The 57671-nt window shown below is 46.3% G+C and carries 52 protein-coding genes (1 of these 52 only partly in view); 34 read left to right on the top strand and 18 right to left on the bottom strand.

Annotated elements, in window-relative coordinates:
- The 5 genes from L3V37_RS19245 to L3V37_RS19265 all read left to right on the top strand — a co-directional run.
- A protein-coding gene (locus tag L3V37_RS19245) for a rhodanese-like domain-containing protein (protein WP_237306795.1) crosses the window boundary here: on the top strand, positions 1-128 show its 3' portion. It extends 307 nt beyond the left edge of the window; only the last 128 of its 435 coding nucleotides appear in the window; its start codon lies off the left edge, out of view; its stop codon occupies positions 126-128.
- Between the two features lie 225 nt (positions 129-353).
- Complete coding sequence (secB, locus tag L3V37_RS19250) at positions 354-818, top strand: protein-export chaperone SecB (protein WP_005386410.1); 465 nt, start codon at positions 354-356, stop codon at positions 816-818.
- Positions 819-1013: 195 nt separating this feature from the next.
- Positions 1014-2051 (top strand): NAD(P)H-dependent glycerol-3-phosphate dehydrogenase, encoded by a 1038-nt coding sequence (gpsA, locus tag L3V37_RS19255; RefSeq protein ID WP_005381474.1) that lies wholly within the window; start codon positions 1014-1016, stop codon positions 2049-2051.
- A 78-nt stretch (positions 2052-2129) separates the two neighbouring features.
- The gene (cysE, locus tag L3V37_RS19260) at positions 2130-2951 is read left to right on the top strand and encodes a serine O-acetyltransferase (RefSeq protein ID WP_005381475.1); all 822 of its coding nucleotides are present in this window, start codon (positions 2130-2132) and stop codon (positions 2949-2951) included.
- 27 nt (positions 2952-2978) lie between these two features.
- Positions 2979-4124 (top strand): murein hydrolase activator EnvC, encoded by a 1146-nt coding sequence (locus L3V37_RS19265; protein WP_005381476.1) that lies wholly within the window; start codon positions 2979-2981, stop codon positions 4122-4124.
- 73 nt (positions 4125-4197) lie between these two features.
- On the opposite strand, the gene L3V37_RS19270 is transcribed toward L3V37_RS19265, so the two are convergent.
- From L3V37_RS19270 to epmA, 4 genes are all read right to left on the bottom strand, one after another.
- The gene (locus L3V37_RS19270; protein ID WP_237306797.1) at positions 4198-5154 is read right to left on the bottom strand and encodes a DHH family phosphoesterase; all 957 of its coding nucleotides are present in this window, start codon (positions 5152-5154) and stop codon (positions 4198-4200) included.
- 144 nt (positions 5155-5298) lie between these two features.
- Positions 5299-5934, bottom strand: coding sequence for a TetR/AcrR family transcriptional regulator (locus L3V37_RS19275; RefSeq protein ID WP_005381480.1), 636 nt, complete (start codon positions 5932-5934; stop codon positions 5299-5301).
- A gap of 21 nt (positions 5935-5955) precedes the next feature.
- Positions 5956-6330, bottom strand: a complete 375-nt coding sequence (locus L3V37_RS19280; protein ID WP_017635567.1) for a VanZ family protein — start codon at positions 6328-6330, stop codon at positions 5956-5958.
- A 9-nt stretch (positions 6331-6339) separates the two neighbouring features.
- Positions 6340-7311 (bottom strand): elongation factor P--(R)-beta-lysine ligase, encoded by a 972-nt coding sequence (gene epmA / locus L3V37_RS19285; protein ID WP_237306799.1) that lies wholly within the window; start codon positions 7309-7311, stop codon positions 6340-6342.
- Positions 7312-7746: 435 nt separating this feature from the next.
- On the opposite strand from epmA, the gene frdA reads away from it, so the two are divergent.
- The 4 genes from frdA to frdD are packed head-to-tail and all read left to right on the top strand — an operon-like array spanning position 7747 to position 11079.
- The gene (gene frdA, locus L3V37_RS19290; RefSeq protein WP_005381487.1) at positions 7747-9546 is read left to right on the top strand and encodes a fumarate reductase (quinol) flavoprotein subunit; all 1800 of its coding nucleotides are present in this window, start codon (positions 7747-7749) and stop codon (positions 9544-9546) included.
- Positions 9546-10304 carry a succinate dehydrogenase/fumarate reductase iron-sulfur subunit gene (locus L3V37_RS19295; RefSeq protein ID WP_005381489.1) on the top strand — a complete coding sequence of 253 codons (759 nt, stop codon included), beginning with the start codon at positions 9546-9548 and terminating at the stop codon, positions 10302-10304. Before frdA ends, L3V37_RS19295 begins: the two co-directional genes overlap by 1 nt.
- A gap of 2 nt (positions 10305-10306) precedes the next feature.
- The gene (gene frdC / locus L3V37_RS19300; protein ID WP_005381491.1) at positions 10307-10690 is read left to right on the top strand and encodes a fumarate reductase subunit FrdC; all 384 of its coding nucleotides are present in this window, start codon (positions 10307-10309) and stop codon (positions 10688-10690) included.
- Positions 10691-10701: 11 nt separating this feature from the next.
- Entirely contained in the window at positions 10702-11079 is a 378-nt protein-coding gene (gene frdD, locus L3V37_RS19305; RefSeq protein ID WP_005381493.1) for a fumarate reductase subunit FrdD, read from the top strand.
- 103 nt (positions 11080-11182) lie between these two features.
- Here the strand turns inward: frdD and L3V37_RS19310 are convergent, their stop codons facing one another.
- Positions 11183-12586, bottom strand: a complete 1404-nt coding sequence (locus tag L3V37_RS19310; RefSeq protein WP_237306800.1) for an SPFH domain-containing protein — start codon at positions 12584-12586, stop codon at positions 11183-11185.
- A gap of 267 nt (positions 12587-12853) precedes the next feature.
- Complete coding sequence (gene efp, locus L3V37_RS19315) at positions 12854-13420, bottom strand: elongation factor P (RefSeq protein WP_005381500.1); 567 nt, start codon at positions 13418-13420, stop codon at positions 12854-12856.
- 32 nt (positions 13421-13452) lie between these two features.
- Between efp and epmB the strand changes: the two genes are divergently transcribed.
- Together epmB and L3V37_RS19325 are read left to right on the top strand one after the other, a co-directional pair.
- Positions 13453-14475 carry an EF-P beta-lysylation protein EpmB gene (gene epmB, locus L3V37_RS19320; RefSeq protein WP_213877749.1) on the top strand — a complete coding sequence of 341 codons (1023 nt, stop codon included), beginning with the start codon at positions 13453-13455 and terminating at the stop codon, positions 14473-14475.
- A gap of 95 nt (positions 14476-14570) precedes the next feature.
- Positions 14571-15068, top strand: a complete 498-nt coding sequence (locus tag L3V37_RS19325) for an MgtC/SapB family protein (RefSeq protein ID WP_005381504.1) — start codon at positions 14571-14573, stop codon at positions 15066-15068.
- Between the two features lie 100 nt (positions 15069-15168).
- On the opposite strand, the gene L3V37_RS19330 is transcribed toward L3V37_RS19325, so the two are convergent.
- The 3 genes from L3V37_RS19330 to L3V37_RS19340 form a co-directional block, all read right to left on the bottom strand.
- The gene (locus L3V37_RS19330) at positions 15169-15732 is read right to left on the bottom strand and encodes a hypothetical protein (RefSeq protein WP_005395435.1); all 564 of its coding nucleotides are present in this window, start codon (positions 15730-15732) and stop codon (positions 15169-15171) included.
- A gap of 315 nt (positions 15733-16047) precedes the next feature.
- Positions 16048-17694: a chaperonin GroEL gene (gene groL, locus L3V37_RS19335; RefSeq protein WP_005381509.1), complete on the bottom strand. Its 1647-nt coding sequence runs from the start codon at positions 17692-17694 to the stop codon at positions 16048-16050.
- A 77-nt stretch (positions 17695-17771) separates the two neighbouring features.
- Entirely contained in the window at positions 17772-18062 is a 291-nt protein-coding gene (locus L3V37_RS19340; protein WP_005381516.1) for a co-chaperone GroES, read from the bottom strand.
- 240 nt (positions 18063-18302) lie between these two features.
- On the opposite strand from L3V37_RS19340, the gene L3V37_RS19345 reads away from it, so the two are divergent.
- Positions 18303-19685, top strand: a complete 1383-nt coding sequence (locus tag L3V37_RS19345; protein WP_017821828.1) for an MATE family efflux transporter — start codon at positions 18303-18305, stop codon at positions 19683-19685.
- A gap of 90 nt (positions 19686-19775) precedes the next feature.
- Here the strand turns inward: L3V37_RS19345 and pfkA are convergent, their stop codons facing one another.
- From pfkA to L3V37_RS19360, 3 genes are all read right to left on the bottom strand, one after another.
- Positions 19776-20738, bottom strand: a complete 963-nt coding sequence (gene pfkA / locus L3V37_RS19350) for a 6-phosphofructokinase (RefSeq protein ID WP_005381521.1) — start codon at positions 20736-20738, stop codon at positions 19776-19778.
- Positions 20739-21021: 283 nt separating this feature from the next.
- A complete protein-coding gene (gene fieF / locus L3V37_RS19355) occupies positions 21022-21930 on the bottom strand; it encodes a CDF family cation-efflux transporter FieF (protein ID WP_025768809.1) in 909 nt (302 codons plus the stop codon).
- A gap of 111 nt (positions 21931-22041) precedes the next feature.
- Complete coding sequence (locus tag L3V37_RS19360) at positions 22042-22554, bottom strand: CpxP family protein (RefSeq protein ID WP_237306802.1); 513 nt, start codon at positions 22552-22554, stop codon at positions 22042-22044.
- A gap of 190 nt (positions 22555-22744) precedes the next feature.
- On the opposite strand from L3V37_RS19360, the gene L3V37_RS19365 reads away from it, so the two are divergent.
- From L3V37_RS19365 to trmL, 4 genes are all read left to right on the top strand, one after another.
- Positions 22745-23434, top strand: coding sequence for a response regulator (locus tag L3V37_RS19365; RefSeq protein WP_005382384.1), 690 nt, complete (start codon positions 22745-22747; stop codon positions 23432-23434).
- On the top strand, positions 23434-24828 hold the full coding sequence (gene cpxA / locus L3V37_RS19370; protein WP_054579327.1) for an envelope stress sensor histidine kinase CpxA: 1395 nt from the start codon (positions 23434-23436) through the stop codon (positions 24826-24828). The genes L3V37_RS19365 and cpxA overlap by 1 nt, the downstream gene beginning before the upstream one ends.
- Before the next feature lie 174 nt (positions 24829-25002).
- Positions 25003-25611, top strand: a complete 609-nt coding sequence (locus tag L3V37_RS19375) for a superoxide dismutase (protein WP_005382382.1) — start codon at positions 25003-25005, stop codon at positions 25609-25611.
- 136 nt (positions 25612-25747) lie between these two features.
- Complete coding sequence (gene trmL / locus L3V37_RS19380) at positions 25748-26227, top strand: tRNA (uridine(34)/cytosine(34)/5-carboxymethylaminomethyluridine(34)-2'-O)-methyltransferase TrmL (RefSeq protein ID WP_025768811.1); 480 nt, start codon at positions 25748-25750, stop codon at positions 26225-26227.
- A gap of 70 nt (positions 26228-26297) precedes the next feature.
- On the opposite strand, the gene L3V37_RS19385 is transcribed toward trmL, so the two are convergent.
- The gene (locus L3V37_RS19385) at positions 26298-26816 is read right to left on the bottom strand and encodes an FxsA family protein (RefSeq protein WP_033907286.1); all 519 of its coding nucleotides are present in this window, start codon (positions 26814-26816) and stop codon (positions 26298-26300) included.
- Positions 26817-27246: 430 nt separating this feature from the next.
- Between L3V37_RS19385 and aspA the strand changes: the two genes are divergently transcribed.
- The 4 genes from aspA (at position 27247) to L3V37_RS19405 (ending at position 33012) form a co-directional block, all read left to right on the top strand.
- Positions 27247-28698 carry an aspartate ammonia-lyase gene (gene aspA, locus L3V37_RS19390; protein ID WP_005382379.1) on the top strand — a complete coding sequence of 484 codons (1452 nt, stop codon included), beginning with the start codon at positions 27247-27249 and terminating at the stop codon, positions 28696-28698.
- A gap of 176 nt (positions 28699-28874) precedes the next feature.
- Positions 28875-30182 (top strand): anaerobic C4-dicarboxylate transporter, encoded by a 1308-nt coding sequence (locus L3V37_RS19395; protein ID WP_005382378.1) that lies wholly within the window; start codon positions 28875-28877, stop codon positions 30180-30182.
- Positions 30183-30343: 161 nt separating this feature from the next.
- Positions 30344-32188: a protein-disulfide reductase DsbD gene (locus L3V37_RS19400; RefSeq protein ID WP_237306804.1), complete on the top strand. Its 1845-nt coding sequence runs from the start codon at positions 30344-30346 to the stop codon at positions 32186-32188.
- A gap of 194 nt (positions 32189-32382) precedes the next feature.
- A complete protein-coding gene (locus tag L3V37_RS19405; protein WP_005382375.1) occupies positions 32383-33012 on the top strand; it encodes a response regulator transcription factor in 630 nt (209 codons plus the stop codon).
- Here the strand turns inward: L3V37_RS19405 and L3V37_RS19410 are convergent.
- Positions 33009-34760, bottom strand: a complete 1752-nt coding sequence (locus L3V37_RS19410) for a potassium/proton antiporter (RefSeq protein WP_005382374.1) — start codon at positions 34758-34760, stop codon at positions 33009-33011. The genes L3V37_RS19405 and L3V37_RS19410 overlap by 4 nt on opposite strands.
- Before the next feature lie 520 nt (positions 34761-35280).
- On the opposite strand from L3V37_RS19410, the gene L3V37_RS19415 reads away from it, so the two are divergent.
- The 5 genes from L3V37_RS19415 to L3V37_RS19435 all read left to right on the top strand — a co-directional run bounded on the left by L3V37_RS19415 (position 35281) and on the right by L3V37_RS19435 (position 39855).
- Positions 35281-35544, top strand: a complete 264-nt coding sequence (locus tag L3V37_RS19415) for a DUF4212 domain-containing protein (protein WP_005382373.1) — start codon at positions 35281-35283, stop codon at positions 35542-35544.
- Between the two features lie 12 nt (positions 35545-35556).
- Positions 35557-37284, top strand: a complete 1728-nt coding sequence (locus tag L3V37_RS19420) for a sodium:solute symporter family protein (protein WP_005382372.1) — start codon at positions 35557-35559, stop codon at positions 37282-37284.
- Between the two features lie 108 nt (positions 37285-37392).
- Positions 37393-37875: a hypothetical protein gene (locus L3V37_RS19425; RefSeq protein WP_005382371.1), complete on the top strand. Its 483-nt coding sequence runs from the start codon at positions 37393-37395 to the stop codon at positions 37873-37875.
- 199 nt (positions 37876-38074) lie between these two features.
- Entirely contained in the window at positions 38075-38452 is a 378-nt protein-coding gene (locus L3V37_RS19430) for a hypothetical protein (RefSeq protein WP_005382370.1), read from the top strand.
- A 17-nt stretch (positions 38453-38469) separates the two neighbouring features.
- A complete protein-coding gene (locus L3V37_RS19435; protein ID WP_104975663.1) occupies positions 38470-39855 on the top strand; it encodes a lyase family protein in 1386 nt (461 codons plus the stop codon).
- 90 nt (positions 39856-39945) lie between these two features.
- Here the strand turns inward: L3V37_RS19435 and L3V37_RS19440 are convergent, their stop codons facing one another.
- Both L3V37_RS19440 and L3V37_RS19445 read right to left on the bottom strand, forming a co-directional pair.
- Positions 39946-43377 (bottom strand): PAS-domain containing protein, encoded by a 3432-nt coding sequence (locus L3V37_RS19440; RefSeq protein ID WP_154204972.1) that lies wholly within the window; start codon positions 43375-43377, stop codon positions 39946-39948.
- A gap of 135 nt (positions 43378-43512) precedes the next feature.
- On the bottom strand, positions 43513-44700 hold the full coding sequence (locus L3V37_RS19445; protein WP_005382367.1) for a 3-phenylpropionate MFS transporter: 1188 nt from the start codon (positions 44698-44700) through the stop codon (positions 43513-43515).
- Between the two features lie 233 nt (positions 44701-44933).
- On the opposite strand from L3V37_RS19445, the gene L3V37_RS19450 reads away from it, so the two are divergent.
- The 9 genes from L3V37_RS19450 (at position 44934) to fis (ending at position 54728) form a co-directional block, all read left to right on the top strand.
- Positions 44934-46760 (top strand): DUF294 nucleotidyltransferase-like domain-containing protein, encoded by a 1827-nt coding sequence (locus L3V37_RS19450; protein WP_237306806.1) that lies wholly within the window; start codon positions 44934-44936, stop codon positions 46758-46760.
- A 33-nt stretch (positions 46761-46793) separates the two neighbouring features.
- The gene (locus L3V37_RS19455) at positions 46794-47423 is read left to right on the top strand and encodes a 3'-5' exonuclease (RefSeq protein ID WP_237306808.1); all 630 of its coding nucleotides are present in this window, start codon (positions 46794-46796) and stop codon (positions 47421-47423) included.
- A 237-nt stretch (positions 47424-47660) separates the two neighbouring features.
- Positions 47661-49613 (top strand): acetate--CoA ligase, encoded by a 1953-nt coding sequence (gene acs / locus L3V37_RS19460; RefSeq protein ID WP_104979805.1) that lies wholly within the window; start codon positions 47661-47663, stop codon positions 49611-49613.
- Positions 49614-49916: 303 nt separating this feature from the next.
- Positions 49917-50366 carry a type II 3-dehydroquinate dehydratase gene (aroQ, locus tag L3V37_RS19465; protein ID WP_005382360.1) on the top strand — a complete coding sequence of 150 codons (450 nt, stop codon included), beginning with the start codon at positions 49917-49919 and terminating at the stop codon, positions 50364-50366.
- 61 nt (positions 50367-50427) lie between these two features.
- Positions 50428-50889, top strand: a complete 462-nt coding sequence (gene accB / locus L3V37_RS19470; protein WP_005386355.1) for an acetyl-CoA carboxylase biotin carboxyl carrier protein — start codon at positions 50428-50430, stop codon at positions 50887-50889.
- A gap of 14 nt (positions 50890-50903) precedes the next feature.
- Positions 50904-52247, top strand: coding sequence for an acetyl-CoA carboxylase biotin carboxylase subunit (accC, locus tag L3V37_RS19475; protein WP_005382509.1), 1344 nt, complete (start codon positions 50904-50906; stop codon positions 52245-52247).
- Between the two features lie 165 nt (positions 52248-52412).
- Entirely contained in the window at positions 52413-53300 is an 888-nt protein-coding gene (prmA, locus tag L3V37_RS19480) for a 50S ribosomal protein L11 methyltransferase (protein ID WP_005382507.1), read from the top strand.
- Positions 53301-53439: 139 nt separating this feature from the next.
- On the top strand, positions 53440-54408 hold the full coding sequence (dusB, locus tag L3V37_RS19485; RefSeq protein ID WP_005382505.1) for a tRNA dihydrouridine synthase DusB: 969 nt from the start codon (positions 53440-53442) through the stop codon (positions 54406-54408).
- Positions 54409-54431: 23 nt separating this feature from the next.
- Entirely contained in the window at positions 54432-54728 is a 297-nt protein-coding gene (gene fis / locus L3V37_RS19490) for a DNA-binding transcriptional regulator Fis (RefSeq protein WP_000462885.1), read from the top strand.
- A gap of 74 nt (positions 54729-54802) precedes the next feature.
- Here fis and L3V37_RS19495 read toward each other — a convergent pair whose 3' ends face one another.
- Positions 54803-55960, bottom strand: coding sequence for an MFS transporter (locus tag L3V37_RS19495; RefSeq protein WP_172563459.1), 1158 nt, complete (start codon positions 55958-55960; stop codon positions 54803-54805).
- Entirely contained in the window at positions 55957-57528 is a 1572-nt protein-coding gene (locus L3V37_RS19500) for an ABC-F family ATP-binding cassette domain-containing protein (protein WP_237306810.1), read from the bottom strand. Before L3V37_RS19500 ends, L3V37_RS19495 begins: the two co-directional genes overlap by 4 nt.
- Positions 57529-57671 lie beyond the last annotated feature (143 nt).

Genomic DNA, 57671 nt, shown 5'->3' on the forward strand with positions numbered 1-57671 from the left:
CAGGACAGGCCGCTCAAGAAAGCGCAAACCTACTAGTAAAAGCTGGCTTCGAAAACGTGAGCCTACTAAAAAATGGTTTGATTGCGTGGAACGAAGCGAACCTGCCGTTAGTTCGCGGTAAGAAGTAGGAACGTGGCAAGAACGAAAGTTCGCGTTTAAACGCGCTTTTACCAAGCCTCGCGGACAAAAAACTGAGCAAATTGAAAGCAGTTGGAGCACTAAGTTGTGACGCTTTGCACGTAATACACGCTTCATCTAGTCAAGGTAGATTGGCTCAGTTAGTCTCAGGACATACCAGTTTTCTGAGCTTAGACGTTTCTAGGCTCAACAAATATTGATTTAAGGATTAAAAAATGGCTGAAGCAGCACCTCAAGACGCACAACAAAACTTCGCAATTCAACGCATCTTCCTAAAAGACGTTTCTTTTGAAGCGCCGAACTCTCCAGTAATTTTCCAGAAAGAGTGGAACCCAGACGTTAAACTAGACCTAGACACTCAAAGCCGCGAGCTTGGTGAAGGCGTTTACGAAGTTGTTCTACGCCTAACCGTTACTGTGAAGAACGAAGAAGAGACTGCGTTCCTATGTGAAGTTCAACAAGGTGGTATCTTCACTGCTGAACAAATGGAAGCTGGTCAACTTGCACATTGCCTAGGCGCATTCTGCCCGAACATCCTATTCCCATACGCTCGTGAAACTATCTCAAGCCTAGTCGTTAAAGGTACGTTCCCTCAACTGAACCTAGCGCCAGTAAACTTTGACGCGCTATTCATGAACTACCTACAACAGCAAGCTCAACAAGGCGAAGCTGAAGCGTAATTCACGTTTTATAAGTGACGAATAGCCACAGTGCTGACGTCACCGACTCAAATAAAATGCACAGAGCGTCTACCATCCGATGCAATGTGCATTTTTTATTTCTGACAAAAGTTCCTAGTTCCTAATCGCCAGAAGGCGTAAAATTTGACGATTAGGAACTAGATTCTACTAGTAGCAAGACAATTAGGCGGTAGCATGACACAAGCAAATACAAACAATGCTTACGGTAAAGACATCGCAATGACTGTGATTGGCGCAGGCTCATACGGCACCTCTTTGGCGATCTCACTCGCTCGTAACGGCGCGAACGTTGTCCTTTGGGGACACGAGCCAGAGCACATGGCTCGCCTAGAAGCAGACCGAGCTAACCATGCCTTCTTACCAGGTGTTGATTTCCCTGAAAGCTTGATCATTGAATCGGATTTAGAAAAAGCCGTTCAAGCAAGCCGAGATTTGTTGGTTGTGGTTCCAAGCCATGTCTTTGGCATCGTGCTAAACAGCTGTAAACCATTCTTGCGCGAAGACTCTCGCATCTGTTGGGCAACCAAAGGGCTTGAACCTGAAACGGGGCGCCTGCTGAAAGACGTCGCTTATGACATTATCGGTGAAAACTACTCACTAGCAGTATTGTCTGGCCCAACGTTTGCGAAAGAGCTCGCAATGGGTATGCCGACTGCAATTTCAGTTGCGTCTCCAGATTCTGAATTTGTTGCGGATCTACAAGAAAAAATCCACTGTAGCAAAACCTTCCGCGTATACGCCAATAGTGACTTTATTGGTATGCAATTGGGCGGCGCTGTGAAAAACGTTATTGCGATTGGTGCAGGTATGTCTGATGGTATCGGTTTTGGCGCCAACGCCCGTACTGCATTAATTACTCGTGGCTTGGCTGAAATGAGTCGCCTTGGTGCTGCGCTGGGTGCACAGCCAGAAACCTTTATGGGCATGGCGGGTTTAGGCGATCTTGTCCTGACATGTACCGATAACCAATCACGTAACCGACGCTTTGGCTTGGCATTAGGCCAAGGTAAAGACGTTGATACGGCTCAAGAAGAAATTGGTCAAGTGGTTGAGGGTTACCGCAATACAAAAGAAGTATGGCTACTCTCTCAACGTATGGGTGTTGAGATGCCGATAGTTGATCAAATTTATCAAGTATTGTATCAAGGAAAAGATGCGCGCTTAGCAGCGCAAGATTTACTTGCTCGTGACAAAAAAGCCGAAGGAAAGTAGCAATCTACCGCCCTTTGCTGCTCATCTGAGAAAAATTGAAGTTGTCGGGTCACGGAAGAACCACTCTGGATATTGAGAATGAAACACTGCGAAAAACAAAAAGTCTGGAACAAAATTGTCTCAGAAGCCCGTGAAATGTCAGAACAAGAGCCTATGCTGGCGAGCTTCTATCATGCCACCATTATCAAGCATGAAAGTTTGTGTGCCGCTCTGAGTTATATTCTGGCTAACAAATTGAACACCGCTTCCATGCCAGCGATGGCTGTGCGTGAAGTGGTTGAAGAAGCCTTTGCGGCAGATCCAACCATCACTGACGGCGCGGCTTGTGATATTTGTGCCACGGTCAATCGCGACCCTGCTGTTTCAATGTACTCAATGCCATTGCTGTACCTAAAAGGCTATCACGCACTGCAAGGCTACCGAGTAGCAAACTGGCTGTGGAAGCAAGGTCGTCACGCTCTTGCGACTTACCTACAAAATCAGATTTCGGTAGCATGTCAGGTCGATATTCACCCTGCAGCGCGCATTGGTAGTGGCATCATGCTCGACCATGCAACAGGCATCGTGATTGGTGAAACTGCCGTGGTCGAAAACGACGTGTCTATACTGCAAGATGTCACCCTTGGTGGTACTGGTAAAGAATGCGGTGATCGTCACCCGAAAATTCGCGAGGGTGTGATGATCGGAGCTGGTGCAAAGATTCTTGGCAATATCGAAGTCGGTGAAGGCGCGAAAATCGGATCTTGCTCTGTGGTATTGCAAGCCGTGCCTCCTCACACAACGGTGGCTGGCGTGCCTGCAAAAATCGTCGGACGTCCAAAAACGGACAAACCCTCTCTCGATATGGATCAAGGCTTTAACGGCAAGTCGCAAAGCTTTATCCATGGAGATGGTATTTAATCGTCAACAAACCTTTTTGACAACAACGTGGTAGGTAACTCTCAAGTGCGAAAACAAAATCACCCTGTTCTACGCTCGGCTATTTTATTAACTTGTGCTTTATCTGCCACTTATCCCATTACCTCCTCTGCTGTGAGTCAGCAAGAGCTCAAAGGCGTATCCAGTGAGATAAGCCGTCAGCGCAAATCGCTCTCTTCCCAAGAAAAGCAGCTCAATGAGTTACAGAAATCACTAAAAGATCAAGAGCTTGGTATTTCTAAGCTTGAGCGTGAAATACGACAAACCAAGTCTAACCTCGCACAAGCAGACAAAAACATAGAAAACCTAGAAGAGAAAATTGCCTTGCAAGAAGCACAGCGTCAAGAGCAAGAAGAAGAACTCAAACAGCTGCTGCAAACGTATTACGTAACCGAGCGAGCGAAGGCCAATGGTCACTTGTTAAATCAAGGTGTGGAAGAAGACCGCATGAGCCAATACTTCCAGCATTTAGCTAAAGCACGTGCTGAAGTGATTGATGCGATCACCAAAATAACCCAAGAATTAGCGCACAACAAAAACCAACTCGAGCTAGAAAAAGAGCAAATCGAGACTCTGCTCAAGCAGCAATCCGAAAAACGTACAGCGCTAGCGAGTACACAATCCAAGCGTAAGCAAACCCTGAATAAAATTCAGAGCAGTATCAAGAATGACAAACGCTACTTAGCCGAGCTGCAACGCAACGAAACCCGTTTAAAAGCAGAGATCGCCAAAGCAGCGAAGCGTAATGCGGTGCCAATGGACGGACTCGGCAAACAGCGCGGTAAGCTGCCTTGGCCACTCAAAGGCAGTGTGTTACACAACTTTGGTACGCGACAAACCGGGCAGGTAAACTGGAAGGGCATGGTGCTGTCTGCCAACTATGGTCAACAAGTGAAAGCCGTTTATCCTGGAACTGTCGTATTTGCGGAGTATCTGCGCGGATACGGTTTAGTGGTACTGCTCGACCACGGCAAAGGTGACATGACCCTCTATGGTTACAACCAAGCCTTAACTAAAAAAGAAGGCGACCGAGTCACCGCCGGCGAAGTGATTGCTCTCGCGGGTGATACAGGTGGTCAAGACAGACCATCGCTGTACTTTGAAATTCGTCGTAATAGTGAAGCGCAGAATCCGAAATCTTGGTTAAAACGCTGATTATCTGACTCATAGACTTATAATAAAAAAGGAGCCACTCGGCTCCTTTTTTGTATTCATATTTTGGAAAATGCTATGCGTAGTAGGTTTCTACCGCATCAATAAAAGCATTCACATCATCTTTGCTTAACGCGTTGATTCCTGCCGCCGCCTCTCGCCCCCCACCTGTCGGGAACTGACCACACACGGCAACGGCACCTTGTTTATTGTTTAATGGGGCGCGGAGTGAAACCGTATAAGTACCATCTGCATTTTCAGTAAGTACCGCATGCGCAGAGTCAGGGGTTTGGTTTGCTAGCCAGTTGCCATAAACACCACTGATTCGGCGTGATGCCGCCGTGTTTGGTAACTCAAACAACTTCAGCTTATCACTCTCATGCATGGCAGGCACTGCGAGAGCCGCCTCCATGTCTTGTTGGTAAGCCGATTGCAATTGGTAGTATGGCGAGGCCGTATCTTCAATAGCTTCAAATGGTGACGTGTACTTCAGCAAAGCTCGGTACAGCTCCGCAGGGTGAAAGTGTAAATCTTCGACCTTCGATCCGTAGCCGTTGTAGTTAATTAAAGTACCCAGCTCTTTTAGCTGCTCTTTCTGTTGCTGCAACAAGCCCGCGTTATTCGCTAACTCATCGGCTTTAGCAATCATGTTATCGCCATAAGCCGCCGTAATCGCCCAGTCATGAAAACGCCCATCAAGCAACTTATCGACAATCAACGCCGTGCACATGTTGGCATCGAGATCGATGTGCGCATCCAAATTACCATGCTGAGGAATGTCGCCCGCTTTGTGATGATCGGCGTAAAAGACGTGCGCGCCTTGAGCCAAAGCTTGCTCTAGACCTGCCATGTTCTTTTCCATCGAAATGTCTAACACAGTCAGCTCATCACCCGCTTGCACGTCTACTTTTTCCACCAGCTTGATGTCGCGCTTTACACCGGTTATTAACTGGGCATCGACAGGATCAGCCAAACGCAATTGTAGAAGAGCAATGATGCCATCAGCATCACCATTAAAAATGTCGTAATTCATGGGGCGATAGTTCCTTTATCGAGAATCTTATCCCTGCAAGGGTTTTTAGCGTATGGGACTATTGTGCGTGGCATATTTGACAAGTCAACTCGAGCCACGACTCGAAAATGAGAGTGACTCTCGAAATATTAAGCAGTTTGACGTTTAACTGTGTAGATTGCTAACCGCATCTTCTAATAACAGTAGCTGCTCTAAGCCCTGCTCAGTTGCTAATGGCTTAACGACATTAAGCATCTGCAACATCCCTTGCTTCACCATTTGCTCGGTAATGTTGGTTTTTGAAGCCATCGCGGATTGATACGCCAACCAACTACACGCAATCAAGTGCAATGTACATACTAATGACTTCAACTGTTGTTGATCGACATTCAACAGCTTCATCGTTACGAACTCTTGCATAATAGCAATGAGGTTCGCTTGCAGCTTCTCTTGCACATCGATGTACTGTTCGTGTAGCTGTTCATCTCGTGACAAGATTTCTGGTAAGTTTGCGTAGAAAAAGCGGTATTTCCACATCAAGGTAAAAATAGAGTCTAGGTAGCTCTTCAGCATAGTCAGGCTCTCTTGCGAACCTTGAATAGGGGTAAATCTTTCTAAAAGTTCTGCTGAATAAAGCGCAAAGATCTCGCGAACGATTTCTTGCTTATTGCGGAAGTGGTAATACAGATTACCAGGGCTAATTTCGATGTGATCGGCAATGTGATTGGTGGTGATGTTGCGCTCACCATGTTGGTTGAACAACTCCAGTGCCGCGTAGACGATTTTGTCGCGCGTTTTCATTGTTATCGTGTTCCCTCTTCATTAACGAATCGAGTATAGCGACTTCACCAACCTAGGTCGATAGAGGCTCCAAATACGGTAACATAACAGACCAGTTAAGATGCCAGTTGAGTTGGCGACAAGGTCTAACCAAGAAGTTTGTCGCCCTACATACCCTTGCAACCACTCAATAACGGCGCTGAATAGCAAAATACTAATCGCTACCGCCCAACGTTGACGCCAACGCCACACGCAAAAACAACCTAAAAACGCAAAGCCGCTGTACGCCATAGCGTGCTGCATTTTGTCGAGATACGCGATATTGCCCCAGTCTTGCAGTTCACCTGAACTCAGAGATAAAAAAGCGATCAATATGGCGTAGCTAAAGATGACGAAACGTGCAGCCGTCAGGTTCATTGGACGTCCTTATGCAATTGGAAATGGAAAGGCCGTCACTTGATCAATGTGGTCACAGCCTAGCGCCAGCATGATCAAACGATCGATACCCAACGCGACCCCTGCACAATCTGGCAACCCTGCTTCCAGTGCAGAGATCAGATGATAATCGATCGGCTGTGGTTTTAAACCCATTTCGATACGCTTTGCGTTATCTTGTTCAAAGCGCGCTAATTGCTCTTTCGGGTTATCCAGTTCATGAAATCCGTTCGCCAGCTCTATCCCCTTAAAGTACACTTCAAAACGATCCGCGACGCGATGATCTTGAGGATTGATTTTCGCAAGCGCCGCCTGTGATGAAGGGAAGTCGTACACAAAAGCCGGCACGTCCTGACCAATTTTGTTTTCTACTCCCACGCTAAATAGTAGTTGCAGCAGCGTATCGCGATCTTCTTCTGGCTCAGCAATGTCACTCAAACCCAGCTTGCTTGCCGCCGCTTTCAGCTCAGTCATCGAGCCTTCCAGTGGACACGCACCCAACACATCAATGAAGGCTTGCTGATACGTCATGCGCTGCGCTGCGCCACACTTCAATACCAGCTGCAACAGGTCATCCATTTCATCCATCAATTTATGATGGTCAAAGCCAACGCGATACCACTCCAACATCGTGAATTCAGGGTTGTGGTAGCGACCATTCTCTTCATTACGAAATGCTTTGTTGATTTGATAAATACAACCGCTGCCCGCAGCCAAAAGGCGCTTCATATGGAACTCTGGGCTGGTCATAAAAAACAGCTTACTGCCATCGGCATAGCCTGGGCCAACAAACTCGGTTTGGAAAGTATGCAAATGAATGTCAGTCACGGTTGCGTGACTCATGGCTGGCGTATCGACTTCCATCACCTGTCGGTCAGCGAAGAATTGTCGAATCGACGCGATTAACGTCGCACGTTGACGAAGTTGGTCAATGGAAGCAGTAGGTTGCCAGTTGGTTTGCATAACAAGTCTCTCAAACTTTAATTCAGCGAGGAAAGTCTCATTCTACATGCTTTTTACTCTTCAAGAAGAGAGGAATATCCCTTCTTCTTTTTACTAATGTGCTCGCCAATTTGAGGCAAGCATTACTCGTGCCGCAGAACAAAAAACGCTCAGTTAAAATCCTATTATCCATGCGGTTAATGTCACGCAACACAGGTTTAACATCCCTAATGTTAATGCTTGAGGGCCAAAACCTCGATGCCGTGATAGCAGTCACATAACCTGTAAATTCTATGCCCTTAAGTGCATTACCGAAGCAAAAACCCAATTACATCAATTTTTCTGCCATGTGGCTCATCTACACTAACCCTACTACTTTTGGGGAGTTCTTTTTAAAGAGCGCCTCGTAATGACAATAACAAGCGGATTTCCGCAATCACACACTGGAGGATAACTGTGCAAATTATCACCACAGATATCGCAGTCATCGGCGCAGGCGGCGCTGGTCTTCGTACTGCTATTGCAGCGGCTGAAGCAAACCCAGACTTAGAAGTCGCTCTGATTTCTAAAGTTTATCCAATGCGCTCCCACACGGTCGCTGCAGAGGGTGGCTCAGCAGCAGTTATCAAGGATGAAGATAGCTTAGACAACCACTTCAACGACACTGTTGGCGGTGGTGACTGGCTATGTGAACAGGATGTTGTTGAATACTTTGTAGAGAACGCGACTCGCGAAATGATCCAAATGGAGCAATGGGGTTGCCCATGGAGTCGTAAAGAGAACGGTGAAGTCAACGTACGCCGCTTTGGTGGTATGAAGGTTGAACGTACTTGGTTCGCTGCAGACAAAACTGGCTTCCACATGCTTCATACGCTATTCCAGACATCAATGAAGTACAGCAACATCAAACGTTTTGATGAGTACTTTGTGGTGGATCTGCTTGTTGATGAAGGCGAAGTTCAAGGTCTGATTGCTATTCACATGTCTGAAGGCGAGCTTGTTACTATCAAAGCAAAATCTGTTGTTCTAGCAACAGGTGGCGCGGGCCGTGTTTACCACTGTAACACCAACGGCGGTATCGTAACGGGCGATGGTATGGCAATGGCTTACCGTCACGGCGTTCCTCTACGTGATATGGAATTCGTTCAATACCACCCAACCGGTCTTCCAGGCACAGGTATCCTGATGACGGAAGGTTGTCGTGGTGAAGGCGGTATCATCGTTAACAAGAATGGCTACCGTTACCTACAAGATTACGGCATGGGCCCTGAAACTCCAGTTGGCCAACCGAAGAACAAATACATGGAACTGGGTCCTCGTGACAAAGTTTCTCAAGCTTTCTGGCACGAACAACAGAAAGGCAACACCATCAAACACCCACTGGGTGACGTGGTGCACCTAGACCTTCGCCACCTTGGTGAAGAGTACCTACAAGAACGTCTACCGTTCATCTGTGAGCTAGCAAAAGCTTATGTAAACGTGGACCCTGCAAAAGAGCCAATTCCAATTCGTCCAACCGTTCACTACACCATGGGTGGTATTGAAACGGACGGCGGTTGTGAAACTCGCATTAAAGGCCTATTCGCGGTGGGTGAATGTGCGTCTGTTGGTCTTCACGGTGCAAACCGTCTAGGGTCTAACTCACTGGCTGAGTTCGTGGTATTTGGCCGCGTAGCGGGTGAAAATGCAGTGAAACGCGCAGCAGAATTCAAAGGTTGGAACGACGCGGCAATTGACGCGCAAGTCAAAGCCGTTGAAGAGCGCATCGCGAAACTGATGAACCAAGAAGGCGACGAAAACTGGGCAGAAATACGCACAGAAATGGGCCACACCATGGAAGCGGGCTGTGGTATATACCGCCAAGAAGATTTGATGCAAGCGACTATCGACAAAATCACTGAGTTGAAAGAACGCTACAAACGCATCAGCATCAAAGACAAAGGTAAAGTGTTCAACACAGACCTTCTATACGCAATCGAAGTGGGTTACGGCCTAGAAGTCGCAGAAGCGATGGTTCACTCTGCGATTCTACGTAAAGAGTCGCGCGGCGCGCACCAACGTCTAGACGACGGTTGTACAGAACGTGATGACGTGAATTTCCTAAAACACTCACTTGCTTTCTACAAGCCAGAGTCAGCACCAAGTATCGATTACAGCAATGTGACCATCACTAAGTCACAGCCAAAAGCTCGTCTATACGGTGAAGCAGCAGAAAAAGCAGCGGCTGAAGAGAAGAACGCAGAGGAGCAAGCATAATGTCAGCAAATCGCATTCAAAAAGTAGACATCCTGCGTTACGACCCAGAAAAAGATGCAGAACCATACAAGCAAACATTCGAAGTCCCATTCGATGAAACCATGTCTGTACTTGACGCACTTGGTTACATCAAAGACCACCTAGACAAAGATCTGTCTTACCGTTGGTCTTGCCGTATGGCGATCTGTGGTTCTTGCGGCATCATGGTGAACAACGTACCGAAACTTGCTTGTAAGAGCTTCCTACGTGACTACCCAGACGGCGTGACTATCGAGCCTCTAGCGAACTTCCCAATCGAGAAAGACTTGATTGTTGATATGACGCCATTCATCGAGCGCCTAGAAGCAATCAAACCATACATCATTGGTAACGATCGTAAACCAGAAGACGGTACGAACTTGCAAACGCCAGAACAGATGGCGAAATACAAGCAGTTCGCTGGCTGTATCAACTGTGGTCTGTGCTATGCAGCATGTCCTCAGTTTGGTCTTAACCCAGAGTTCATCGGTCCTGCTGCACTAACGCTAGCCCACCGCTACAACCTAGACAGCCGTGACAACGGTAAAGATGAGCGCATGAAGCTTATCAACGGTGAAAACGGTGCTTGGGGTTGTACGTTTGTTGGTTACTGTTCTGAAGTTTGTCCGAAAAACGTTGACCCAGCAGCGGCAGTAAACCAAGGCAAAGTGGAGTCTTCTATGGACTTCGTGATTGCTATGTTGAAACCTGATGGTTCACCAAAGAAAGTGGAGGCATAAGGATGAGCAATCGTAAACCTTACGTTCGTGAAGTAAAACGCACTTGGTGGAAGAACCATCCTTTCTACCGCTTCTACATGCTACGTGAAGCAACGGTGCTTCCGTTAATCCTATTCACTCTGTTCCTAACTTTCGGTTTAGGTTGCTTGGTGAAAGGTCCTGAAGCATGGCAAGGTTGGTTAGCGTTCATGGCGAACCCAATCGTAGTCGCAATCAACATCGTTGCACTACTCGGTAGCCTATTCCACGCTCAAACTTTCTTCAGCATGATGCCACAAGTAATGCCAATTCGTTTGAAGGGCAAACCAGTGGACAAGAAGATCATCGTATTGACTCAGTGGGCCGCGGTTGCGTTCATCTCACTGATCGTTCTCATCGTGGTGTAAGGAGCTGAGCAATGAAACCGAATTATAGTGTAAACACATCACCAAAACGTTCTGATGAGCCAATCTGGTGGGGTCTGTTTGGTGCGGGCGGTACTTGGTTCGCGATGATCACGCCAATCACGGTATTGGTGCTAGGTATCTTGGTACCACTAGGCGTGATTGACGCAGAAGCGATGAGCTACGAGCGTGTCTCTGCATTCGCAACCAGCATCATCGGTGCGCTATTCATCATTGGCACGCTAGCATTGCCAATGTGGCATGCAATGCACCGTGTACACCACGGTATGCACGACCTTAAATTCCACACTGGTGTGATTGGTAAAATCGCATGTTACGCATTTGCAGGCTTAATCACTGCACTAGCAGTTATCTTTATCTTCATGATTTAAGAGACTGACCAAAAAAAGAAAAAGCTGGCTAAATGCCAGCTTTTTTATTGCTTTGGGTTACCTATGATCTTTTTGCTTTTTAAGCTTTTGACCACCCATGATCTTATTGCTGTGCGACCTTCTTTGTCTGGTCCATAAGACCCAGAGCACCAAAGCCAGTAATCACATCTAGGTTTGTTTTCAAGCCCGTTTCGTCACTTCCACCAATGTAATTTTGTGGCATCTGAACTTGGAAGTTTTGCAAATTGTTGTACAGAGAGTTCGCTACGTCTCGATTCAATTCTGCCAAGTAAACTTCACGATTTGCTCCTAACGCCGCATACTTACCTTTTAGGACTTCAGATTCTGCGCGACCTTTCGCTAATATCGCTTTCGCTTCAAACTCAGCAGAAAGTGCGTTCGCTTTTTGAATCGCTAAGTTAGCCTCTGCGATAGCTAACTCTTTCTCCTTCTCGACTTCAGCAAGTCGTTTGGTTTTTTCCACTTCAACGATTTCACGCTCTGCAATCTGACGTGCAACTTCCACTTCTTTTTGTTGAGCAATAATTGCGAGTTCTTTACCACGCTGAGCGTCTTGCACCTCACGTGTTCGTTGAATCTCTTTGCGTAACTGCTCGGTCTCTGCCTGTGCTTTCGACGTTTCTTGTTCCTGAATCGCGCGAATACGATCCGCCACTAAACGCTTTTTATCTGCCAATAGCTGATCTAATTGCTTTTCTGGCTGCGGGTCACCAATGGTCACCTGCGTCACTTGAATACCGTATTGTTGTAACGGATTGTCTTGACGAATTGGTTGCCCGGTTTTGTCTACGACTGGCACAGTTTTCCATACCAGTTGATTGGTGCGCTGTAATTGGTTCGCGTTAGCTTGATTCGCCCCAACAGGCGCAAGATCCAACTCTTCCACTTCAACCTGACGTCGCTCTGTTAGATAAATCCCCTCTCGTAACTGATCGCCAAGTTTCGATTTGAATTGGTTCAAACCACCTTGGAAAAACTCTTCACCCGTGTATTGGGTTGCGGTAATCACCGTTACGTTACGTGCGTTCTTTACAAGCAGCGCATCGATCAAGTTACTGTTGTTGCGGAACTCTTTATGCATCTTCTTCACCGCTTCAGGGTCATTACTGAGCTTAAAGCGGAATGTTACGGGGATCTGACCAATATAGGTGTCGGCAAATCGAACCTGAATCGCATCAAGGCGTTGATAAAAATCTTCGCCCTTGCTGTTACCGAATGACACGGTGATCACTTGGTCATACTTGGTAATTTTGGACAGAAATGGCATGCGAAAATGAATGCCAGGTTCAGTAAACACATCCAACTCACCAGTAATATTATTCTGATGCACGTAGCTGTAACCCGCATCGGTCATCAGCACCGAGCTATTAATCGTTAAGCCTATAGCCAACAGCGGTACGCCAAATACGGCTGCTTTTAATCCTTTATGTAGTAACTGACGTCTTTCTTCCACCTTTAAACCCCTTCCTAAACCTCTGCTTTCCATTTTGTTCTCCTTTTTTGGATTGTTACTGAGTTAAATCGATAAAAATCAGATTGCTATGCAACTCAGCAACAAGTACTAATGTATCAAAATGTTACATTAAGGAATAATCGACAGATTCATGGAATAAATAAGATTTTTACGAACAATACAAAATCATCAAAAATTTGCGGAGGATATCGATGTTTTACGCAGAGGGATTAAAAGAGAAGAATCACAGGCAATAAAAAAGGCCGCCGAAGCGACCTTTCTAACAATCATATAAAGTGCTTACTTCACACGACCTACGTATTCAGCAGTACGAGTATCTACGCGAATCACTTCACCAATTGAGATGAACAGAGGAACACGAACAACAGCGCCGGTTGATAGCGTCGCTGGTTTACCGCCAGTACCTTGAGTATCACCTTTCAGGCCTGGGTCTGTGTCTACAACTTCTAGCTCAACGAAGTTTGGTGGAGTAACAGTAATTGGGTTACCGTTCCAAAGTGTGATCATACAAGTGTTGTTTTCTACCAACCACTTAGCGTTTTCACCTACCGCTTTTGCATCCGCTGCGATCTGTTCAAACGTTTCACTGTTCATAAAGTGGTAGAATTCGCCGTCTGAATATAGATAATCTAGGTCGATATCCATTACGTCTGCCACTTCACAAGTGTCACCAGACTTGAATGTTTTCTCTAGCACTTTACCAGAAAGAAGTTTACGAATTTTAACACGGTTGAACGCTTGGCCTTTACCTGGTTTAACGTATTCGTTTTCCAGAATTACACAAGGCTCGTTATCAAGCATTAACTTAAGACCGCCTTTAAATTCATTGGTGCTAACTGTAGCCATTTTTTCCTCTTACATTCTTAGAGCTAAATTCAATGCCGCACATAATAACCCGAAAAGTCGAATCTGTTGAGCAAAACTGGCTCAAACAGTTGGCGAATGGGATCTCTGATCCTGCAAAATTGCTCGAAATACTGGAAATTGATCCTTCACCGTGGCAAGACGGGTTTGCCGCGCGCAAGCTGTTTGCACAGCGTGTACCGCAAAGTTTTGTCGATAGGATGGAGAAAGGCAACCCTAAAGACCCTCTTTTACGTCAGGTTTTACCACTGAGCGACGAATTTGAGGTGCATCCGGGTTACTCCAATGATCCATTGGAAGAGCAGGACAATGAAGTCCCTGGCCTGCTACACAAGTATCGCAACCGCGCCCTGATGATTGTCAAAGGTGGCTGCGCGGTAAATTGCCGTTACTGTTTTCGTCGTCACTTCCCTTATCAAGAGAACAAAAGCGGGAAACAAGCCTGGACCAAGTGCTTAGAGTACATGGCACAACAACCAGAGTTGAACGAAGTCATCTTCTCAGGTGGTGATCCATTAATGGCAAAAGACGATGAGATTCATTGGCTTTTAGAGCACATTGCTCATATTCCTCACATCAAACGTCTGCGTATTCATAGCCGTTTACCTGTGGTGATTCCTGCTCGAGTCACTGATGAACTATGCCAACTGCTGCAAGCATCAAGGTTACAAATCATCCTCGTCACTCACATCAACCATGCCAACGAAATCAATGACGAATTTGCTGAACAGATGTTCAAGCTCAAAAGAGCGGGCGTTACGCTTCTAAACCAAGGCGTTCTACTGAAAGGCGTGAATGATTCGGTAGAAGCTCAAGTGGCGTTAAGTGAGGCCTTATTTGACGCGGGTATCTTGCCTTATTACCTCCACGTTCTTGATAAGGTGCAAGGAGCAGCGCACTACTTTATTTCGGACGCAGAAGCGAAAGCTATTATGCGCGGACTCATCACGCGTGTATCGGGTTATCTGGTACCAAAACTCACACGAGAAATTGGTGGCAGGCCAAGTAAAACGCCGTTGGATTTGCATTTAGAATAAGCTCTGACACTCAATTAAATTTGTCGTCTAGATTGATTATTTTTGTTCGCTTTGCACGGTAAGTCTATGCATACTCCGCACTTTTGGAGGTCAAGATGCATACAGCATTCGAACAAATTTTCGATCTTGGCCCATTCAGTTGGCCTGCCCTACTATGCTGCGCCATTAATGGGCTCATGATCGGTATAGAGCGCCAAACTCGTGGTAAACCGGTTGGCATTCGCACAGCAATATTAATTATTTCAGGCACCTACCTGTTTATGTCGATGGCAGTGTCGTTATCGCCAAATACACTTGATCAAGCACGAGTGCTTGGTCAGATCATTACTGGCGTCGGCTTCTTGGGTGCAGGGGTGATGATGACACTCGATGGAAAAATCCATGGCGTAACATCCGCGGCTGTAATATGGGTACTAGCAGGTTTAGGTTTGATGATAGGTTTGGGTTATTTAACGCAGTCGGTGGTTATTACTCTCCTGACATTAACCGTGTTGTTAGGTGTGGATAAAGCAGAAAACCACATCAAAGCATTACGCCGCGGTGTTCATCAAAGAATTCAACAACGCAAAACTTCATCACGATTAATTAAATAGTTAACGCTCCGAGAAACTCACTTCATCTCATCAGTAATTAAAGAGCCCTCGACGAATATCGAGGGCTTTCTGTATCTAAAGATTCTGACTTGCTCAGGGATTACTTAGCAAAGTTGATGAGTGGGAAACACTTGAAGAAACCGTTATCCGCACAGTTCAAAAGACCAATTTGTACGCCATCAATTTGATCGGTCATGTTGAAGAAACCAAACTGGAAGTTAGACTTTTTAGAGATACTCGCTAAGCCCACATCCGCCATGGTGTAGCCTTCAGAATAGTTCACCGCGCTCCAGTTCAAGCCTTTTACATTGTTCGTAATGTTGACAGCACCCAAGTTAACACCCGTCGTCTGACCTTGGTTCCAGTTAACTAAGCCTAAAGACGCACCTTTCATTTCTTGGTTTACCTTTGCTGCACCAAAAAACAGACCGAAGTTCACACCTGTCGTACGATCCGTTTCTGACATACCAAGCAGTGAAAAGTCGACACCTTTAACCTCATTCACCTGTCCATGCAACACAGCTAAACGAACACCACCAACTGACGAGTTAGAAGGTGCGTTTGTGTTGTCGATAGTAGAGAACATCACAGGTGTACTGTCAGCAAGAGCAACTGGTGATGCGATAGCGGCTGCAACCGCCAATGACGTCATAAGCTTTTTCATTTTCATCTCCATGATGGGAAGCAACAATTTACAACATAGTGTAATGTTCAGATTTTGCGCTATCCACGTTCAAAAAGTGTTAGCGGTAGGTCAGATTTAACCATCTGACTCAAAAGAAAAAATATTTCTCTTCGATTTTTTTGCTTCTGAAATGGCGCTTTTTACGCTCAAAAATCTCATGATAAGCCACTCCAGAACGTCATGTTTCTCAGGTGGCACGCATAAAAAAGTCGAGGCATCTGCCTCGACTTTTAAAGGTTTGGTCGGTTATCTTTCCGCTATAAGGGCTTCCTTAGAGCGATGAGATAAGCTGGCTTACATCATGCCGCCCATACCGCCCATGCCACCCATGCCGCCCATGTCAGGCATCGCTGGCGCGTCTTTTTGCGGTAGGTCAGTAACCATCGCTTCAGTTGTGATCATCAGACCTGCAACCGATGCTGCGAATTGTAGTGCAGAACGAGTAACTTTAGTTGGATCTAGGATACCCATTTCTAGCATGTCGCCGTATTCGCCTGTTGCCGCGTTGTAGCCGTAGCTACCTTCACCCGCTTTCACGTTGTTCGCAACCACTGAGTCTTCCTCACCTGCGTTCTTCGTGATTTGACGGATTGGCGCTTCCATTGCACGTAGTGCAACGCGGATACCAACGTTTTGTTCTTCGTTGTCACCCGTTAGGTGAGCAATCTTAGATGCCGCGCGGATAAGTGCAACACCACCACCAGCAACAACACCTTCTTCAACCGCTGCGCGAGTTGCGGCTAGCGCATCTTCTACACGGTCTTTCTTCTCTTTCATTTCAACTTCAGTCGCTGCACCGACTTTGATTACTGCAACACCGCCAGCCAGTTTCGCTACGCGCTCTTGTAGTTTCTCTTTGTCGTAGTCTGAAGTTGCGTCTTCGATTTGTTGACGAATTTGAGCTACTCGACCAGAGATCATCTCTTCTTCACCGATACCATCGATGATAGTCGTGTTTTCTTTCGTGATAGAAACACGCTTCGCTTGACCTAGATCTTCTAGTGCAACTTTTTCTAGCTCTAGACCGATCTCTTCAGAAATCACAGTACCGCCAGTTAGGATAGCGATGTCTTGTAGCATTGCTTTACGACGGTCACCGAAGCCAGGTGCTTTCACAGCTGCAACTTTTACGATGCCACGCATGTTGTTCACAACCAATGTTGCTAGCGCTTCGCCTTCTACATCTTCTGCAATGATAAGCAGTGGACGAGATGCTTTCGCGACAGCTTCTAGCGTTGGAAGAAGCTCACGAATGTTTGAGATCTTCTTATCAACAAGAAGAATGAATGGGTTTTCTAGATCAACACTGCCTGATTCTTGGTTGTTGATGAAGTAAGGAGACAGGTAACCGCGGTCGAACTGCATACCTTCTACTACGTCTAACTCGTCTTGTAGCGCCTGACCTTCTTCAACCGTGATAACGCCATCACGACCCACACGCTCCATTGCTTCTGCAATGATATTACCTACGCTTGCGTCTGAGTTTGCAGAGATAGTACCAACCTGCGCGATCGCTTTTGTGTCGTTACATTCAACAGAAAGCTCTTTTAGTTGCTCAACTGCCGCGGCAACAGCTTTGTCGATACCACGCTTAAGATCCATTGGGTTCATGCCCGCTGCGACTGCTTTTAGACCTTCGTTAACGATAGATTGTGCTAGTACCGTTGCTGTTGTTGTACCGTCACCCGCTGCGTCGTTTGCTTTAGACGCAACTTCTTTAACCATTTGTGCGCCCATGTTCTGGAATTTATCTTCCAGCTCGATTTCACGCGCTACTGATACACCATCTTTAGTGATAGTCGGTGCACCAAAAGATTTGTCTAGAACGACATTACGTCCTTTAGGACCCAATGTTACTTTTACTGCGTCAGCCAGAACGTTTACACCTTCCAGCATTTTAACTCGTGCGTCATTACCAAATTTAACGTCTTTAGCAGCCATCTTTGATTTCCTTTCTAAAATTCTTTGTGTGTAATTTCGTAATTGAATCTGAGCAAAAAATTACTCAATGATTGCTATTATTCAACGATCGCCATGATGTCGTTTTCAGACATGACAAGCACTTCTTTACCGTCGATTTTTTCAGTTTTTGTACCGTAACCTTCAGCGAAGATAACGGTATCACCGACTTTAACGTCTAGTGGCAGTACGGTGCCGTTTTCTAGGATGCGGCCTTTACCCACAGCTAGAACAACACCGCGAGTCGATTTTTCTGCAGCAGAACCAGTCAGAACGATGCCACCAGCAGACTTAGATTCAACTTCTTTACGTTCAACGATAACTCGGTCATGTAATGGACGAATGTTCATCGGTCGTCTCTCCTGAAAATTTCCATGTTTATTTGATAATTGTCCTTAGGGACTGTAGCCCCAGACACGTGATCCCTATATAAGGGGTCGAAGCAGCGATCCCAAGGGGGTGGCACAAAATTTTTGTGACTTAGTTAAAATAACGAACAACTAGGCAACGGTTTGCGTTAGAAATGCTCACTCGCTCGGCATCTCGCTTTCTTGTATCCTTGCAGTTTGCTCACCAGATAGTTGTCACACATGCAGGAAAATAACAAGCTGGAACCCCAAGCGACCGATAAGCATGGTTTGTTGACCGCACCCATTCCTGAAACGCTGCGGAAAATGACCGTACCCATGACCATGGGCATGATCGCAATTTTGATGTTTAACTTGGTGGACACGTTTTTTATCTCGTTGCTTGGCACTCAAGCGCTAGCGGCTATCAGCTATACCTTTCCTGTCACCTTTGCGGTTAATTGCATTACGATGGGGATTGGGATGGGACTATCGACCAATATTGGTCGCTTGCTTGGGCAAGGTCATGCACCACAAGCTGCTCGGTTCACCACCCACGGTTTGTTGTTAGCCGTGTTACTTGTGGCTATCGCGTCTTCTATTGGCTTTACCACCATTGCGCCATTGTTTCGTTTTCTTGGTGCGTCTGATGATCTCATCCCTCTTATTGAGCAATATATGCAGGTCTGGTATCTCACCATTCCTCTGCTAGTGATCCCAATGGCGGGCAACAGTGCTATCCGAGCTACTGGCGACACAAAAACACCAGCAAAAGTCATGATGTTGGCTGGTTTGATTAATGGCATGCTCGATCCATTGTTGATTTTCGGTTATGGCCCTTTTCCGGAACTTGGCATTCAAGGCGCAGCCATAGCAAGTGCCTTTAGCTGGTTAGGTGCTTTGTGTGGCTCATTCTATGTGCTAATTAAACGGGAAAAATTGCTTGCTCAACCCCAATGGGCTTTGCTGAAACAAGACTGGCAACAGACACTAAAAATTGGTACCCCTGCAGCGCTATCAAACGCGATGAATCCGTTGTCCGGTGCCATTCTGATGATGCTGTTATCCAACCACGGTACAGCGGCGGTTGCTGCTTACGGCGCAGCGCAGCGTATTGAGTCCATATTGATTTTAGTATTGATGTCGCTGACCTCTGCCCTCACACCGTTTATGGCACAAAATTTAGGAGCCAAACAACCGCAACGAGCCTTTTCCGGTTTATTTATTAGCATGCGTTTTGCAGTGGTATTCCAAGGGTTTATCTTCTTGATGATGGTGCCACTGAGCATTCCTCTGGCTGCGCTGTTTTCTCAGGAAGATGCGGTGAAAAACCTGCTTTGGCATTATTTACTGGTGGTGCCATTTAGTTATGGCTTCCAAGGCATCGTAATGATGTTAGTCAGTGGTTTGAATGCGATGCACAAGCCATTGCGTGCATTCCAGTGGAGCTTTATGCGGCTGTTCATTTTTACCTTGCCATCGGCGTGGATCGGGAGCCAAATCTACAGCATTGAAGGCTTGTTTATCGGTATCGCGGTTGGGAATACGTTGGGTGGGCTACTGGGCTACTTGTTTGCGCTGCGCGAGCGAAAATTAACGCTCATAGAGCAGAGCAGCGTGTCTTAACACTCGTCTATCGCTAGTTTCTTTTTGTTGATTCTCAAATACAAAAAAACCGCGGAAAGCCGCGGTTTTGTTTATCTATTTCAAGCTTGCTTAGAACAACTCTTCAGCAACTTTGTATAGATCGTTGCGTACTGGACGCTTCATGTTTTCGATTGCGTCGATGATATCGTGGTGAACAAGTTGCTCTTTCACGATACCTACACAACGACCACCATGACCTTCGATCAATAGGTGAACAGCGTAGTTACCCATACGAGATGCTAATACGCGGTCAAATGCAGTTGGACGACCACCACGTTGGATGTGACCAAGTACTGTTGCACGAGTTTCACGACCTGTCGCGGCTTCGATGTCACGTGCTAGTTCATTAGCATCCATCATTAGCTCAGTAAGCGCGATGATCGCGTGTTTCTTACCTTTAGCGATACCATCTTGGATGTTGCTGATCAGCTTGTCTTTGTCTAGACCAGTTTCCGGAGTGATGATGTATTCACAACCGCCCGCAATTGCAGACATCAGAGTCAAATCACCACAGTGACGGCCCATGATTTCTACAATTGAAATGCGTTGGTGAGATGAAGAAGTATCACGTAGACGGTCGATTGCATCGATAACGGTGTTTAGTGCACTTAGGTAGCCCACAGTGTAATCCGTACCTGCGATATCGTTGTCGATTGTGCCCGGAAGACCGATACATGGGTAACCCATTTCAGTCAGTTTCTTCGCACCCATGTACGAACCATCACCACCGATTACCACTAGTGCATCGATACCATGTTTTTTCAGGTTCTCAATCGCTTTTTCACGAACTTCCACTTGTTTAAATTCAGGGAAACGTGCAGAACCTAGGAACGTACCACCTTTGTTGATCACATCTGAAACGCTAGAACGATCTAGCTTCTCGATGCGGCCTTCGTATAGGCCTAGGTAGCCGTCGTACACACCGAATACTTCCAATCCTTCGGATAGTGCTGTACGTACTACGCCGCGTATCGCAGCGTTCATACCAGGTGCGTCACCGCCACTTGTTAAAACACCGATCTTCTTAATCATGCTCACCCTCGATCTTTGGCAATCAATTATTTAATTTTCTTTTAGGCCCCTTGTTACCAAGCAACCTGCATAATCCAGAACTGTGCGTTATGTTACATTTCCTCTACAGGATTACCAATGAAAACGCACTTTTTTATGTAACTTTTCTACTTATGTAAGAGTATTACAGTTTCTCTATGAAACTTTGTTGATTCATATCAGGATCACGAATCTTAATAAGTATTGATGGAAAGATAGTCAATAAGTACCTGTTTGTCGTCGGGCACTGATGGATTTTTCAAGCCTACCAATCTTGCGCTTTCTGCTCTTTCTCAGGTCCGAAAACGACAGACAATGGATCTTGATGGATCAATACATCCGCATCAGGAAACAGAGCCAATAAATTATCTTCCACTTTATCAGCAATGTAATGCGCCTCAATTAATCTTAAGTTATCGTCTAGCTCTAAATGCAACTGTATAAAGCGCGTCGGTCCTGACATTCGCGTGCGTAACTGATGCACGCCCAATACCCCTTTTACGCTCAAACAAGCTTGGTTAATTTGCTCAAGCTCTTCATCGGGCAACTTTCTATCAAGTAAGGTTTGAATCGCTTCGCTGACCATTTTGAAAGCGCTATAAAGAATGAAGACACCAATACCAATCGCAAACACAGCATCCGCTTGAGTCACTCCAAAATAACTGAGCCCCAGAGCAACCATGATCGCAGCATTCATATACAAGTCAGTCTGATAATGCAGAGAATCCGCCGCTATTGCTTGGCTCCCCGTCACGCGAACCACATGTTTTTGGAACATCACCAAGCCAAGTGTGACCACAATCGCAAACAGCGATACATACACACCTAACTCCGGTGCGTGTAAAGCATGCGGGCGGAAAAATCGGTCAATCCCGTTAAGAATCAAAAATACTGCCGAGCCCGAAATAAACATTGCTTGGGCTAGGGCCGCTAAGGACTCAGCTTTACCATGTCCAAACGTATGTTCGCGGTCTGCCGGTTGTAAGGCGTAACGAACCACCACAAGATTCACAACCGAAGCCGCGATATCTAACATGGAGTCAATCAATGACGCCAATAAGCTCACTGAGCCGGTTACCCACCACGTGATGACTTTTACTATCAGAAGAAGCGTCGCCACAATGGTTGCAGTCCAAGCGGCGGTCGTAACTAAACGTGCGTATTGCTGTTTCATAATCAAAGAGTTAACTAAAACCATACGTTGAGTATATTGAATGACCATGAAATAACCAGATCAAAAAGAGGCAACCAATGGCTGCCTCTTTATATAACATCAATTCATGACTTAATTATTGCGCGACTTTTCCATGCGCTTGTGCATTCTGTCGCCACACTCTTGCATACGTTCATTTTGTAGCTCAACAAATTTCGCTTTCTGCTCAGGTGTTAATACGCTAAGCATTTGGTGCTTTCTTTCTAGCATTTGCACGCGACGTTCCGTTTGGCGCTCAACCATCTCTTTTGCTAATTCGGTAGCTTGAGCTTCATTAAAATTATCCGCCAGCAAAAGCGATTGCACTTTTGCGTGATGCGCTTGACGCTCAGTCATACGTGCTTCTTTGCCATCAGAGAATTTTGCTTTCATTTCCGCTTTGTTTGCTTCACGCATTTCTTTTAGCTGATCTTTTTGTGCATCAGTCAGGTCTAGTTGACGCATGACACCTCGGTCCATACCCATGCCGCATTCGTCACGAGGACCTTTATGGTGGTTTTTACCACCGTAAGCGAATGCGCTTGCGGCGCCAAGAGTAAGAGGTAGAACAACAGCAGCTAACACAAGTTTTTTTGCAGACTTCATAATACGATTCCTTACACAGGTGAGTGGTTCTTCTGAGCTGTTCTCACAGCGCTTGAGTATAGAATACGACCCGCTAGGTAAAGCGACGTATAGGGAGCGTAAAGAATCGTAAAGAGTGATTTTTCTCCTCTTCGTTGCGCATCATTCCAATGTAATATTAGGCTATCGGTAACTTACTATAGGTGCCCCCATGGCAAACATTCTTTTAATCGATGACGATATCGAGCTAACCAGCTTATTAAAAGAAGTACTCAGTTTCGAAGGGTTTGACGTCAGCGAAGCAAATGACGGTGAAGCCGGCTTAGCCGCGATCAATGATAAGATTGATTTGATTTTGTTGGATGTCATGATGCCAAAACTCAATGGCATGGAAACGCTGAAACGCTTACGTGAAAATTGGGAAACTCCCGTCTTGATGCTGACCGCTAAAGGGGAAGAAATTGATCGCGTGATCGGCTTGGAACTGGGCGCGGATGATTATTTACCAAAACCTTTTAGTGACCGAGAGCTGTTGGCGCGTATCCGTGCGATTTTACGCCGCACTAGCAGCACACAAAAAAATACCAAAAACAGCGATTGCATTGAGTATCAAGAAATCCGCCTCTATCCCGGTAAGCAAGAAGCGTATTGTGAGCAACAGCTACTCGACCTCACGGCAACCGAGTTTGCGCTACTCACCCACTTCGTACAAAACCCAGGACAAGTGCTGACCAAAGAGACACTGAGCTTAGATGTGCTTGGTAAACGACTCGCTGCTTTTGATCGCGCTATCGATATGCATGTCTCGAACTTACGTAAAAAATTACCAGATCAAAGCAATGGCAAGCCGCGAATTAAAACCCTGCGTGGTCGTGGCTACATGCTGCTTGAGGAGGATTAATGCACCTATCACGCATCAAACTGCCAAACATCAATAGCCTGTATGGACGCATCTTTGCCATTTTTTGGTTCACCATGTTATTAGTATTGATAGCCGTGCTATCACTGCCACATTTGGACCCACGCAAAGCTCGCGATATTCCAGAAGAACACTACAAACGTATGGTAGAAACGCGTGACTCAATCCAACAAAAATACAGCCAGCAAACTGATTTAGGCCGCATACTTTTTCGTATCGAGGGCAACCGCCACGGCAAGCACGACCCTCGCCCACGAGTCTTTTTTTCTGACTACAGCGGTAATGTTCTTACGACAGAAAAACGCAGCAATTTTCAATTGCGTGCCATGCAAAACTTTGTCACCAGTATCGAAGATTACAATAATCCAAAGCAGAAGCTGTATGGTCGATACATGATTGCGGGCCCAATTCCTATCACTTTGGCAGGTTCCGATATCTTGATGTACGTGGGCTTCAAGTGGAATGAGCCACCACCTCTACTCCTGCGTCTGTTTGATCACCCATTCCAGCTCTTGCTTGCGGTCATGCTGGTTAGTACACCATTGCTGTTATGGCTTGCTTGGGCTTTGAGTCAGCCTGCACGTCGTCTTGAAGCCGCTGCTCAACGTGTGGCGAAAGGTGAATTTGTCACAGACCCAAATTTAGAAAAAGGTACGGCGGAATTTCGTCAAGCAGGCAGCAGCTTCAACCAGATGGTCGAAGCGGTTAATCAAATGATTTCAGGACAACAACGTTTGCTATCCGATATCTCTCACGAGCTGCGCTCACCTTTAACTCGTCTGCGCATGGCAAGCGCATTAGCGACGCGTAAACAAGGCGAAAGCCCAGAACTGACTCGTATCGATACCGAAGCGCAGCGCTTGGAACAGATGATCAGCGAACTATTAGAGCTTTCTCGCATGCAGGCGAACAGTCATATGACTCGCGAAACACAGCCACTAGAAAGTTTATGGGAAGAAATCATTAAAGATGCGCAGTTTGAAGCAGAGCAAATGGGCAAACAGCTACACTATTCAGAATTACCTAAGCGCAATATTTCCGGTAACCCTAAACTGCTGATGAGTGCGGTGGAAAATATCGTTCGTAACGCCATTTACTACGGAAAAGATGAGGTACAAATCGACATCAAAGCCGATGACGATACGCTTCGTATCACGGTTGACGATAATGGAGAAGGTGTACCAGAAGAGGAACTGGCCGCGATTTTTCGCCCGTTCTATCGCGTTTCCACGGCACGCGATCGCCACTCTGGCGGCACAGGTCTCGGCCTAACCATTACCGAAAGTGCCATTCGCCAGCACAGTGGCACGATCGCAGCCAGCCGAAGTCCTTTAGGCGGATTGCGTATGAGTATCACCTTACCGATCAATTGTTAGTCTCAATTTGATGAACTAACAATAATTCGCACCATATTTCTAGAGTGAGTGATTCACAGCCCCACCCTCACTTTAGAAATTGGTGAGGCTTCTTAGAATACCCTTACAAAGATCAAAGTTGATAATAATTATCGTTAGCATTAAAGTGAGTTTTCCAATTAAGGAGGATTTACTATGTCACATACATTTCCCGCTCTGCCTTACCCGTACGATTCACTAGAGCCGTACATCGACGCGAAAACCATGGAAGTGCATTACAGCAAACACCACAAGACGTACTTTGATAAGTTTGTAAATGCCGTTGAAGGGAGCGAGCTCGAAACTCAGTCATTAGACGAGATCTTTGACAATATCTCTAAGCTCAGCCCTGCGGTACGTAATAATGGTGGCGGCTATTACAACCACATCATTTATTGGAATTGCATGTCACCAAACGGTGGCGGAGAGCCTCAAGGCGCGCTTGCTCAAGCAATTAACGATAAATTTGGTAGCTTTGCGCAATTTAAAGAGGCGTTTGCCCAAGCTGCCATCAATACCTTTGGGTCTGGCTTTGCATGGCTGATCGTAAAAGATGGTGAGATTCACATTACGTCCACCAGTAATCAAGACAACCCTCTGATGGATGTAGTGGATGTGCGCGGTGAACCAATCCTCGCATTAGACGTGTGGGAGCACGCGTATTACATCAGCTACCAAAACCGTCGCCCAGAATATATTGATGCGTGGTGGAACGTCGTCAACTGGCGAGCAGTTGAAGAAAACTATGCTCACGCTCTCTTATAAAGAGCATCGCTACTTACGGTATTAACATCCGCGCTAATGCCTGCTTTCATACCCAGGTCAATCTTGCTGAATCTCGCATATTTCGGTGACTTGGGTATATACTGCCCCTCTCTTTGACCAACTCTATTTCAATACCATGTTTGATATCGCTTTATACGAACCAGAAATCGCGCCGAACACCGGCAACATCATTCGACTATGCGCCAACTGCGGTGCAAACCTTCACTTAATTGAACCTCTGGGTTTCGATCTTGAAGAGAAAAAAGTCCGCCGCGCTGGTTTGGATTACCATGATTTAGCTCGCGTAACGCGTCATAAAAACTATCAAGCGTTCTTAGAATATTTAGAGAAAGAGAAGCAAGGTAACTACCGATTGTTTGCCTGCACCACCAAAACCACAGGTCACCACGTTGATGCACAATACCAAACGGGTGATGTTTTGATGTTTGGTCCAGAAACTCGTGGTTTGCCTGCTGAAATCATCGATAGCTTGCCAATGGAGCAGCGTATTCGCATTCCAATGATGCCAGATGCGCGCAGCCTAAACCTTTCGAATGCCGTTGCGATCATTGCTTTTGAAGCATGGCGTCAAATGGGCTTTGAAGGCGCATTGTAAGCAGCACGAATTCCAAATACAGAAAAGGGCGCTTGGTGCGCCCTTTTGTTTTCTTTACTGTCTAACTCAATCAGTTGAGCTTGTTGCGATCATCATCGTCTTTACGCTCGTATTCCCCTTCGAAGGTATTGCCATTATCTGACTGGGAATCAAATGGGTCACGACGGAACGGGTCTTGCTCAAATGGCCCCTGGTTAGAGAAACCACCTTGGAAGCCACCGCCATGCATGGTTTTCACCACCATTTTGCTCATCAAGTATTTAGCTATCGCGGCGCGTGGCGCAGGAAGCAACACCAACATACCAAGGGCATCGGTCATAAAGCCCGGGGTTAACAGTAGCACGCCAGCCACCGCTAGCATTACGCCTTCAAAAATTTGCTGGGCTGGAATTTCACCTTGTTCAAGACGCCCCTGTACTGACATCAGTGTTTGTATACCTTGGCTACGAACCAACGATGCACCAACAAATGCCGTGATTAAGACTAGTGCAATGGTCGGCCATAAACCTAAAAAGCCGCCCACCTGAATAAATAAGCCGATTTCAATGATCGGAACAAAAATAAACGCTAATAATAAGATAGGAAACACACGCCCTCCTTTGTTTAATTCAGTGTAATGGTAAAAGCAGACTAAGCTCAAACGAATCGTTGTAAAAAAGCGTGTTCATACTGGTCTCCTTCTCTTTTAGACAAAGTAGCGGGAGCGCGTTCATTCAATTGCATACCGATTTTTTCGTGCTTTTAAAGTGCTAATTTCGAACTCTAAAAACTCATGTTTGTCGAGGAAAATCGAGTACCCATAAAGGGTTATTAATAACCCGTTCATACTTTGCAAATTATTGACTCATGAAAAACGAAAAAGGTGATCTAGTTACTATTTTTATGCGCTAGGTGCAGTATCATGTGCCACATAAGTCAGGACGGATTTTCCAGCCAAAAATTCTGATGAATGGATTCTAGATTGCAGAAATGGCTAATAAATAACTTTATTATCAGAATTATCATCTAAGGATCCTGCTATGGCTACCCTATCTGATGCTCCAAAAACAGCAAACCCAGCCACTCGTATTGAAGAAGATCTATTAGGTCAACGTCATGTCCCTGCAGATGCGTACTACGGTATTCATACGCTACGTGCGATCGAGAACTTCAACATCTCTAATATGACCATCTCTGACGTACCAGAATTTGTACGCGGCATGGTAATGACCAAAAAAGCAGCAGCGTTAGCAAACAAAGAACTTGGCGCTATTCCAAAAGACGTTGCAAACTACATCATCGAAGCGTGTGATTTGATCCTAGAAACTGGCAAGTGCATGGATCAGTTCCCATCAGACGTATTCCAAGGCGGTGCAGGCACTTCAGTTAACATGAACACGAACGAAGTGATCGCAAACGTTGCGCTTGAGTTGATGGGTAAAGAGAAAGGCCAATACGAATTTGTTAACCCAAATGACCATGTAAACAAGAGCCAATCAACCAACTGTGCGTACCCAACAGGTTTCCGTATTGCGGTATACAACAGCGTACACAAGCTAATGGAAGCAATTGAGTACCTAAAAGGCGCATTCGAACTTAAAGCCGTTGAGTTTAAAGATGTACTGAAAATGGGCCGTACTCAGCTTCAAGACGCAGTACCAATGACAGTAGGTCAAGAGTTCCATGCGTGGGCGGTAACACTAAACGAAGAGATTCGTGCTCTAGATTACACATCTAAACTCCTCCTAGAAATCAACCTAGGCGCAACCGCAATCGGTACTGGTCTAAATACACCAACTGGCTACCAAGCGCTTGCAGTAAAACACCTAGCGGAAGTAACAGGCCTTGACGTTGTTGCAGCAGAAGACCTTATCGAAGCAACGTCTGACTGTGGTGCATACGTAATGACTCACGGCGCGCTAAAACGCCTAGCAGTGAAACTATCGAAGATCTGTAACGACCTTCGTCTACTTTCTTCTGGTCCTCGTGCAGGTCTAAATGAATTGAACCTACCTGAAATGCAAGCAGGCTCTTCAATCATGCCAGCTAAAGTAAACCCAGTTATCCCAGAAGTAGTAAACCAAGTTTGCTTCAAAGTTCTCGGTAACGACAACACGGTTTCTTTCGCAGCAGAAGGCGGTCAGCTACAGCTAAACGTAATGGAACCTGTGATCGCACAAAGTGTGTTTGAGTCTATCTCTCTACTACACAACGCGTGTGTGAACCTACGTGATAAATGTATCGACGGCATCACTGTGAACAAAGAAGTTTGCGAAAACTACGTTTACAACTCTATCGGTATCGTCACTTACCTAAACCCATACATCGGCCACCACGAAGGTGACATCGTAGGTAAGATTTGTGCAGAAACTGGTAAGAGTGTTCGTGAAGTCGTGCTAGAGCGCGGTCTGCTTACAGCAGAGGAGCTTGATGAAATCTTGTCAGTAGAAAACTTCATGCATCCTACTTACAAAGCAAAACGTTACGAGTAATAACGAATCCGAAGGGGGCCACTCAGGCCCCTTTTTTAGGCTCTCATACGGTTAACCACATTTTTTATATGCTTTTATTGCCGCTAAACCACTAGGTTCTCATTCTCTGAGCATTTACTCCTGTTCCTGAGTGTTCAAAAAATCAGAATCAAATAAAAAACTAAAGAGGTATCAATATGGTCATGGTCGAACTCTTCGTGGTTCTGCTCTTCATCTATTTGGGGGCAAGAATCGGTGGTATCGGCATTGGTTTTGCCGGTGGTGCTGGGGTCATTGCGTTGTCTTTGATCTTGGGCGTACCAACAAGCCAAGCTTACATTCCCGTTGACGTAATTTTGATCATCATGTCTGTAATCACCGCTATCGCAGCAATGCAAGTAGCTGGTGGTTTAGACTGGATGGTGCAAGTTGCTGAAAACTTTTTGCGCAAGCATCCTGAGCGCATCACCTTTTATGCGCCTATCGTAACTTACCTAATGACATTAATGGCGGGTACTGGCCACACGGCATTCTCTACTTTGCCAGTGATTGCAGAAGTAGCGAAAGGCCAAGGCGTGCGCCCTTCTCGTCCACTGTCTATCGCGGTCGTAGCATCGCAAATCGCTATCACCGCATCACCAATCTCAGCGGCTGTTGTAGCGTTCGCGGCAATGCTGCACCCATTTGGCGTTGACTACCTAACACTACTAGCAATCTGTATCCCAACGACGTTCATCGCGTGCATGATCGGTGCGTTCGTGGCGAACTTCATGGGCTGTGAGCTAAAAGACGATGCTGAATACCAAGAGCGTCTAGAAAAAGGCTTAATCAAGCTAAATACAGAAGCAAAACGCGAAATCCTACCAACAGCGAAGAAAGCAACATTCATCTTCCTAGGCGCAATCGCATTTGTCGTGTGTTACGCAGCAGCAATTTCTGGCTCTGTTGGCCTTATCGAGAACCCTGCTCTAGGTCGTAACGAAGCTATCATGACGGTAATGCTAGCAGCTGCGGCAGCTATCGTAATGAGCTGTAAAATCGATGCTGGCAAAATCCCAGCCGCAGCAACATTCCGCTCTGGTATGACAGCATGTGTGTGTGTTCTTGGTGTGGCATGGCTAGGTTCTACGTTCGTTAACGCGCACGTTGACGGCATCAAAGAAGTTGCGGGTGCGCTACTAGCAGACTACCCATGGATGCTAGCACTCGTTCTATTTTTCGCTTCAATGCTGCTTTACTCACAAGGTGCAACCACTGTTGCGCTGATGCCAGCAGCACTAGCAATCGGTGTCGCACCACTTACCGCAGTTGCATCTTTCGCAGCAGTAAGTGCGCTATTCGTGCTGCCAACTTACCCAACGCTACTTGCCGCGGTTGAGATGGACGACACGGGTTCAACTCGTATCGGTAAGTACGTATTCAACCACCCATTCTTTGTACCTGGTGTGGTAACCATCGCTTCTGCGGTAGCACTTGGCTTCGCATTCGGTGGTCTACTGATCTAGTAGAAACAGAGTCTTACTCGGGGAGCTTCGGCTCCCTTTTTTATTCCCTGTTGTCTTGATTTATGCTCAATAAATCTTCATTTTCATGAAACTTATTGACTCGCCTCCGGGTCTGATTGAGTTACACTAACGGCAATTATCTAAGATGAATTGACTCTTTTATGCGCGCATTACTTTCCGTTTTACTCTTAGGGCTCATTACCTTTTCCACTCCGTCTTTAGCTTTATTTGGCAAAGACCAGTTTAACAGTAGCCAGAACAACAGTTTTGGTAGCAGCAGCGACAGCTTTGTTCCGGTTGATCAGGCGTTTCCATTTAACTTCTACCAGCAAGATGACAAATTGATGCTCGATTGGCAGGTACGTGACGGGTACTACCTATATCAAGAGCGCTTGTCTGTAGCTGGTGAGAAAGTATCGCTAGGCGAACTGCAAATGGAAGACGGCACACCGCATAAAGATGAATTCTTTGGTGACGTGCATATCTATACTCAACCTCTCTTCGTTAATGTACCAATGCATGATTGGCAAGACGGTGCGCGCGTGGTGGTGCAATACCAAGGTTGTGCGAAAGCAGGCTTCTGTTACCCGCCAGAAACTCGCGTGATTCCTATCAGCGCGTTTACTTCGTCGAACTCAGATTCAACAACGGCGACAACTGCATCAAAAGCAGAACAGGCACCAACAGCAACGCCACCAGCGGCGCCACCAGCGGCGCAATCATCTACGTCTGGTGACACATCATCGGCGCCAGTAACACAGCAAGATAGCCTTGCAGCCAACCTTGCTGATAACTGGTGGACACCACTTCTGTTCTTAGCGCTTGGTGTGGGCTTGGCGTTTACACCTTGTGTGCTGCCGATGTACCCAATTCTGACCAGCATAGTGCTTGGCAGTGGCAAACTAAGCCAACGCCGTGCGCTAGGCTTGTCATTCGTCTACGTGCAAGGCATGGCGCTGACTTACACCCTACTCGGCCTTGTGGTGGCATCTGCAGGTATGCAGTTCCAAGCGGCAATGCAACACCCTTATGTGCTGATTGGCTTGAGCGTACTGTTCATCGCACTCGCTTTGTCTATGTTTGGTCTGTACTCATTACAGCTACCAAGCAGCGTTCAAACATGGTTGAATAACTTAAGTAATAAGCAAAAGGGTGGCAGCAGTGCAGGCGTATTCGCCATGGGGGCGATTTCTGGACTGGTTTGTTCTCCTTGTACCACGGCACCTCTGTCTGGTGCGCTACTTTACGTGGCACAAAGCGGCGATTTGCTGACGGGTGGTATCGCATTATACGCGCTGGCGATGGGCATGGGTATTCCGCTTATTCTTGTTGCAGTCTTCGGCAACAAACTGCTACCAAAAGCAGGTGGTTGGATGGACCGTGTGAAAACACTCTTCGGCTTTATTCTGCTTGCCGCGCCTATCTTCTTACTAGAACGCATCATGCCAGAAATGTGGTCAACGATTCTGTGGTCAGCACTGGGTATTGCTGCTTTTGGTTGGCTATACCACATCAAAAACAGTCTAGAGTTTGGTGGCTGGAAACAAAGTGCCGTGGGCATAATCGCCGTCTTAGGTTTGCTAGCCTCAGCACAACCTATCTTAAATTACTGGTTTGGCAACAGCACAACACAAACTCAGCAAGCCACTGTTAGCTTTACTCGCATTGCTAACGTGGCGGAGCTTGAAGAACAACTGGCACTTGCGAAAGCGGCAGGTAAACCCGTCATGCTCGATTTCTACGCCGATTGGTGTGTAGCATGTAAAGAGTTTGAAAAGTACACCTTCCATGACCCAAGCGTCGAAGCCAAACTGCAAGACTTCGTTCTTCTGCAAGCGGACGTGACCAAAAATCAAGTGCAAGACATCGAACTACTGAAGCACATGAATGTACTTGGTTTACCAACAATTGAGTTTTGGGATGCCAGTGGCGAACACGTTTCAAACGCTCGTTTGACGGGCTTTATGCAAGCCGAGCCTTTCTTAGAGCATATCAAGCAGTTCTGATAACCAGATATTCAAACGCCAGTGATGTCCACTGGCGTTTTTTATTGCTCAGATTTGAATAAGAACATTGCGTTTATATGCAATTTTCCTAATAAAAGTCGATTTGGTTCAGACTTTTAGCGAATAAATATTGTCCACTCTCTCAAAGCTGGACAATAATAAATTTAACGAAATAGTCAAAAGTGTTTAACGTCATGGATTCGACCTACACCATCATTATTGCAGATGATCACCCACTCTTCCGGAATGCCTTGTTTCAATCTATCCACATGGCTATTAGTGGTGCAAATTTGCTGGAAGCGGACTCACTCGACGCACTTCTGGCTTTGTTGGAGCGAGAGGAAGAGCCAGATTTAGTGCTATTGGATCTCAAAATGCCAGGAGCAAATGGTATGTCTGGCTTGATTCATTTGCGAGCAGAGCATCCAGATTTACCTATCGTCGTCGTTTCAGCGAGTGAAGAGCCGGCGATCGTGACGCAGGTGAAAAGCCATGGTGCGTTTGGTTTTATTCCCAAGTCCAGCGACATGCGCGAATTAGTGAACGCGCTCAATCAAGTGCTGAATGGCGACCCATATTTCCCTGAAGGGTTGATCACCAATAACGCGGCATGTAATGACTTAGCGGAAAAGATTGCTGCGCTAACACCGCAGCAATATAAAGTGTTGGGAATGTTGTCCGATGGCTTGCTGAACAAGCAAATCGCTTACGAATTGAATGTTTCAGAAGCCACCATAAAAGCGCACATGACAGCGATTTTCCGTAAGCTCGGCGTAAAGAACCGCACGCAAGCCGTGATTATGCTGACGGAAATGAGCGACTAGATTGACGTCTTATCATCAGACTTACTTTTTTCGTTTGGCAATCGGATACCGACTTTAGTGACCTGCTGATCAACAACATCAGCGACGATCCAATGCAAACCTTGCCACTCGAAATGGTCTCCCAATACTGGCGTGCTACCTAATTGCTCTTCGACAAGGTTTCTCAAACTTTTATCCAGCGGTTCATCCCCCAGATTCAAACCATACATCACGGCAATATCGGCAAGCTTCACTTCAATATCGAGGAAGAAGTCACCGAAGAATCGCGCTAGCGACGCTTTCTCTGGGGCTTCACTAAACAGTAAGCTCAGTGCATCTAAATCCTTTTCTTGTGCTAATACACACAAGGTATCATCTTCCTCAAGACGCGTACTGCCGGATGGGTGCAATAGCTCTTTACTGCGAAATACAGCGGCGATACGCGTTCCTTCCGGCATCGAAAGACTACGTAATGGCTCACCAATGCACCATTTATCTGCTTTAAGTCTATAGATAAACAGCTCCCACTCACTGGTCGGGTAAATCTCTACACCCGTACGCGAAATTGGCTCAGGCTTAGAAGGTAGCTCGACCTTTGCAAGAGACATCGCCTTAGTCAACGTGCCCCCTTGTACTATCAAAGACACCATTACTACAAAGAATGCCAAATTGAAGTACAGTTGAGCATCTGGCAACCCTGCCATCATTGGAAATACCGCGAGGATGATAGGTACAGCGCCACGCAATCCTACCCAAGAGACAAACCACTTTTCACGTGGCGTGAAACTCTTGAATGGCAGTAAACCAATCCAAACTGAGATTGGTCGGGCAAACAAAATCATCCCGAAAGCAAGCGCAAGACCTGGCAACGCAATAGAGAGTAAATTGGATGGTGTAACCAACAAACCAAGCACCAAGAACATACCAATTTGAGCTAGCCACGTCATACCATCTAAAACATGAAGAATAGAGTGGCGGCTGCGTGTTGGACGGTTACCTAATAAAAGACCAACGAGGTAAATCGACAAAATACCACTGCCACCCAAAGTGTTAGATAAAGCGAAAATAAGCAAGCCACCACTGACCGTTAAAATAGAATACAGCCCATCTGGTAATTGATTGCGATTGATAACTTTCCATAAGATCCAGCCACCAGCGAAGCCAAGTAACGCGCCGATACCAAACTGCTTAAGAAAACTGAACGCCAAAAAGCCCGCACTTAAATCTGCGCCAGGGTTCGCTAAAATAGCAATCAGAGTTACGGTCAGAAACACCGCCATTGGGTCATTGGTGCCGGATTCAATTTCCAGCGTTGAACCCACACGTTCGTTCAGGCTACGACCTTTGAGTAGAGAGAAGACCGCGGCAGCATCGGTGGAACCAACAATCGCACCAACCAATATGCCTTGCAATAAATCTAAGTCGAATAACCACGTTGCCATCAGCCCGGTCAAAATGGTGGTGATCGCAACGCCAAATGTCGCCAAAGAGACCGAGGGCCATAACGCAACCCTAAAGCTGGCGACCCGCGTTCTCATCCCACCATCAAGCAAAATGATGGCTAATGCGAGGTTACTAACCAAATAAGCGATGGAAAAGTTATCGAATAAAATGCCGCCTAAGCCGTCTTCCCCCGCTAGCATTCCAACGGCTAAAAATACCAAAAGAATTGGGATCCCCAACTTAGAAGACACTGGGCTTAAAAGAACGCTAAGTGCGATTAACAACGCACCTATTAGAAAAAAACTGTTAATGGTGTCTGCGTCCATTCTCACCCTCCCTTAATGAAAAACGATAATAATTGTGATGAGCAAGGCTACTTCGTTAATGAGGTAATGCCCTAATCTGCCTCCCCTTTACACCGTCTCAAAATGCGAGGTTGTACGAGAATGACTCAGTTATATTACTTTATTGTGCGTTAAAACGGTGATTTGATGCGAAAACTTTATGTAAATAAATTACTTGTGAGCTTTCTTATCTACGCCTTCTCTCTTTAAGAGCCACAAGATCACCACCAATACTTACACAGAATCTCCAAGTTCAATGAAGAAAAGATTAATGGCCAGTCTTAATCATGCTTGTTTATCCAATCAACCTTTAGACCTTTGGCTAACTTAACAGTTTATTAACATAACATTTTACCCCTTTATTCGCTGCAAAAGCCCATAGTATGGAGGTTCCTCATTTTTAACACCCCGACTAAAGTTGAAAAGAGTTATTGCCAACACCTTGCTAATGTACATATTGAAACATTTCATTAACAACAATACCAATCGTAAGGAGACGGCAATGGCATTTGAAAGCGAAGAAAGAGCCAAAGCCTATTGGGACAAAAACGTGAAGCTCATGATCGGCCTAATGGTCATCTGGTTCGTCGTGTCTTTCGGCTGCGGCATTTTATTTGTCGACGTACTAAATCAATTTCAACTAGGCGGCTACAAACTCGGTTTCTGGTTTGCTCAACAAGGCTCCATCTATGCCTTCCTAGGAATTATTTTCTATTACGCATGGAAGATGCGCCAAATTGACCGTGAATTCGGCGTGGACGAATAAGGAGTCACTCAGATGGATTTGAAAACTATTACTTACCTGGTCGTTGGCGCCACGTTCATCCTGTACATCGGGATTGCTATTTGGGCTCGCGCCGGCTCAACCAAAGAGTTTTATGTTGCTGGTGGCGGTGTAAACCCGATTGCAAATGGTATGGCAACCGCAGCCGATTGGATGTCCGCAGCGTCGTTTATCTCAATGGCAGGCTTAATTGCCTTCATGGGCTATGGCGGCTCCGTATTTCTAATGGGTTGGACTGGTGGCTACGTTCTGCTTGCGCTGTTGCTAGCGCCTTACCTACGCAAATTTGGTAAGTTTACGGTGCCAGAGTTTGTTGGTGAACGCTTTTACTCCAACACAGCACGTATCGTAGCGGTTGTTTGTCTTATCATCGCATCAGTGACTTATGTTATCGGTCAGATGAAAGGCGTAGGTGTTGCGTTTGGTCGCTTCTTAGAAGTGGATTACTCCACCGGCCTATTAATTGGTATGTGTATCGTTTTCATGTACGCGGTTCTTGGCGGCATGAAAGGCATCACTTACACGCAGATTGCTCAATATTGCGTACTCATTCTTGCTTACACTATCCCTGCAATCTTTATCTCTCTGCAACTCACTGGTAACCCAATCCCACAAATTGGTCTGGGGAGTACCATGGCTGGTACCGATGTCTATCTACTCGATCGGCTTGACCAAGTGGTGACCGAACTCGGATTCAGTGAATACACGACCCAAGTACGTGGCGACACACTTAATATGTTTGTCTACACCATGTCACTGATGATTGGTACTGCCGGTCTACCACACGTAATTATCCGTTTCTTTACCGTGCCGAAGGTTCGCGACGCACGTACATCAGCAGGCTGGGCTCTGATCTTCATCGCAATCCTTTACACTACTGCACCAGCGGTATCAGCGATGGCTCGCCTCAACCTAATGAATACGGTAAATCCAGCTCCGGGTCAACACCTAGCGTATGACGAGCGTCCTGCGTGGTTCAAAAACTGGGAAACAACTGGACTACTCGGTTTTGACGATAAAAATGGCGATGGCAATATCCAATACACTTCAGATGCGTCCACCAACGAACTGCGCGTTGATAACGACATCATGGTATTGGCTAACCCAGAGATCGCTAAACTACCAAACTGGGTGATTGCACTTGTGGCAGCAGGTGGTCTTGCAGCTGCACTATCTACCGCAGCAGGTTTACTACTCGCCATTTCTTCAGCTATTTCCCATGACTTAATCAAAGGGGTTATCAATCCGAACATATCCGAGAAAAAAGAGCTACTTGCTAGTCGAATATCAATGGCAGTAGCGATAGCAGCCGCAGGCTATCTCGGTTTAAATCCGCCTGGATTTGCCGCAGGTACGGTAGCACTCGCCTTTGGTCTTGCCGCTTCATCCATCTTCCCTGCATTGATGATGGGCATCTTCAGCAAGAGCATCAACAAAGAAGGCGCAATCGCCGGTATGATTGCAGGTATCAGTATTACGCTGTTCTACGTATTCCAACACAAAGGCATCCTTTTCGTTGCTGATTGGAAATATCTAGAAAGCTGGGGAACAAACTGGTTCCTGGGTATTGAGCCAAACGCGTTTGGTGCTATTGGCGCACTATTTAACTTCATCGTCGCATTCGCTGTCTCCAAAGTAACTGCAGAAACGCCACAAGAAGTAAAAGACCTAGTCGAACACGTTCGCGTGCCAGTAGGTGCTGGTAGTGCAGTGGATCACTAAAAACTAATCAAAACCACAAAAGCCCCGTTTGGAACCAGCCGTCCGGGGCTTTTTTATTCTCACTTTTCAGTTACCATATTCGCAGTATGTCGTTGCAAGGAAGCCAAGATGTTCAAAAACAAGCACTTTATTCTCGCTCTACTGATTGCGCCAGTTCTCTCTTTGATCGCTTACTTCGGTACCGATATGGCCCTCAGCGAGAAGCCCCACGCGGCGCAAGAAGGGGAAACTTACAAACTCGCGAGTAAGTCTAATTGTCGTTACACCAGCGGTCTGTGTGATATGGAAAATGGCGATTTTAAAGTGAAATTTCGCTCGGAAAAACTCACTAAAAATAACTTAGAATTGTCACTCAACGCCGCTTACCCACTCGAAGGGGTTAAAGTTTCTATTGTGAGTGACAAAGAGAAAAACGCTCAACCGATTGATATGAAGCCCGCCGATCAAGCAGGCCAAAGCTGGTACATCACCTTACCAAAGCCTGCATCTGCAGAAAGCTGGTTAAGAGTCGTCATTCAATCAGGCGGCACACTGTATTATGGTGAAACGCAAACCGCATTTGTGAAGTACGAAACCTTATTTACTGAATAACGCTGACAAGCTAATTCACTGGTCTTCAAATGACAGTGACTTAGTTTCACTCAGCATAAATGAACTCCTACTCAGCCGACGCCTTTGCGTCGGCTTTTGTTTCCGTAAGTCTTTCTTCAACAACCTCTTACTGTAAAAAGGGTTGCCAACTCACAAGTTAATTGATAATAATTATCATTACATTTAATGAGAGGTGGTTATGGACAACAAACGGGACATCTTTAACGCATTTTTTAAAGCCCAAGATAGATTCCTTCTCGCCGCACCACATGGCTTTGAGCCAGACGTGATTCATGACTATATTCATTGGGGAATGGTGTTGTCTTCCTGTTATGAACACGATGCCGATGAAGAAAATCTATTGTTGTGTGAGCTGTTTTTACGTCAGGTTTATTTCCATTTACTAGACGCAATTCAAGACTCAACTCGCAGTCGTATCTTCCGTCGTGTCTGTCTCGATTCTATCCATACGCCATTATTTTGCCTCAAACGCTATTACTACCAGTTTGAACAAGGCGACGTGAAATTTCTCGCACTACAACAACAATTACGCCTGATTCAAATCTCACTCGATTAACCAAAAGGATCCCTACCATGAGCACCGAATTCCGCATAGAAACTGACAGTATGGGCGAAGTAACGGTCCCTGCAGATGCTCTCTACCAAGCCCAGACTCAACGCGCCGTCGATAACTTCTCATTCAGTCAACATAAAATGCCATCTGGTTTTATCAAAGCGTTAGCACACATCAAGCAGACTGCGGCACTCACCAACGCACAGCTAGGGCTGCTTGAGGGAGATATTGCCAACGCGATTGCTGACGCAGCTCAAGCAATTATCGAAGGCAATCATATTGAGCAATTCCCAATTGACGTGTTCCAAACGGGATCTGGCACTAGCTCAAATATGAATGCGAATGAAGTAATTGCAACACTGGCCTCCCAGCATCTAGGCGGCACTGTCAGCCCTAATGATCACGTCAACATGGGGCAAAGCAGCAACGATGTGGTACCAACGGCCATTCAAGTTAGCGCAGCATTAGCCATCGAAAAACAGCTCTTCCCGGCCCTGTCACACCTCAGCCAAACACTAGAGTCTAAACAGCAAGCATTGAAAGATGTTGTAAAAACCGGTCGCACCCACTTAATGGACGCGATGCCAATTACCTTTGCTCAAGAACTTGGCGGTTGGCAGTTCCAAATCGAGCATGCAAAACAAGCGATTGAACAAGCTCTTCCTGCTGTAAAAGCCTTAGCCCAAGGTGGTACGGCGGTTGGAACGGGGATCAATGCCGATCCACGCTTTGCAGACTTATTCGCTAGCAACCTAACCCAGTCAACTCGTATTCAGTTCACGGCCAGTGATAACTTCTTTTTCAATTTAAGCAGTCAAGATGCGATCGTCGCTCTGTCGGGACAGCTCAAAACAGCAGCAGTTGCGATCATGAAGATCGCAAACGATCTTCGTTGGATGAATTCAGGCCCATTGGCTGGTTTAGGTGAGATTGAATTACAAGGCTTGCAACCGGGTTCTTCCATCATGCCTGGCAAAGTAAATCCTGTGATCCCAGAAGCCGCAGCGATGGCATCAGCGCAAGTCATTGGTAATGACACCACCATTACCGTCGCAGGCCAAGCGGGCAACTTCCAGCTTAACGTCATGCTGCCAGTTATTGCTCATAACGTATTGGAGAGCATCGAGTTACTCTCTAACAGCGCAACCGCTTTAGCTGACAAAGCCATTACGACGTTTGAAGTTCGCCAAGATAACTTGGATGTAGCACTCGCCAAAAACCCTATTTTGGTCACGGCTCTCAACCCGGTCATTGGTTACCTAAAAGCGGCAGAAGTCGCGAAAAAAGCCTACAAACAGGGACGCGCGATTATTGATGTCGCGGAAGAAGAAACTGATTTGGATAGAGCCACACTAGAGCGATTGCTTAATCCAGCCAAACTGACCCAAGGCGGCGTCGCAGAATAAACGGCAAACTCAGCCTATCAACTAAGATTACAAACATCGAGACCTCCATTCGGAGGTCTCTTTTATAGCGATTTTTCAAACACTCCAATCCTAAGCGACTCGATTGAGCACCGAACGCAACTTAAGCGGCTTAACTGGCTTAGCAATAAAGCTGAACCCATTTGCTTTGATGCCATCAAGCATATCATCGGTACGATCTGCACTGATGATGACGCCTTCAAAGCTGTGGCCTAATCTCAGGCGGCATTGCTGTAGCACTTCTAAACCAGTACGACCATCATCAAGTCGGTAATCGGAGAAAATTACATCCGGAATCCAACCATCCTCAAGCGCTTGTAGACTTTCAACTAAATCAATCGCAACTCGTGTATCGCAACCCCATCGGGAAAGTAAGTTTTCCATGCCGACTAGAATGTCAGGCTCATTATCGACACAAAGGATTCTCAGATGACCAAGTTCAGATTGCTTATTCATCGCCACGTGAACTGGATGAGGCTGAACATGATCAGCTTTATCTAGGGTGATGGAAAAAACACTGCCTTTTCCAACCCAAGAGCGCATCGAAATTTCATGCCCAAGTACCTGAGCAATTCCTTTCGAAATCGCCAAACCAAGTCCGAGACCTTGGTCGGAACGAACTTGAGTTCCGCGATTAAACTCTTCAAAAATCTCTTGCTGCTTCTCTTCTTCAATCCCCACTCCATTATCCCATACATCAATACGCACTCGCCCTTTCACGCGGCGAACACCGAGTGCGACTTTGCCATTCGGGTTATAACGAAACGCATTGGTCAGGAAGTTTTGCACCACACGGCGCAGCAGTTTGGGATCCGACTTAACCATGAGTGAGGACGGAATCATGGTGAACTCTATACCTTGCTGTTTGGCTAACGCACTAAACTCAGCATTCAAATTCGATAACACATCATTTAACGCAAAGCCATGCACGTTGACTTCCAACTTGCCCGATTCCAAACGCGAGATATCCAGCAAATCTCCAATTAAGTCTTCGGCAGCCTCTAAAGCACTTTCAATGTGTGCTGACAGCTTTTTGGCTTCGCTGTCTTTGGCGACTTCCGATAGTGAAGATGCGAATAGACGCGCCGCGTTGAGCGGTTGCATCAAGTCATGGCTTACTGCCGCCAAGAACCGTGATTTGGACTTCGATTCCAAATCCGAGCGCTGCGTCGCTTCCACCAGCTGCTTGTTGAGTTGTTCTAATTCTCGAGTCCGCAGACGTACCCTTTCTTCCAATGTCTCGTTGGCGTCTTTCAGTGCTTGCTCTGCATCACGGAATACGGTGATGTCGGTAAAGCTCATCACAAAGCCACCACCTGGCATTGGGTTACCTTGCACCTCTATCACGCGACCATCGGGACGAACCCGAGAAGAGGTGTGCCGAGTCCCTTGCTCAAGGTGATAAACACGGCGACGGACGTGGTCATCAGGGTCACCAGGGCCACACAACCCCTGCTCTGCATTGTGCCGAATCACATCCGCAATCGGTCGACCTACTTGAATCAGGCCTGGCGGAAATTCAAAGAGTTCTAAATAGCGTTGGTTCCACGCAACCAAGCGTAGTTGCTTATCGACGACCGCAATACCTTGTCCAATATGCTCAATCGCGCCTTGGAGTAAACCCCGACTAAAATCGTACAGTTCAGAGGCTTCATCGACGATAGTCGCCACCTCTTCAAGCTGCATGTTTCTTCCTTGCAGAGCGGAAGTAAGTACTAACTTAGCAGAAGATGCTCCAAATACCCCTGCTAGCACACGCTCCGTATGCCGAATCAGAGAAGATGGCGCTTGTTGATTCGGCATCAACTCTTCTCGTTGCTGGCTCCAGTAGGCTTGAAACGCCGCTTTAACTCGCGTTCGTCCTACAAATCTGGATGCTAGCATTTCCAGTTCTGCAACCGTAACGCGGCTCTGGTACAGACTCATATTTTCGCTTTCAGGCAACGGTGTACCAACGAATGATGCCGATTGTAAGCGCTCACTTAGGCTTGGTCGGGTAGCCATAGAAACCACAACAAAACACACTGCATTAGCGACCACGCTGAGGATCATCCCCCAATCTGAAATCGCGATATCAAAGCTAGCCAATACCTCTGGTGGCGTAATCAACCAGATCAGGAAGTTATTACTGGCGTCTCCGGCAAGCATGTCTGTTTGGCTCATTAACGTAATCAACCAGGTAGCAAAACCCACCGCGAGGCCAACATACACACCTTTCTTATTCCCTTGACGCCAATACATACCGCCAACCAGCGCAGGAGCGAATTGCGTGATAGCCGCGAACGATAGAAAGCCGATAGCAGAAAGTGAATGAATGGTGTCCAACGCTTGATAGAAACACCACGCGCCAATCAACAAAACTAAAATCAAACCACGGCGGATCCGCAGTAATAATTCAGAAAAATGGTGATGGTTACGCTGCGTCAGTCGCATGCGACGCAATAGCAATGGCATAACCAAGTCATTCGAGACCATGATCGCTAAGGCAATCGTCGATACGATAACCATGCCACTTGCCGCTGAAGTACCGCCTAGAAACGCAAGCAAGGCGATTTCACTCGCCCCTACCGACATCGGCACACTGATGACATAAGTATCAGGCGAAGCGCCACTCAAGAGACCTTGCCCTACCCATGCAATAGGTAAGACAAAAATCCCCATTAAGATCAGATAAATGGGGAACAACCAACGCGCCACGTGCAAATCTTGAGCGCGTTCATTTTCCACGACCATCGTATGGAATTGTCGCGGAAGGCAAACTATCGCCAGCATCGTGAGTACAGTATGAATCAATATAGTCGGGATATTTGGTGACTGATACGTCTGTGCGGCAACATCAATTAAGCTCAAACTCTCGGTGTTCATCGCCAACCAAACAATGAAGACACCGACCACTAAAAAAGCCAGCAGTTTGATAATGGATTCGAAGGCAATTGCCATCATCATCCCACGATGGTGTTCCGTGTTATCAATGTGGCGGGTACCGAATAGCATCGTAAAAATCGCCAATGCGACCACAACAAACCACGACACGCTATCATTTTGATAACCAAAATCAGTAGCCAGCTCTGGAGCAATGATTTCAAGCCCCATAGTGATACCACGCAGCTGTAAAGCGATGTACGGCAAAATTCCCGCAACCGCTATGAGCGTAACAACCACGGCCAAACCTTGGGATTTACCGTAGCGTGCTCCGATAAAGTCAGCAATCGACGTGATGTGTTCCCGTTTAGCAATCAAAATAAGCCGAGCTAAAACGCGCCATCCGATGGTAAACACTAAAATGGGGGCAATATAGATGGGCAAGAAAGACCAAGGGTTACTGCTGGCCTGCCCGACCGTGCCGTAGAAGGTCCACGATGTACAGTACACCGCAATGGAAAGGCTATAAATCCAAGGCCGCCAGCGCGCTAGCCACCTTTTCTGAATGTCGCCGTACCACGCGATGATAAATAAAGCTCCCAAATACGCTAAAGAAACGGGAACCACCAGCCATCCTTGCATCCGATATCCTTTCTTGCCTTTCTTGCTACTTTTAAAGCAAGAGAATAAAAAAACCTCTCCATGAGGGAGAGGTTTCATTTAACACTGCTTTGATAAAGGAGACAAAGCTTAGTTTTTAACCTTTGTTACATAAGTCTAATTCTGTGTTTCAAGTGGCTTGTCTGATACATCAACCACCTGATGTGGGTCTTGCGAATCAAGCTTGATGAACAGAGCCAATAACCCCATCGCGGCCATGCCCCAGAACACAAGCGGTCCCCAGTGCTCATAACCCCAACCACTCAATACGGTCATTAACGCGATAAATGCGCCCAACGGAATCGCGTTATACAACGCTTGCAACGCTACGATCTTATTTTCTTCGGAGTTTTGGATATATTGGATCGCGGCAATGTGTGCGGTAGCGAAAGTCACACCATGTAGTAGTTGAACAATCACCAAAGCAATAATTGATGTTGTCGACGCCGTAATACCCCAACGCATCATGACACCAACGGCAGCAGCAATAAACAGCGCGCGTATTGACCAACCTACGAATAAGCGCTTACTCAATGCAAACACTGCCACTTCTGCGGCCACTCCTAAGCTCCACAAGTAGCCAATGACATCTTCCGAGTGACCGGCGGCCTTCCAGTGAATCGCACTAAAGCCGTAGTAAGCCGCATGACTGCCCTGAATTAGTGACACCAACACTAAGAATTTTAGTATCGGCTTGTCAGTCAAAAGAGCGGTCAGCTTTGGGCGTTCTGCGCTTTGCCCACCGTGCGTTACAGGCATTGGGTTAGTCGGTCGCATAGCAAACAGCAACGAGATAAACACGCCGAACATCGCAGTGTACAAGATCATATCGGAGCCAAATTCAGCCACCAGGTAGCCCACTGCCGTCGAGCCTGCGATAAAGGCGATCGAACCCCATAGCCGCGTGCGGCCATAATCGAGCATTTTCAGGCGAGCGTAGTAATTTGCCATCGCGTCCGACAACGGAATAATCGGTCCACAACAAAGATTGAACAACACTGTCGCTAGTGCCATTAACCAAAAGCTACCACCCGTAAAAAAGTGAAATCCAACAAAAAGGAGGGCAGCGAAACTCAACCAACGTAAAGCAGGCATAAGATGTTCGACTTTGTGTACTCGTGGGGTGATCACGATATTGGCAACACAACGTGTCGCAAGGCCTAACCCGACCAGCAAACCGATATCTGTCGAAGATACGCCCTGATCCTTAAACCAAAGTGACCAAAATGGCAGATACACGCCATACGCAAAGAAGAATCCGAGAAAGTACTGGGAAATCCAGCCATACGGAGAAGGTTTCAACATTACTAATATCCTAAAACGGGAACACCAACGTTCGAGCCGGGAATTATGGATCGCCATGCGTATTATAAAAAGGGAAGAATAAGAAACTTATCGTTTCCTCGATGGAATACTAACTTTGCGACATTTGGCATCTTCAAGCGAAAACATCGTAATTTAGACCAAAGTCGTCTGGCTTCCGGTAAGAAATTTGTCAGACTTAGAGAGTGTTCCTTCCATCATTATTGGGTGTTCTCATGCCTGACAAATTTAACATGCAATCTCCACCGTTCGATCGCTTAACTGAAGCACAACAAACGCGACTGCGATCCTCTCTGGACGTCGCCTACTATCGAGCTCGAGATGTTATTTTATCCTGCGGACAGAAGAACCCCCACTTACATATTCTGATCAAAGGCGCGGTAGAAGAGCGCTCCAACGATCAACAGGAAGTGTTCGCACATTATGCCAACGACGATATGTTCGATGTACGCTCGTTACTTGAAGACAAGGTACGTCATCACTACATCGCGCTTGAGGACACGCTCTCTTACCTACTGCCGAAAGAAGTTTTCCTTGCCCTTTACAACGAAAATGGCCAGTTTGCAGCCTATTTCGATAACAATTTATCGAAACGGCAAGAGCTCATCGAAGCGGCCCATCAACAGCAAAACTTAGCGGAGTTTATTCTCACTAAAGTTGACCGCAGCATTTATCACCCACCGATGATCCTTGAACCAAATACACCAATTAACGAGGTAACGCGTGCCTTAAAAGAAAATGGGATTGACGCTGCATTGGTTCAACTCCATGGCGATGATCCACGATTGGAAAAATGGCCATCAGCCCACCCGTACGCAATAGTGACTCGTACTAATATGCTGCATTCTGTGATGATAGATGGTTGCGCGCTCGACACACCAGTGGGTGAGATCGCGAGCTTTCCTGTTTATCACGTTGATGATGGTGACTTTCTATTCAACGCCATGATCACAATGACCAGAAATAGAATGAAACGCCTCATGGTATGTGAAGGCAACAGAGCCGTCGGCATGCTGGATATGACCCAAATTCTCAGCGCGTTCTCAACCCACTCTCACGTGTTAACGCTCAGTATTGCTCGAGCAAGCAGCGTGGAAGAGCTCGCTTTGGCCTCAAACCGCCAACGTCAATTGGTCGAGAGCTTATTGAAAAACGGCATCCGCACTCGCTTCATCATGGAGCTTATCTCAGCCGTAAACGAACAAATTATAGAGAAAGCGTTCGAGTTAGTGATACCACCAGCCTTGCACGACCATTGTTGCTTGATCGTACTCGGCTCTGAAGGCCGAGGAGAGCAAATTCTCAAAACCGATCAAGACAATGCCCTGATTATTCAAGATGGTCTGGAATGGCCTCATTGCGAACAAGTGATGCAATCCTTCACACACACCCTACAACAGCTCGGTTATCCACTTTGCCCTGGTAAAGTGATGGTTAACAACCCGAAATGGGTCAAAACACAGCAAGAATGGATAAGTACCCTAAACCACTGGATAGCTAAAGCCGAACCAGAACAAATCATGGACTTAGCCATTTTCAGTGACGCCCATGCTGTTGCTGGGAATTGCGAGCTGCTGGCTCCAATTGCGGCGCATCTTCGTGACACAATGAAAGATCGCATGTTGATATTGTCTGACTTTACTCGCCCTGCCTTGCAGTTTTCGGTGCCCCTAACTCTATTTGGCAACGTAAAAAGTGCTAAAGACGGATTGGACATTAAACGCGGCGGTATTTTCCCAATTGTACACGGCATTCGCGCCTTGTCTTTGGAGTATGCCATTGAAGAGAAGAACACGTTTGAACGCATTGAAGCTCTGAGAAATAAGCGCATCTTAGAACCCGAAACAGCAGATAATCTCAACGAAGCACTAAAATTGTTCTTTAAACTTCGCCTTAATCAGCAACTCAAAAAGCAAGAAGCGTTGAATAACATTGATATTAAACAACTGGATAGAACTGAGCGTGATTTGCTTCGCCACAGCTTACATGTGGTGAAGAAATTTAAGCAATTTTTAGGCTTCCATTATCAAATTCGTGATTAACCCTGATTTTCATAAATCACAGAGGCGTAGGCAATGAACTGGTTACAACGCAAATACTGGCACTACAAACTGAAAGGTTCGCCTTATCAGTCGCTGTTTTGCACGCCAGATAAAACAGAATACGTCTCTCTTGACTGCGAAACCACCAGCCTTGACCCAAATCGCGCCGAGCTGGTTACTATTGCAGCCACCAAGATCATCGACAACCGCATCATCACCAGTCAACCATTTGAAGTCCGCTTACGCGCTCCGCAATCGCTCGACTCTGGCTCGGTCAAGATCCATCGAATTCGCCACCAAGACTTAGCCGATGGCATCAGTGAAAAAGAGGCGCTGCTCGAGCTGCTCGACTTTATCGGCAACCGACCACTTGTGGGCTATCACATTCGTTACGATAAAAAGATCTTAGACCTTGCTTGTCTGCGGCAACTTGGCTTCCCACTTCCTAACCCACTTATCGAGGTCAGTCAGATTTATCACGATAAGTTGGAACGACATTTGCCGAATGCCTATTTCGACTTAAGTCTGGATGCCATTTGTAAACACCTCGAACTTCCTATCCAAGACAAACACGACGCCTTGCAAGACGCGATTTCTGCCGCTTTGGTCTTTGTCCGCTTAACGAAAGGCGATTTACCCAACCTAACCGCGCCGTATACATAAAAATCAGTTGACCTAGCTCCCAGAAATACTTTTGTTTCAGCGATTTCCCGGCGCTTCCATCACTCTCATCCTAAAGTCTAATTGTGGAAATACGCGCGGTGACTGACAGTTATAAGCACAACGTCGTCATTACCACGACCAAGTTATTTAGAACCAAAAAACAGCCCTACAAAAATATATTCAAAATCTTATCTAGATTGGTGTAAGGCCGAGAAATAAGGCACAAGGAGAGAAGCCATGAGCGAAGCCCACGTTTATCCGGTAAAAGAAAATATTAAAACTCATACACACGCGGATAATGATACTTACTTAGCCATGTATCAGCAGTCGGTAACCGATCCAGAGGGCTTCTGGAACGAACACGGCAAAATCGTTGATTGGATCAAACCTTTCACCAAAGTAAAAAGCACTTCTTTCGACACTGGCCATGTTGATATTCGCTGGTTTGAAGATGGCACACTGAACGTCTCGGCTAACTGTATTGACCGTCATCTTGCAGAACACGGGGACGACGTCGCCATCATTTGGGAAGGCGATGATCCAGCCGACGACAAAACACTCACTTTCAACGAACTGCACAAAGAAGTGTGTAAATTCTCCAACGCATTGAAAGAGCAAGGCGTACGCAAGGGAGACGTGGTGTGTCTATACATGCCAATGGTGCCAGAAGCCGCTGTGGCTATGCTCGCTTGTACCCGTATTGGTGCGGTTCACACCGTAGTATTTGGCGGTTTCTCACCAGAAGCACTATCCGGCCGTATCATCGACTCTGACGCTAAAGTCGTGATCACCGCAGACGAAGGCGTACGTGGCGGACGCGCTGTTCCACTGAAAAAGAACGTGGATGAAGCACTAACCAACCCAGACGTAAAAACCATCAATAAAGTCGTCGTGCTTAAACGTACAGGTGGTGATGTTGAATGGCATGAACACCGTGATGTTTGGTGGCACGAAGCAACAGCCAACGTTTCTGACGTTTGCCCACCAGAAGAGATGAAAGCCGAAGACCCGCTGTTCATCCTCTACACATCTGGCTCGACAGGTAAACCTAAAGGCGTACTACATACTACAGGCGGTTACCTCGTCTACGCGGCAATGACCTTTAAATATGTCTTCGATTATCAACCAGGTGAAACCTTCTGGTGTACCGCGGATGTGGGCTGGATTACAGGCCATACTTACCTAATTTATGGTCCACTAGCGAACGGGGCCAAAACCATTCTGTTTGAAGGTGTTCCAAACTACCCAAGCACGGCTCGTATGAGTGAAGTGGTTGATAAGCACCAAGTGAACATTCTCTACACTGCGCCAACCGCTATTCGTGCACTAATGGCAAAAGGTAACGAAGCGGTAGCAGGGACATCACGTTCAAGCTTACGTGTTATGGGTTCAGTAGGTGAGCCTATCAACCCTGAAGCGTGGGAGTGGTACTACAAAACGATTGGTAACGAGAGCTCGCCTATCGTTGATACTTGGTGGCAAACAGAGACCGGCGGTATCTTAATTGCACCACTACCAGGTGCAACAGACTTAAAACCAGGCTCAGCAACTCGACCATTCTTCGGAGTCCAACCTGCACTGGTTGATAACATGGGCAACATCATTGAAGAAACCGCAGCAGAAGGTAACTTGGTGATCCTTGATTCATGGCCAGGTCAGATGCGTACTGTTTATGGCGACCACGAGCGCTTTGAACAGACCTACTTCTCAACCTTCAAGGGAATGTACTTTACTAGTGATGGTGCTCGTCGTGACGAAGACGGTTACTACTGGATCACAGGCCGTGTTGATGACGTACTAAACGTGTCGGGTCACCGCATGGGTACCGCTGAAATAGAATCGGCTCTTGTCGCACATCATAAAATTGCTGAGGCCGCTATTGTGGGCATTCCGCATGATATCAAAGGCCAAGCTATCTACGCTTACATTACCTTGAACGATGGTGAACTCCCGTCAGCAGAGCTACACAAAGAAGTGAAAGATTGGGTGCGTAAAGAAATTGGTCCAATTGCAACACCAGATGTACTGCACTGGACGGATTCCTTACCGAAGACTCGTTCTGGTAAGATCATGCGTCGAATCCTACGTAAAATTGCAACGGGTGATACCAGCAACCTCGGAGACACATCAACGCTTGCCGATCCGAGCGTTGTAGATAAACTTATCGCAGAGAAAGCAGAATTGGCATAAATTCAACCAACTGTTTTAAAAGCACTTTAAAAACCGCCATCACTCATGGCGGTTTTTTGCTTTAGTGCACAAATTGGCCACATAAAAAATATGGCAATTATGTTGTTTTTGTTAACTTGGTTACAGAAACGAGAGTGGCTATTAGGAGATTAGACCAGTAAATTGCTGCTAATTGCTATGAATTAGCTATAATCTTGGTCGATTTTTTAAAATTTGCTCGGTTTTAACAAAAAAATCGTGCTGAACTATCGTATATTTGGGAATATAAACGTTCCACTCACGATAAGGGAAGATAGCAACACAATGTCTGCAAAGTCACGGATTCTTGTTCTAAACGGACCAAATCTTAATCTATTGGGTCTGCGCGAACCGACACACTATGGTCACAGTACCTTAGCTCAAGTTGTGGATACTCTTACAGAGCAAGCCCATAACGCTGGGGTAGAACTGGAACACCTACAATCAAATCGTGAGTACGAACTGATTGAAGCCATTCACGCTGCCTATGGCAAGATTGACTTCATCATCATCAATCCAGCGGCTTTCACTCATACTAGTGTGGCGCTGCGAGATGCATTACTTGGCGTCGCCATCCCATTTATTGAGGTGCACTTATCAAATGTGCACGCACGTGAACCATTCCGTCATCACTCTTATCTGTCAGATAAAGCAGAGGGTGTGATTTGCGGTTTAGGCGCACAAGGTTATGAATTTGCTCTGTCTGCAGCGATCAATAAGCTACAGGCAAAGTAACCCTAACACTCTGCAACCCTACGAGGGTTGTCTTAATCACAAGATAAAAGAGAAAGAAAAGATGGATATTCGTAAAATCAAGAAGCTAATTGAGTTAGTTGAAGAGTCTGGCATTGCTGAGCTAGAGATCTCTGAAGGTGAAGAGTCAGTGCGCATCAGCCGTCATGGCACTGCAGCTCCTCAAGCACCAATTCACTACGCAGCAGCTCCAGCGGCGGCACCTGCTCCAGTAGCAGCGGCACCAGTAGCGGAAGCGCCAGCAGCAGAAGCTCCAGCAGCAACACCTGCAGGTCACCAAGTTCTTTCTCCAATGGTTGGTACTTTCTACCGCTCTCCAAGCCCAGACTCTAAAGCATTCGTAGAAGTGGGTCAGAAAGTAAATGCTGGCGATACTCTATGTATTGTTGAAGCAATGAAAATGATGAACCAAATCGAAGCGGACAAATCTGGCGTTGTTACAGCAATCCTAGCTGAAGACGGCCAACCAGTTGAATTCGACCAACCTCTTGTTGTAATCGAATAAGCGGGGCTTGCTTTATGCTAGACAAAGTAGTCATCGCGAACCGAGGTGAAATTGCACTTCGTATTCTTCGCGCTTGTAAAGAATTAGGTATTAAGACCGTCGCTGTTCACTCAACAGCGGACCGCGATCTTAAGCACGTACTACTCGCAGACGAAACCGTATGTATCGGCCCTGCTCGTGGTATCGACAGCTACCTAAACATTCCACGCATCATTTCTGCAGCAGAAGTGACTGGTGCTGTGGCTATCCACCCAGGTTACGGCTTCCTGTCTGAGAACGCAGACTTCGCAGAGCAAGTTGAGCGCAGTGGTTTCATCTTCGTTGGTCCAAAGGCAGACACTATCCGCCTAATGGGCGATAAAGTATCTGCTATCAATGCAATGAAGAAAGCAGGCGTTCCTTGTGTACCGGGTTCTGACGGCCCTCTAGACAATGACGAAGAGAAAAACAAAGCATTTGCTAAGCGCATTGGTTACCCAGTAATCATCAAAGCATCTGGCGGCGGCGGCGGTCGTGGTATGCGTGTTGTTAGAGCAGAGAAAGACCTTATCCAAGCCATTGCAATGACACGTGCTGAAGCAAAAGCGGCGTTCAACAATGACATGGTTTACATGGAGAAATTCCTAGAAAACCCTCGTCACGTTGAAGTTCAGGTTATTGCTGACGGTCAAGGCGGCGCAATCCACCTTGGTGAGCGTGACTGTTCAATGCAACGTCGTCACCAAAAAGTAGTGGAAGAAGCTCCAGCACCTGGTATCACCGAAGAAATGCGTAAGTACATCGGTGAACGCTGTACTCGTGCATGTATCGAGATCGGTTACCGCGGCGCAGGTACGTTTGAATTCCTATACGAGAACGGTGAGTTCTACTTCATCGAAATGAACACTCGTATTCAGGTAGAGCACCCAGTAACAGAGATGGTTACTGGCATCGACCTAATCAAAGAACAGCTTCGTGTTGCAGCGGGTCAGCCTCTGTCATTCACTCAAGATGATATTAAGATCCGTGGCCATGCGATTGAGTGTCGTATCAACGCAGAAGACCCTGAGCGCTTCCTACCATCTCCGGGTAAGATCGAGCGTTTCCACGCTCCTGGCGGTATGGGTGTACGTTGGGAATCTCATATCTACACAGGCTACACAGTACCACCTCATTACGATTCAATGATTGGTAAACTGATCACTTACGGTGAGAACCGTGATGTAGCGATTGCACGTATGAAAAACGCACTGGGTGAGATGATCATCGAAGGCATCAAAACTAACGTGCCACTGCAGTTCTCCATTATGAATGACGAAAACTTCCAACACGGTGGTGCAAACATCCACTACCTAGAGAAGAAGCTTGGCTTACAATAAGCCTAAGCAAACGTCTTAAAAAATGCCCACTCCCGTGGGCATTTTTGTTTTACATGTACGCGAACGGCTCAACATATAAATCGGCTTATTTGGGTATATACTCAAACATATCGTAGAGTTCTGGTAAACTCTGCGCCACTTCATTCACTTTAAGAGCAAAAACCAATGCCTTGGATTCAAATCAAACTCAACGCGACCAATGAAAACGCTGAGCAAATCGGCGATATGCTAATGGAAGAGACTGGCGCGCTGTCTGTTACATTCTTAGACGCGCAGGATACACCTGTATTCGAACCTCTACCTGGCGAAACTCGCTTATGGGGCGATACTGATATTCTGGCACTGTATGATGCAGAAGCAGACACTAACTTCATCATCGACCAAATTAAAGCGAGCAATATGCTGGCTGACAATTTTGCTTACAAAGTAGAACAGCTTGAAGATAAAGACTGGGAACGCGAATGGATGGAAAACTTCCACCCAATGAAATTTGGTGAACGCCTATGGATTTGTCCAAGCTGGCGCGACATTCCAGATCCTGACGCTGTTAATGTTATGTTGGATCCAGGCCTTGCATTCGGTACGGGTACTCACCCTACAACAGCGCTTTGTCTTGAGTGGCTAGAAAGCATGGACTTAAGCGGTAAGACCGTTATCGACTTCGGTTGTGGCTCAGGTATTCTTGCGATCGCAGCGATCAAATTGGGCGCTGAAAAAGTGATAGGGATCGACATTGATCCGCAAGCCCTGCTTGCTTCAAAAGACAATGCTGAGCGTAATGGCGTTGCAGACAAACTAGAAGTTTACTTACCGCAAAATCAACCTGAAGGTCTCGTCGCTGACGTCGTTGTGGCCAACATCCTTGCGGGACCTTTACGTGAACTTGCACCTATCATCAAAGGGCTAGTTAAGCCAAATGGCGACCTCGCTATGTCCGGCGTATTAGACACTCAAGCTGAAGATGTTGCGAACTATTACCGTGACGAGCTTCACATTGACCCGATTGTTGAACAAAGTGAATGGTGTCGCATCTCTGGTCGTAAGCAAGGCTAGACAAGGTTTTCAGAGCTAATTGTTTGAAATTCATACAATTTACAAAAACAATTTGTAAATGCTCAAATATTAGTCTTTTCACGCAGTGAAAAAATGCGTAAAATGCGCGCCCTTGCTGGTACAGAACTGTGATGACGTTTTGAAAATCGGAAACTATCAACTTAAGAACAATCTAATCGTAGCCCCTATGGCTGGTGTAACGGATAGACCGTTTCGCGAGTTGTGTCTTCGCTATGGTGCGGGAATGGCCGTCAGTGAAATGATGTCTGCTAACCCAAAACTATGGGGAACGTCAAAGTCGAAACAGCGCATGGTACACGAGGGCGAATCGGGCATTCGCTCTGTACAGATTGCGGGTTCCGATCCACAGCTTATGGCGGACGCAGCTCAATTCAGTGTTGAGAACGGTGCACAAATCATCGACATCAACATGGGCTGCCCGGCAAAAAAAGTGAATAAGAAGCTAGCGGGCTCTGCTCTGCTTCAATACCCAAACATTATCGAAGAGATTTTGAAAGCGGTCGTGAATGCAGTGGACGTTCCTGTAACGTTAAAGACTCGAACTGGCTGGGATACAGACAACAAGAACTGTGTCCAGATCGCTAAATTAGCCGAAAACTGCGGCATACAAGCTCTTGCTCTGCATGGCAGAACGAAAGCATGTATGTACAAAGGTGAGGCCGAATACGACAGCATTAAAGCGGTAAAAGAGGCGATTTCAATTCCGGTTATCGCGAACGGTGATATCGATAGCCCGGAGAAAGCCAAATTTGTACTGGAGTACACCGGTGCGGACGCTTTAATGATTGGACGCCCTGCCCAGGGTCGTCCTTGGATTTTCCAGGAAATCCATCACTATTTGGAAAACGGCACCACAATGGAGGAGCTTCCAACTGAGGAAGTGAAAACCATTATGCTTGGTCATGTGAATGCTCTGCATGAATTTTATGGGGAGTTCTTAGGTCCACGTATCGCGCGCAAGCACGTTGGGTGGTACCTGAAAGAGCATGAACAGGCAAGTGAGTTTCGCCGTACCTTCAACGCTATCGACGCAGCTCCGCTGCAAATTGAGGCGTTAGAAGGTTATTTTGATAACGTTGCATCATAATTAAGAGAAGAGCTAGACCGAATATGTTCGAACAAAATCTGACTTCAGAAGCATTAACAGTAACTACAGTAACGTCACAAGACCAGATTACTCAGAAGCCTTTACGTGACTCTGTTAAAGCGTCTCTTAAAAACTACCTTGCTCAACTAAACGGCCAGGAAGTAACAGAACTATACGAATTAGTTCTAGCTGAAGTTGAACAGCCACTACTAGATACTATCATGCAGTACACTCGCGGTAACCAAACTCGCGCAGCAACTATGATGGGTATCAACCGCGGTACTCTTCGCAAGAAACTTAAGAAATACGGCATGAACTAAGACCGTTTTTCAAAAAGTATTTGGAACAAGCCGTTACCTTTTTAGGTAACGGCTTTTCTTTATCTACTAAAACACTACGAATAACGCTCACTTTGTTCAGTATTACCAACTGGCTTTAAGATAACTACTGCTGAGCCAAACAATAGGAAAGCCACGAAAGCGACCCATTCATTGCCTACAGAATACGCGAAGCCCGCCAAGGCAGACCAAATCGCGACACCAAAGTGCATCATACTCATTCCAGAAGACATTAACACACCTCGATATTCATCAGATAAGCTTGCGATATGTGCTTGTAATGCCGGAGAACCAACCCCTCCAGCAAGAGACCAGAGCACTAGAGCTGGAAGATAAGCGGTCACCGTACTCATCTCATTTGAGAACACCCATGCACTGCAAGGTATGCACACCATTAAAGCCACTCGCATAACGGCTCGAGAGCTACCAAGCCAGCGAGAAGCTCTCGCCACGCACATATTTCCAACCACACTCACGATCCCTAGAGCTGCATAAATAGCGCCCACCCAACCGAGCGCCAAATCACTGGTATCTCGAATATGAAGGCCTATCAGGTTAAATACACCAATACCTCCCCCTAGGCCTAAACACATCGCTAGAATCGCCCTCAACGCGCCTGGAAGATGAATGACGTCTGTGATAGGTGGCAGAGTATCTGACTTCTTGGACTCATTATGCTTGTTGTTCATGGACACTACGCTCATGGCACCGACAAAAAGAGCCGCAACGCCCAAAATAATAAAAGCGGCACGCCATGATAAAAGCTGGGTCAACAATGCTCCGATCGCCGGGCTAGTTATCATACCTAGCGTTAATCCCGCCTGAACCATCACAATTTGACGCATCGCTCTATTACCCTTCGCGTCTCCCGCTAACGCGAATGCAATTGGTAACATGCCTGCACTTGCAATACCAGTGATCACTCGAGTTGCAATAGCAAGTTCAAAATCATGAACTATGCCCGTCGTAATAGACGCAACCCCAAATACAAAGCAAGCAGGCACCATGATACGAATACGCCCAACTCGGTCTGATAAACGGCCCAAGTAAGGAGCGCAAATTGCTATGGCTAAACTATATGCTGTAATAAATAAGGTCACCTGACTCGGTTGAACACTTAAATCATTTCCGATAGGTTCAAGAATAGATCCAAGCATCAACTCATCAGCACCAACAAGAAAAGCCACGAGAAATAGGATCATGGACTGCATCATAGCTCCACCTCCTGTTCTGTTTCCGATTCAGCACAAGTGAGCAACGAAATATCTAAAACTCTATCAGGCCAAGATTGCAAAAATGCCTTCTCATGAGATACTACAATCACGCTACCGGAAAAGCGCTGGAGAGCCTCTTTAAGCGCATTTTTACTGCTGCTATCCAAATGTGTTGTTGGTTCGTCCAACAGCAAAACATTGCATTTCTGAACCGATAAACAACACAACTTCACCCGAGTTTGCTCACCACCGCTCAATGTATCTAAGTGGCGCTGCGTCTTATCCCCCGTAATCCCAAAGCGAGCTAATAGCTTGCGTGACTCTTTGCTTGAGATTGTTGGCGCACAAGAGCACAGCTCCTGTTCAGGTGTGTTCTGAGGATGGCGCCAAGACAAATCTTGAGAAAAATAACCAATCATTGCACCTTTTGCCAATACCACCTCACCAGAGAGTGGCTCGATCTCCCTCATCAGGGTTTTAAGTAAGGTCGACTTACCCACGCCGTTAAAACCAGCAACAACCAACTTTTCCCCGCGCGCTAACGTGATATCAAGCGCAGGAAGCAGAGGCTGCTGATAACCTATCATCAACGCTTTTGTGTCAATCACATACTGTTGCCCAATAGGCTGGTGAGCAAAGTCAAACATCGATACTTTTTCTATATTATTCAGTTGAATAGGTTCGATTTTATCCAGTTTTTTCTTGCGTCCCTTAGCAAGACTCGCGTTAACTCCAGCGCCATTTTTGGCAATAAATTGCTCTAACTTTCGAATTTCATTTTGCTGAGCCTTATATTGCTTTTCTAACAAAGCACCGTCGTGATGCTTTTGCTGCATTGCTTTGACATAAGTGCCGCTGTATTTTCGGACCGTTTGATAATCAATATCACAAATACTGGTCGCTACTTGATTAAGGAAGTCAATGTCATGAGAAACCAGTAAAACAGTGCCAGTGTAATCGTTGAGAAACGTGACCAACCATTCAATGTGCAGAGCATCAAGATAGTTTGTCGGCTCGTCGAGAATTAACACATCGGGGTTGCGGAGTAACAACCTCCCTAAAAGGACTTTGTGCCTTTGACCGCCACTTAGCGAGACAAGCGGTGTATCTAAGCCAAATTGATAAATACCAAGACCTACAGCAACTCGTTCAATTTTGGTATTAATTGCATAGAAGTCTTCATCTTCTAAATATGCCTGTAGCCGAGCGACTTGGCTTAAAAGAGATGTAGAGTGAGACTCGGTCATCGCATGATACAAAGTCCAAAGCTTTTGCTCTGCAGCGTATAAACTCTCAAAAGAGCCCTTTAAACACTCATGAACTGTCAGCACATTATCGATCTTAAAATGTTGTTCTAAATACCCCACCTCAAGGTTTGGTAACCATTCAATGCAGCCCTTATCTGCAGATAATTCACCGAAAAGCAGTTTCAATAAGGTGCTTTTTCCAACACCATTCGCTCCGGTGATACCTATTTTCTCTCCCACGTTAATACGAAAGGTCACGTTGTTGTATAACGTCTTATCAGCTATCTGATAAGACAAATTTTTAACTTGTAAAATACTCATGTTTTCAACCAAATAAAAAAGGGCCGGTGATCAATACCGGCCCTTATTTCAATACTGGGTAATGCTTTGTAGCTGCTTAACAGATACAAAAAGGCCGATGATGAAATATCACCGGCCATCTCTTCTCTTTTATCAGGTGTACA

The organism is Vibrio sp. D54, assembly GCF_021728075.1.
In the GTDB taxonomy this organism is placed as follows: domain Bacteria; phylum Pseudomonadota; class Gammaproteobacteria; order Enterobacterales; family Vibrionaceae; genus Vibrio; species Vibrio alginolyticus.

Coding starts and splice junctions, on each gene's coding strand:
- L3V37_RS19310 (WP_237306800.1), bottom strand. CDS start 12,586: ATGGAAAGCAGAGGTTTAGGAAGGGGTTTAAAGGTGGAAGAAAGACGT.
- L3V37_RS19420 (WP_005382372.1), top strand. CDS start 35,557: ATGGATTTGAAAACTATTACTTACCTGGTCGTTGGCGCCACGTTCATC.
- gpsA (WP_005381474.1), top strand. CDS start 1,014: ATGACACAAGCAAATACAAACAATGCTTACGGTAAAGACATCGCAATG.
- L3V37_RS19275 (WP_005381480.1), bottom strand. CDS start 5,934: ATGAAAACGCGCGACAAAATCGTCTACGCGGCACTGGAGTTGTTCAAC.
- epmA (WP_237306799.1), bottom strand. CDS start 7,311: ATGCAAACCAACTGGCAACCTACTGCTTCCATTGACCAACTTCGTCAA.
- L3V37_RS19270 (WP_237306797.1), bottom strand. CDS start 5,154: ATGAATTACGACATTTTTAATGGTGATGCTGATGGCATCATTGCTCTT.
- aspA (WP_005382379.1), top strand. CDS start 27,247: ATGGCTACCCTATCTGATGCTCCAAAAACAGCAAACCCAGCCACTCGT.
- fis (WP_000462885.1), top strand. CDS start 54,432: ATGTTCGAACAAAATCTGACTTCAGAAGCATTAACAGTAACTACAGTA.
- prmA (WP_005382507.1), top strand. CDS start 52,413: ATGCCTTGGATTCAAATCAAACTCAACGCGACCAATGAAAACGCTGAG.
- acs (WP_104979805.1), top strand. CDS start 47,661: ATGAGCGAAGCCCACGTTTATCCGGTAAAAGAAAATATTAAAACTCAT.
- frdD (WP_005381493.1), top strand. CDS start 10,702: ATGAAACCGAATTATAGTGTAAACACATCACCAAAACGTTCTGATGAG.
- L3V37_RS19455 (WP_237306808.1), top strand. CDS start 46,794: ATGAACTGGTTACAACGCAAATACTGGCACTACAAACTGAAAGGTTCG.
- aroQ (WP_005382360.1), top strand. CDS start 49,917: ATGTCTGCAAAGTCACGGATTCTTGTTCTAAACGGACCAAATCTTAAT.
- secB (WP_005386410.1), top strand. CDS start 354: ATGGCTGAAGCAGCACCTCAAGACGCACAACAAAACTTCGCAATTCAA.
- trmL (WP_025768811.1), top strand. CDS start 25,748: ATGTTTGATATCGCTTTATACGAACCAGAAATCGCGCCGAACACCGGC.
- L3V37_RS19415 (WP_005382373.1), top strand. CDS start 35,281: ATGGCATTTGAAAGCGAAGAAAGAGCCAAAGCCTATTGGGACAAAAAC.
- cysE (WP_005381475.1), top strand. CDS start 2,130: ATGAAACACTGCGAAAAACAAAAAGTCTGGAACAAAATTGTCTCAGAA.
- L3V37_RS19295 (WP_005381489.1), top strand. CDS start 9,546: ATGTCAGCAAATCGCATTCAAAAAGTAGACATCCTGCGTTACGACCCA.
- L3V37_RS19360 (WP_237306802.1), bottom strand. CDS start 22,554: ATGAAGTCTGCAAAAAAACTTGTGTTAGCTGCTGTTGTTCTACCTCTT.
- L3V37_RS19365 (WP_005382384.1), top strand. CDS start 22,745: ATGGCAAACATTCTTTTAATCGATGACGATATCGAGCTAACCAGCTTA.
- fieF (WP_025768809.1), bottom strand. CDS start 21,930: ATGAAACAGCAATACGCACGTTTAGTTACGACCGCCGCTTGGACTGCA.
- cpxA (WP_054579327.1), top strand. CDS start 23,434: ATGCACCTATCACGCATCAAACTGCCAAACATCAATAGCCTGTATGGA.
- L3V37_RS19445 (WP_005382367.1), bottom strand. CDS start 44,700: ATGTTGAAACCTTCTCCGTATGGCTGGATTTCCCAGTACTTTCTCGGA.
- L3V37_RS19425 (WP_005382371.1), top strand. CDS start 37,393: ATGTTCAAAAACAAGCACTTTATTCTCGCTCTACTGATTGCGCCAGTT.
- L3V37_RS19405 (WP_005382375.1), top strand. CDS start 32,383: ATGGATTCGACCTACACCATCATTATTGCAGATGATCACCCACTCTTC.
- epmB (WP_213877749.1), top strand. CDS start 13,453: ATGCCGCACATAATAACCCGAAAAGTCGAATCTGTTGAGCAAAACTGG.
- L3V37_RS19340 (WP_005381516.1), bottom strand. CDS start 18,062: ATGAACATTCGTCCATTACATGACCGAGTTATCGTTGAACGTAAAGAA.
- accC (WP_005382509.1), top strand. CDS start 50,904: ATGCTAGACAAAGTAGTCATCGCGAACCGAGGTGAAATTGCACTTCGT.
- accB (WP_005386355.1), top strand. CDS start 50,428: ATGGATATTCGTAAAATCAAGAAGCTAATTGAGTTAGTTGAAGAGTCT.
- L3V37_RS19410 (WP_005382374.1), bottom strand. CDS start 34,760: ATGGACGCAGACACCATTAACAGTTTTTTTCTAATAGGTGCGTTGTTA.
- pfkA (WP_005381521.1), bottom strand. CDS start 20,738: ATGATTAAGAAGATCGGTGTTTTAACAAGTGGCGGTGACGCACCTGGT.
- L3V37_RS19500 (WP_237306810.1), bottom strand. CDS start 57,528: ATGAGTATTTTACAAGTTAAAAATTTGTCTTATCAGATAGCTGATAAG.
- L3V37_RS19325 (WP_005381504.1), top strand. CDS start 14,571: ATGCATACAGCATTCGAACAAATTTTCGATCTTGGCCCATTCAGTTGG.
- L3V37_RS19395 (WP_005382378.1), top strand. CDS start 28,875: ATGGTCATGGTCGAACTCTTCGTGGTTCTGCTCTTCATCTATTTGGGG.
- L3V37_RS19430 (WP_005382370.1), top strand. CDS start 38,075: ATGGACAACAAACGGGACATCTTTAACGCATTTTTTAAAGCCCAAGAT.
- groL (WP_005381509.1), bottom strand. CDS start 17,694: ATGGCTGCTAAAGACGTTAAATTTGGTAATGACGCACGAGTTAAAATG.
- L3V37_RS19375 (WP_005382382.1), top strand. CDS start 25,003: ATGTCACATACATTTCCCGCTCTGCCTTACCCGTACGATTCACTAGAG.
- efp (WP_005381500.1), bottom strand. CDS start 13,420: ATGGCTACAGTTAGCACCAATGAATTTAAAGGCGGTCTTAAGTTAATG.
- L3V37_RS19450 (WP_237306806.1), top strand. CDS start 44,934: ATGCCTGACAAATTTAACATGCAATCTCCACCGTTCGATCGCTTAACT.
- L3V37_RS19330 (WP_005395435.1), bottom strand. CDS start 15,732: ATGAAAAAGCTTATGACGTCATTGGCGGTTGCAGCCGCTATCGCATCA.
- L3V37_RS19400 (WP_237306804.1), top strand. CDS start 30,344: ATGCGCGCATTACTTTCCGTTTTACTCTTAGGGCTCATTACCTTTTCC.
- L3V37_RS19280 (WP_017635567.1), bottom strand. CDS start 6,330: ATGAACCTGACGGCTGCACGTTTCGTCATCTTTAGCTACGCCATATTG.
- frdC (WP_005381491.1), top strand. CDS start 10,307: ATGAGCAATCGTAAACCTTACGTTCGTGAAGTAAAACGCACTTGGTGG.
- L3V37_RS19440 (WP_154204972.1), bottom strand. CDS start 43,377: ATGCAAGGATGGCTGGTGGTTCCCGTTTCTTTAGCGTATTTGGGAGCT.
- L3V37_RS19345 (WP_017821828.1), top strand. CDS start 18,303: ATGCAGGAAAATAACAAGCTGGAACCCCAAGCGACCGATAAGCATGGT.
- L3V37_RS19495 (WP_172563459.1), bottom strand. CDS start 55,960: ATGATGCAGTCCATGATCCTATTTCTCGTGGCTTTTCTTGTTGGTGCT.
- L3V37_RS19435 (WP_104975663.1), top strand. CDS start 38,470: ATGAGCACCGAATTCCGCATAGAAACTGACAGTATGGGCGAAGTAACG.